Annotated in this window: 49 protein-coding genes and 5 pseudogenes (2 of these 54 running past the window's edge); 25 read left to right on the forward strand and 29 right to left on the reverse strand. The window is 61.2% G+C overall.

From position 1 onward, the window contains the following. From AC0L2C_RS01170 to AC0L2C_RS01185, 4 genes are all read left to right on the forward strand, one after another. A protein-coding gene (locus tag AC0L2C_RS01170; RefSeq protein ID WP_473522510.1) for a PfkB family carbohydrate kinase crosses the window boundary here: on the forward strand, positions 1–800 show its 3' portion. It extends 109 nt beyond the left edge of the window; 800 of the gene's 909 nt are visible here — the last part of the coding sequence; its start codon lies beyond the left edge, outside the window; it ends in the stop codon at positions 798–800. Continuing rightward, positions 797–1,627, forward strand: coding sequence for a BtpA/SgcQ family protein (locus AC0L2C_RS01175; RefSeq protein ID WP_287061444.1), 831 nt, complete (start codon positions 797–799; stop codon positions 1,625–1,627). The genes AC0L2C_RS01170 and AC0L2C_RS01175 overlap by 4 nt, the downstream gene beginning before the upstream one ends. Positions 1,628–2,044: 417 nt before the next feature. Next, a complete protein-coding gene (locus AC0L2C_RS01180) occupies positions 2,045–2,524 on the forward strand; it encodes a Fic family protein (RefSeq protein WP_473522511.1) in 480 nt (159 codons plus the stop codon). Positions 2,525–2,573: 49 nt separating this feature from the next. Continuing rightward, on the forward strand, positions 2,574–3,272 hold the full coding sequence (locus AC0L2C_RS01185) for a Fic family protein (RefSeq protein WP_473522512.1): 699 nt from the start codon (positions 2,574–2,576) through the stop codon (positions 3,270–3,272). 115 nt (positions 3,273–3,387) lie between these two features. On the opposite strand, the gene AC0L2C_RS01190 is transcribed toward AC0L2C_RS01185, so the two are convergent. The 4 genes from AC0L2C_RS01190 to AC0L2C_RS01205 all read right to left on the reverse strand — a co-directional run bounded on the left by AC0L2C_RS01190 (position 3,388) and on the right by AC0L2C_RS01205 (position 9,497). After that, complete coding sequence (locus AC0L2C_RS01190; protein ID WP_287280016.1) at positions 3,388–4,371, reverse strand: NAD-dependent epimerase/dehydratase family protein; 984 nt, start codon at positions 4,369–4,371, stop codon at positions 3,388–3,390. A gap of 172 nt (positions 4,372–4,543) precedes the next feature. Then, complete coding sequence (gene smc, locus AC0L2C_RS01195; protein ID WP_473522513.1) at positions 4,544–8,002, reverse strand: chromosome segregation protein SMC; 3,459 nt, start codon at positions 8,000–8,002, stop codon at positions 4,544–4,546. A 117-nt stretch (positions 8,003–8,119) separates the two neighbouring features. After that, on the reverse strand, positions 8,120–8,866 hold the full coding sequence (locus tag AC0L2C_RS01200; protein ID WP_287358019.1) for a DsbA family protein: 747 nt from the start codon (positions 8,864–8,866) through the stop codon (positions 8,120–8,122). Positions 8,867–8,996: 130 nt separating this feature from the next. Further along, on the reverse strand, positions 8,997–9,497 hold the full coding sequence (locus AC0L2C_RS01205) for a DUF721 domain-containing protein (RefSeq protein ID WP_128245130.1): 501 nt from the start codon (positions 9,495–9,497) through the stop codon (positions 8,997–8,999). A gap of 55 nt (positions 9,498–9,552) precedes the next feature. Here AC0L2C_RS01205 and mutY point away from each other — a divergent pair, with 55 nt between their 5' ends. Together mutY and AC0L2C_RS01215 are read left to right on the forward strand one after the other, a co-directional pair. Further along, the gene (gene mutY / locus AC0L2C_RS01210; protein ID WP_473522514.1) at positions 9,553–10,689 is read left to right on the forward strand and encodes an A/G-specific adenine glycosylase; all 1,137 of its coding nucleotides are present in this window, start codon (positions 9,553–9,555) and stop codon (positions 10,687–10,689) included. 46 nt (positions 10,690–10,735) lie between these two features. Further along, positions 10,736–11,362 carry an HAD family hydrolase gene (locus AC0L2C_RS01215; protein ID WP_128245128.1) on the forward strand — a complete coding sequence of 209 codons (627 nt, stop codon included), beginning with the start codon at positions 10,736–10,738 and terminating at the stop codon, positions 11,360–11,362. Positions 11,363–11,539: 177 nt separating this feature from the next. Here AC0L2C_RS01215 and AC0L2C_RS01220 read toward each other — a convergent pair whose 3' ends face one another. The 5 genes from AC0L2C_RS01220 to AC0L2C_RS01240 form a co-directional block, all read right to left on the reverse strand. Further along, a complete protein-coding gene (locus AC0L2C_RS01220) occupies positions 11,540–12,340 on the reverse strand; it encodes an FkbM family methyltransferase (protein ID WP_128245127.1) in 801 nt (266 codons plus the stop codon). 43 nt (positions 12,341–12,383) lie between these two features. Next, the gene (locus tag AC0L2C_RS01225; protein ID WP_473522515.1) at positions 12,384–12,791 is read right to left on the reverse strand and encodes a hypothetical protein; all 408 of its coding nucleotides are present in this window, start codon (positions 12,789–12,791) and stop codon (positions 12,384–12,386) included. A 200-nt stretch (positions 12,792–12,991) separates the two neighbouring features. After that, positions 12,992–17,047, reverse strand: a complete 4,056-nt coding sequence (locus AC0L2C_RS01230; protein WP_473522516.1) for a glycosyltransferase — start codon at positions 17,045–17,047, stop codon at positions 12,992–12,994. Positions 17,048–17,112: 65 nt separating this feature from the next. Continuing rightward, the gene (locus tag AC0L2C_RS01235; RefSeq protein WP_473522517.1) at positions 17,113–20,727 is read right to left on the reverse strand and encodes a glycosyltransferase; all 3,615 of its coding nucleotides are present in this window, start codon (positions 20,725–20,727) and stop codon (positions 17,113–17,115) included. A 21-nt stretch (positions 20,728–20,748) separates the two neighbouring features. Beyond that, a complete protein-coding gene (locus tag AC0L2C_RS01240) occupies positions 20,749–21,171 on the reverse strand; it encodes a hypothetical protein (protein ID WP_473522518.1) in 423 nt (140 codons plus the stop codon). Positions 21,172–21,346: 175 nt separating this feature from the next. On the opposite strand from AC0L2C_RS01240, the gene AC0L2C_RS01245 reads away from it, so the two are divergent. The 3 genes and pseudogenes from AC0L2C_RS01245 (at position 21,347) to AC0L2C_RS01255 (ending at position 25,743) form a co-directional block, all read left to right on the forward strand. Then, positions 21,347–24,307 (forward strand): extracellular solute-binding protein, encoded by a 2,961-nt coding sequence (locus AC0L2C_RS01245; RefSeq protein ID WP_128245122.1) that lies wholly within the window; start codon positions 21,347–21,349, stop codon positions 24,305–24,307. A 299-nt stretch (positions 24,308–24,606) separates the two neighbouring features. After that, positions 24,607–25,470: pseudogene (locus AC0L2C_RS01250) on the forward strand (IS630 family transposase). Positions 25,471–25,500: 30 nt separating this feature from the next. Beyond that, positions 25,501–25,743 carry a hypothetical protein gene (locus AC0L2C_RS01255; protein WP_473522519.1) on the forward strand — a complete coding sequence of 81 codons (243 nt, stop codon included), beginning with the start codon at positions 25,501–25,503 and terminating at the stop codon, positions 25,741–25,743. Between the two features lie 9 nt (positions 25,744–25,752). Here AC0L2C_RS01255 and AC0L2C_RS01260 read toward each other — a convergent pair. From AC0L2C_RS01260 to AC0L2C_RS01270, 3 genes and pseudogenes are all read right to left on the reverse strand, one after another. Further along, positions 25,753–26,325, reverse strand: a pseudogene (locus AC0L2C_RS01260) (DUF1349 domain-containing protein). Positions 26,326–26,356: 31 nt separating this feature from the next. Further along, positions 26,357–27,034: a class I SAM-dependent methyltransferase gene (locus AC0L2C_RS01265; protein ID WP_473522520.1), complete on the reverse strand. Its 678-nt coding sequence runs from the start codon at positions 27,032–27,034 to the stop codon at positions 26,357–26,359. A 297-nt stretch (positions 27,035–27,331) separates the two neighbouring features. Then, positions 27,332–28,186, reverse strand: a complete 855-nt coding sequence (locus AC0L2C_RS01270) for a glycosyltransferase family 32 protein (RefSeq protein ID WP_473522521.1) — start codon at positions 28,184–28,186, stop codon at positions 27,332–27,334. 645 nt (positions 28,187–28,831) lie between these two features. Here AC0L2C_RS01270 and AC0L2C_RS01275 point away from each other — a divergent pair. Both AC0L2C_RS01275 and AC0L2C_RS01280 read left to right on the forward strand, forming a co-directional pair. Beyond that, a pseudogene (locus AC0L2C_RS01275) lies at positions 28,832–29,110 on the forward strand (NUDIX domain-containing protein); the annotation flags it as partial. A 46-nt stretch (positions 29,111–29,156) separates the two neighbouring features. Next, the gene (locus AC0L2C_RS01280) at positions 29,157–29,768 is read left to right on the forward strand and encodes an HAD family hydrolase (protein WP_236388011.1); all 612 of its coding nucleotides are present in this window, start codon (positions 29,157–29,159) and stop codon (positions 29,766–29,768) included. Between the two features lie 73 nt (positions 29,769–29,841). Here AC0L2C_RS01280 and AC0L2C_RS01285 read toward each other — a convergent pair whose 3' ends face one another. Together AC0L2C_RS01285 and AC0L2C_RS01290 are read right to left on the reverse strand one after the other, a co-directional pair. Next, the gene (locus AC0L2C_RS01285) at positions 29,842–30,633 is read right to left on the reverse strand and encodes a transporter substrate-binding domain-containing protein (protein ID WP_023802723.1); all 792 of its coding nucleotides are present in this window, start codon (positions 30,631–30,633) and stop codon (positions 29,842–29,844) included. A gap of 221 nt (positions 30,634–30,854) precedes the next feature. Beyond that, positions 30,855–31,373, reverse strand: coding sequence for a hypothetical protein (locus tag AC0L2C_RS01290; protein ID WP_473522522.1), 519 nt, complete (start codon positions 31,371–31,373; stop codon positions 30,855–30,857). Between the two features lie 251 nt (positions 31,374–31,624). On the opposite strand from AC0L2C_RS01290, the pseudogene AC0L2C_RS01295 reads away from it, so the two are divergent. Further along, positions 31,625–31,756 (forward strand): annotated as a pseudogene (locus tag AC0L2C_RS01295) (type II toxin-antitoxin system VapC family toxin); the annotation flags it as partial. A gap of 36 nt (positions 31,757–31,792) precedes the next feature. On the opposite strand, the gene AC0L2C_RS01300 reads toward AC0L2C_RS01295, so the two are convergent. After that, complete coding sequence (locus AC0L2C_RS01300) at positions 31,793–32,926, reverse strand: site-specific DNA-methyltransferase (protein ID WP_023799298.1); 1,134 nt, start codon at positions 32,924–32,926, stop codon at positions 31,793–31,795. 175 nt (positions 32,927–33,101) lie between these two features. Here AC0L2C_RS01300 and AC0L2C_RS01305 point away from each other — a divergent pair, with 175 nt between their 5' ends. Beyond that, entirely contained in the window at positions 33,102–33,791 is a 690-nt protein-coding gene (locus AC0L2C_RS01305) for an HAD family hydrolase (protein WP_287225922.1), read from the forward strand. Between the two features lie 36 nt (positions 33,792–33,827). Here the strand turns inward: AC0L2C_RS01305 and AC0L2C_RS01310 are convergent, their stop codons facing one another. Beyond that, positions 33,828–34,502, reverse strand: coding sequence for a hypothetical protein (locus tag AC0L2C_RS01310; protein WP_473522605.1), 675 nt, complete (start codon positions 34,500–34,502; stop codon positions 33,828–33,830). 127 nt (positions 34,503–34,629) lie between these two features. On the opposite strand from AC0L2C_RS01310, the gene thrC reads away from it, so the two are divergent. The 5 genes from thrC (at position 34,630) to AC0L2C_RS01335 (ending at position 41,521) form a co-directional block, all read left to right on the forward strand. Next, a complete protein-coding gene (thrC, locus tag AC0L2C_RS01315; RefSeq protein ID WP_128245651.1) occupies positions 34,630–36,027 on the forward strand; it encodes a threonine synthase in 1,398 nt (465 codons plus the stop codon). 14 nt (positions 36,028–36,041) lie between these two features. Continuing rightward, complete coding sequence (locus tag AC0L2C_RS01320) at positions 36,042–37,334, forward strand: M16 family metallopeptidase (RefSeq protein WP_473522523.1); 1,293 nt, start codon at positions 36,042–36,044, stop codon at positions 37,332–37,334. A gap of 15 nt (positions 37,335–37,349) precedes the next feature. Beyond that, positions 37,350–37,946: a GNAT family N-acetyltransferase gene (locus AC0L2C_RS01325; protein WP_091595953.1), complete on the forward strand. Its 597-nt coding sequence runs from the start codon at positions 37,350–37,352 to the stop codon at positions 37,944–37,946. A gap of 2 nt (positions 37,947–37,948) precedes the next feature. Next, positions 37,949–40,837: an EAL domain-containing protein gene (locus tag AC0L2C_RS01330; RefSeq protein ID WP_128245649.1), complete on the forward strand. Its 2,889-nt coding sequence runs from the start codon at positions 37,949–37,951 to the stop codon at positions 40,835–40,837. Between the two features lie 276 nt (positions 40,838–41,113). Beyond that, on the forward strand, positions 41,114–41,521 hold the full coding sequence (locus AC0L2C_RS01335) for a DoxX family protein (protein ID WP_473522524.1): 408 nt from the start codon (positions 41,114–41,116) through the stop codon (positions 41,519–41,521). 145 nt (positions 41,522–41,666) lie between these two features. Here the strand turns inward: AC0L2C_RS01335 and AC0L2C_RS01340 are convergent, their stop codons facing one another. Both AC0L2C_RS01340 and AC0L2C_RS01345 read right to left on the reverse strand, forming a co-directional pair. Continuing rightward, complete coding sequence (locus AC0L2C_RS01340; RefSeq protein ID WP_128245647.1) at positions 41,667–42,689, reverse strand: oxygenase MpaB family protein; 1,023 nt, start codon at positions 42,687–42,689, stop codon at positions 41,667–41,669. A gap of 148 nt (positions 42,690–42,837) precedes the next feature. Then, complete coding sequence (locus AC0L2C_RS01345) at positions 42,838–43,101, reverse strand: DUF4242 domain-containing protein (protein ID WP_128245646.1); 264 nt, start codon at positions 43,099–43,101, stop codon at positions 42,838–42,840. A gap of 149 nt (positions 43,102–43,250) precedes the next feature. On the opposite strand from AC0L2C_RS01345, the gene AC0L2C_RS01350 reads away from it, so the two are divergent. The 4 genes from AC0L2C_RS01350 (at position 43,251) to AC0L2C_RS01365 (ending at position 47,575) form a co-directional block, all read left to right on the forward strand. Further along, positions 43,251–44,129, forward strand: coding sequence for a LysR family transcriptional regulator (locus AC0L2C_RS01350; protein WP_473522525.1), 879 nt, complete (start codon positions 43,251–43,253; stop codon positions 44,127–44,129). Between the two features lie 308 nt (positions 44,130–44,437). Then, positions 44,438–44,881, forward strand: a complete 444-nt coding sequence (locus AC0L2C_RS01355; RefSeq protein WP_128245644.1) for a nuclear transport factor 2 family protein — start codon at positions 44,438–44,440, stop codon at positions 44,879–44,881. 418 nt (positions 44,882–45,299) lie between these two features. Beyond that, positions 45,300–46,109 carry a class I SAM-dependent methyltransferase gene (locus AC0L2C_RS01360; protein WP_473522526.1) on the forward strand — a complete coding sequence of 270 codons (810 nt, stop codon included), beginning with the start codon at positions 45,300–45,302 and terminating at the stop codon, positions 46,107–46,109. Positions 46,110–46,549: 440 nt separating this feature from the next. Beyond that, on the forward strand, positions 46,550–47,575 hold the full coding sequence (locus AC0L2C_RS01365; protein WP_128245642.1) for a transglycosylase SLT domain-containing protein: 1,026 nt from the start codon (positions 46,550–46,552) through the stop codon (positions 47,573–47,575). Positions 47,576–47,702: 127 nt separating this feature from the next. Here the strand turns inward: AC0L2C_RS01365 and AC0L2C_RS01370 are convergent, their stop codons facing one another. Next, on the reverse strand, positions 47,703–48,311 hold the full coding sequence (locus AC0L2C_RS01370; protein ID WP_473522527.1) for a YqgE/AlgH family protein: 609 nt from the start codon (positions 48,309–48,311) through the stop codon (positions 47,703–47,705). A 169-nt stretch (positions 48,312–48,480) separates the two neighbouring features. Between AC0L2C_RS01370 and AC0L2C_RS01375 the strand changes: the two genes are divergently transcribed. From AC0L2C_RS01375 to AC0L2C_RS01385, 3 genes and pseudogenes are all read left to right on the forward strand, one after another. After that, positions 48,481–49,287: a protein-disulfide reductase DsbD domain-containing protein gene (locus tag AC0L2C_RS01375; RefSeq protein ID WP_473522528.1), complete on the forward strand. Its 807-nt coding sequence runs from the start codon at positions 48,481–48,483 to the stop codon at positions 49,285–49,287. 121 nt (positions 49,288–49,408) lie between these two features. Further along, on the forward strand, positions 49,409–49,909 hold the full coding sequence (locus tag AC0L2C_RS01380; protein WP_473522529.1) for a redoxin family protein: 501 nt from the start codon (positions 49,409–49,411) through the stop codon (positions 49,907–49,909). 117 nt (positions 49,910–50,026) lie between these two features. Next, positions 50,027–50,504: pseudogene (locus tag AC0L2C_RS01385) on the forward strand (DUF2938 domain-containing protein). 53 nt (positions 50,505–50,557) lie between these two features. On the opposite strand, the gene rnhA reads toward AC0L2C_RS01385, so the two are convergent. The 10 genes from rnhA to ctaD form a co-directional block, all read right to left on the reverse strand. Next, positions 50,558–51,091, reverse strand: a complete 534-nt coding sequence (gene rnhA, locus AC0L2C_RS01390) for a ribonuclease HI (RefSeq protein WP_128245640.1) — start codon at positions 51,089–51,091, stop codon at positions 50,558–50,560. Next, entirely contained in the window at positions 51,088–52,050 is a 963-nt protein-coding gene (locus tag AC0L2C_RS01395) for a homoserine kinase (protein WP_473522530.1), read from the reverse strand. The genes rnhA and AC0L2C_RS01395 overlap by 4 nt, the downstream gene beginning before the upstream one ends. A 5-nt stretch (positions 52,051–52,055) precedes the next feature. Next, positions 52,056–53,066 (reverse strand): 4-hydroxy-3-methylbut-2-enyl diphosphate reductase, encoded by a 1,011-nt coding sequence (gene ispH, locus AC0L2C_RS01400; RefSeq protein ID WP_027152363.1) that lies wholly within the window; start codon positions 53,064–53,066, stop codon positions 52,056–52,058. Between the two features lie 97 nt (positions 53,067–53,163). Then, complete coding sequence (locus AC0L2C_RS01405) at positions 53,164–53,919, reverse strand: SURF1 family protein (protein WP_473522531.1); 756 nt, start codon at positions 53,917–53,919, stop codon at positions 53,164–53,166. Beyond that, a complete protein-coding gene (locus tag AC0L2C_RS01410; RefSeq protein WP_473522532.1) occupies positions 53,916–54,302 on the reverse strand; it encodes a DUF983 domain-containing protein in 387 nt (128 codons plus the stop codon). Before AC0L2C_RS01410 ends, AC0L2C_RS01405 begins: the two co-directional genes overlap by 4 nt. Positions 54,303–54,488: 186 nt before the next feature. Beyond that, entirely contained in the window at positions 54,489–55,370 is an 882-nt protein-coding gene (locus tag AC0L2C_RS01415; protein ID WP_027152361.1) for a cytochrome c oxidase subunit 3, read from the reverse strand. A 1-nt stretch (position 55,371) separates the two neighbouring features. Further along, entirely contained in the window at positions 55,372–56,013 is a 642-nt protein-coding gene (locus tag AC0L2C_RS01420; protein ID WP_031254967.1) for a cytochrome c oxidase assembly protein, read from the reverse strand. An 8-nt stretch (positions 56,014–56,021) separates the two neighbouring features. Next, positions 56,022–56,183 (reverse strand): hypothetical protein, encoded by a 162-nt coding sequence (locus tag AC0L2C_RS01425; protein WP_077381685.1) that lies wholly within the window; start codon positions 56,181–56,183, stop codon positions 56,022–56,024. Between the two features lie 2 nt (positions 56,184–56,185). After that, entirely contained in the window at positions 56,186–57,130 is a 945-nt protein-coding gene (locus AC0L2C_RS01430) for a heme o synthase (protein ID WP_473522533.1), read from the reverse strand. A gap of 77 nt (positions 57,131–57,207) precedes the next feature. Beyond that, positions 57,208–57,377: the 3' end of a cytochrome c oxidase subunit I gene (ctaD, locus tag AC0L2C_RS01435; RefSeq protein WP_128172054.1), read on the reverse strand. 1,480 nt of this gene lie beyond the right edge of the window; the window shows 170 of its 1,650 coding nt (coding positions 1,481–1,650); the start codon falls outside the window, past its right edge; the stop codon is at positions 57,208–57,210.

Genomic DNA, 57,377 nt, shown 5'->3' on the forward strand with positions numbered 1-57,377 from the left:
GCGGCAAGGGAGCAAACCAGGCGGTTGCCGCCGCGCGCACGGGGGCTGCGGTAACGTTTTGGACGGCGCTCGGCAAGGACCGCGCAGGCGCATGGATCAGGAGCCGCCTCGACAGGGAGTTGTCTGACCTCGAGGCGATTGAATTCGACCTGCCAAGCGACCGCTCGACCATCGTCATTGGGGCCGGCGGCGAGAACTTCATCGTCAGCGGCGTCGCCTGCAGCGAGGCGTTCGATCCGATCGCACAAACCGCACTTGCGGGCCGAATCGCGTTTGGCGACATCGTTGTCTGCCAAGGAAACTTGCGAGGCGCCGCGATAGATGCCTGCCTGCGGGCAGCACAGGAAAATGGCGCACGCACCGTCCTGAACGCCAGCCCTATCGATGCGGCGGCTCTGCCTGACTTCGGCCTGGCGCAGGTGTTGGTGGTGAATCAATCCGAGGCGAAAGCACTGACCGGCCAGCGTGACATGGCAGCCGCAGCCGACGTGCTGGCGGCCAAAGGCGCCGGGACCGTCGTGATCACACTTGGCGCGGAAGGTTGTCTCGTGCTTGACCCGGACCAGGGAGGATCGCTTCGGTTGCCGGCGCCACATGTCGAGGCGCGCGACACCAGCGGCGCCGGCGATGTCTTTTGCGGCTGTCTGGCCGGCGGGTTTGCTAAGGGAATGTCGGTTGCCCCAGCGCTGAAGTTCGCGCTCGCGGCTGCCGCAATTGCGGTGACTCGCCCGGGCACGTTGATATCCTGTCCTTCCGCGTCTGAAATGGCGGCGCTCATCGATCAAACGGAGCTCTCATGACCCAACTCGGTCAATCAGGCGGCGACGCGCTCGTAGACCTTTTCGGCCGCACCAAGGTGGTAATCGGCGTCGTTCACCTGTCGCCGCTTCCCGGCGCGCCGCGCTATGACGGCGAGGCGGTCGAGGCGATCTATCAGCGCGGTTTGGACGATGCGAGGTCTTATCTCGATGGCGGATGCGACGGCGTGATCGTCGAGAACCATGGCGACATCCCGTTTGCCAAACCTGACGATATCGGACCGGAAACAGCGGCCTATATGGCGGTTATTTCCGACCGTATCCGCCGCGAGTTCGGCAAGCCGATCGGCATCAATGTGCTCGCTAACGCCGCGATCCCTGCCCTTGCGATCGCCAGCGCCTCCGGCGCGGGCTTCATCCGCGTCAATCAATGGGCGAATGCCTATGTCGCCAATGAGGGCTTTGTCGAGGGCGAGTCGGGTCGCGCAGCGCGCTATCGCGCCAAGCTGCGCGCCAACGGCATCCGCGTTTTCGCCGATGCTCATGTCAAGCACGGCGCGCACGCGATCGTTGCCGACCGCCCGGTGGAGGAACTGGTCAAGGATCTGGTCTTCTTCGACGCCGACGCCATCATTGCGACCGGTCAACGCACCGGGCACGCTGCGGATCTGAGCTATATCAGCATGATCAAAGAGGCCGCCGGCCTGCCGACGCTGGTAGGCAGCGGCGTGACGCCCGACAATGCCAACGATATCCTTTGCATCGTCGATGGGATCATCATCGCCAGTGCGCTGAAGCATGACGGCGTCTGGTGGAACCAGGTCGACCCTGCCCGAGTAAAGACCTTCATGGCCGGGCTGAGGCGATGACAAGCCATTGAGACACGCGTGAATCGAATCTATCGCTTCGCGCCCTTGGGCTTGGCTACGGAAGGGCTGACCTGCAGAGCCCATCCGGCTGCTCGAAGCTGCGGGGCTTCGAATGGAGGCGACGACCGGTTCGCCGCAAACGGCTGAAGGAATCAATCGAGAACCGTCGACGAAGACACGCGGACAACTCGCCCGGGCAAGCGGTTCGTTTGCGATGGCGCGACCGTCTGGCGCCGCTCGGCAACTTATGATTTCCAGGAGCCAGTCGCGCCCTGCCCGGCCGCCCACTTGGGACATTTCGGGTTCGCGGCTTGATCGCCGGCCTGAGATCGGCAACCGATATCGGCAATTGTGCTGACTTATGGCCTCAAATGCCTTACATTGCAGGTGATTGAGAGACGATTGAGATCGGCAAGAATGCTTGAAACACCTACCCGCATTGAGCCGCTGTTTTTTGACGACGCGGTACCGACCGTCCTGGCCGATCTCGCGATCGAGACGCAAAAGGCGGCCGATGAACTCGGACGAGCCCTGCATGCGGAATCGGCTGCCGAGCTGGCCGATCTCGTGCGCGTCATGAATTCTTACTATTCGAATTTGATCGAAGGTCACAAAACCCGACCTCGGGACATCGAGAGTGCATTGGCCGGAGCCGAGATTGACCCTGAACGCCGATCTCTCGCCTTGGAGGCCAAGGCGCATGTCGAAGTTCAGAGGATGATTGACGGCCTCGGTTTGCGTGGGGAGTTGCCGAGCCCGACTTCGATCGATTTCATCCGGCGGGTTCATCGCGTCTTCTACGACGAGATGCCGGAGGAATTCCGGTTCGTCGACAAACCCGACGGCACCAGGGCCGAGATCGTGCCTGGCGAGGTTCCGGTCGTCTCCAGAGCATGATGTTGTTGTTGGCCGCCATCAGCCGCCATCGTCTGACAGGGTGGCCTTTATGGAGCACTTCGAGAAACGGTACGCGATGACCGAAAAGCAGGCCAGCCTGCGCATCAACGCGATTGCGTCAGCTCATCACCGCCTCAACTATATCCACCCTTTTCCAGACGGCAACGGCCGCGTCAGTCGCCTGATGTCTCACGCTATGGCGCTCAAGGCCGGAATCGGCGGCAATGGCCTATGGTCGATATCTCGTGGACTCGCTCGTGGGTTGAAAGATCGCGGCGAATACAAGCGCATGATGGATTACGCAGACAGTCCCAGACAGGGCGACCGCGACGGCCGAGGAAATCTTTCGGAATCAGCACTCAAGGATTTCGGCGAATGGTTCCTGACAGTCGCGCTCGACCAGGTGCGGTTCTCGATCACCATGTTCGACCTCAGACGGCTTGAGGCCCGCTATCGCGCCTTGGTGAAGGATATCGTTGACGACAAACGGGCGCCTGATCTGGTGGCGGCGGTATTGCGGCACGGCAGGCTGCCGCGTGGCGAGGCCAATTTGGTGCTGAAGACATCCGAGCGCACGGCACGGAACACGTTGTCGGAACTCGTCGACCGCGGTTTCCTGAAATCTGATACTCCGAAGGCACCGGTCCGGATCGCTTTTCCTCTCGATTTCAGGGAACGGCTGTTTCCGAATCTCTTCACCGATGCCGAAGTCGATGTCCCAGAACCACCGTCACTGTCTTTCAGGTGAGTGGAATTTCAGGAACCATCCATTCTATTTGAGGATGACAGTGATGGCCGTGACGATTCGAGGCCTTGGGGTCGTAGGAAGAAAGGCGCGCACCGCGACGACCCGCAGGCCGCAGTCACCTTGTCGTTGATCCAGCCCATTCCGACCGGTACCAGTCGACGAATTTTTTCAGCCCGTCTTCTGTCGAAACGCTCGGCTTGAAGCCGAAATCGCGCTCCAGCGCAGTCATGTCGGCATAGGTCCGCTCGACATCGCTGCTTTGCATCGGCTCGCTGTGGCGGATCGCTTTTACGCCGAGCAGTTTTTCCAGAGTGTCGATGAAATCGCCGAGCCGCACCGGCCGGTTGTTGCCGACATTGTACAGCCTGCTCGGCGGAACTTCAGCCGATGGCGGCTTGTCGAGCACGGCAACGACAGCTCTCACCACATCCTCGACATAAGTGAAATCCCGCCACATTTCGCCATTGTTGAACACCCGGATCGGCTTGCCTTCGAGCATCGCCTTGGTGAATATCCAATAGGCCATGTCGGGCCGGCCCCAGGGACCGTAGACGGTGAAAAATCGCAAGCCGGTCTGCGGCACCCCGAAGAGATGTGCGTAGGTGTGGCTCATCAGTTCATCGGACTTCTTGGTGGCGGCGTAGAGCGAGACGGGCTTGTCGACCTGATCGGTCTCGCTGAACGGCACCTTGCGGTTGCCGCCATAGACCGAGCTCGACGAGGCATAGACCAGATGCTCGAATGCGGGCTGCGCGCGACAGAATTCGAGCACTTCGAGATGGCCGACAACATTGGAACGGACATAGAGCCTCGGATTGTCGAGTGAATAGCGCACACCCGCCTGAGCGGCGAGATGGACGATCCTGACTATGCCTTGCCCGGCCAAAGCGTCGGCAAGAGCGCCCTGTTCGGCGATGTCGATCTGGTGAAATGAAAAATCCTTGTAAGGCTGCAAGCGGGCGAGGCGCCCCTTTTTGAGCGCCAGGTCGTAATAGTCGTTCATGTTGTCGACGCCGACGACCACTTCCCCCCTGCTCAGGAGATGATGGCAAACATGGCTGCCGATGAATCCTGCGGCTCCCGTGACAAGTACAGGCAACAAGGTTCTCCACACATATGCTGGCACATGATCGCGAAATCGAGATCGATTTCGGAGAGGATCATGCGCAACATCAAAACGCTCATCAGAATGAACGGAACCGACCCAGTCCAATTCGTGTTTTAGCCGAAAGCCCCAACAGGCGCTACCGACAAGCTGTGCGGTCGACGCTTCAGCTCGCCTCGCGCAGGGCCTCGGCCGCCTGCAGGTCGACCGACACGAGCTGGCTGACGCCCTGCTCGGCCATGGTCACCCCGAACAGCCGGTTCATGCGGGCCATGGTGATCGGGTTGTGCGTGATGATGACGAAGCGCGTCTCGGTGGTGGCCGCCATTTCGTCCATCAGATTGCAGAAACGCTCGACATTGTGATCGTCGAGCGGTGCGTCGACTTCGTCGAGGACGCAGATCGGCGCGGGATTGGTCAGGAACACGGCAAAAATAAGCGACATCGCCGTCAACGCCTGCTCGCCGCCGGAAAGCAGCGTCATCGTCTGCGGCTTCTTGCCGGGTGGCCGCGCGAGGATTTCGAGACCGGCCTCGAGCGGATCGTCGGACTCAATCAGTTGCAGTTCCGCCGTGCCGCCGCCGAACAGATGCGAAAACAGCCGCTGGAAATGGCCATTGACCACGTCGAAGGCAGCCAGCAGCCGTTCGCGGCCTTCGCGGTTCAGGCTCTGGATCGCCTGCCGCAGCTTGCGGATGGCCTCGATGATGTCCTCGCGTTCTGAAACGATGGTCTCCAGCCGGTCCGACAGCTCCTTCTGCTCTTCCTCGGCGCGCAGATTGACGGCGCCGAGCCGCTCGCGCTCGATCTTCAGCCGGTCGAGCTGACGCTCGATCTCAGTCATCTCCGGCATCGGGCTGTCGGCCTCCAGGCCGGTGTGGCGGATGACCAGATGCGGCGGCGTGTTCAGCGTTTCCTGGATGCGCGCCTCGACCTCCAGCCGTCTTTCATCGGCAGCGGTCAGCCGTTCTTCGGCGCGGACGCGGGTTTCGCGCGCCTCGGCCAGCGACTGGATCGCTGATGTCGCGGCCTTGTCCAGTTCGGACTGCTTGTTTTCCGCTTCCTGCAACCGGTCGCCGGCGGCCTGGCGCAGGCTTTCGGCTTCGGCAAGCTGCGACAGCAAGGCGCGCCGCTTGGCGTCGATCTCGTCGGGGGCGCCGGCCAGCCTTTCGCGTTCGGCCTCGGCCTCGGCCTTGCGTTCGCCGAGTGCGGCGATCTGCGTCGAGGCGTTTTCGGCGCGCTCCAGCCAGTTGCGGCGTTCCACGCCGATGGCGTCGAGGCGGCGCGAGCGCGCTTCGGCTTCCCGCCTCAAGCCTTCATGGACGGCGCGGGCATCGGCAAGGGTAGCGCGGTCGCGAGCGACGTTGGCCGCCGACTGATCGAGCTGCACCTGCAGATCACCGAGATCGGGAGCGCTTTGCAACAGCATCTCGGCCTCGACGAAAGCCGCGGCCGTCTCTTCATGGCTGTCGACGATGCGCGAGCGCGCCTCGTCAAGTGCGGCGCGCCGGCTCGACAGCTCGCCGCCGGCCTTCTCGGCCTCGGCCAGCGCGTTGCGGGCGGCGTCCAGCCCATGCTGGGCATCACGCCCGGCCTGACGGGCGTTGCGCTCGGCCTCGCTCGCCTGGGCAAGCGCCTGCTCGGCATTGGCAAGGGCCTCTTCGGCTTGGCGCAGGATGCGGTTCGCGTGGACCGCCTCGGCGTCGAGCTCGGACAGCCGGTTTTTCTGCGCCAGCCGCTGCGCGGCGGCGGTCGGCGCGTCAGCGCTGGCGGTGAATCCGTCCCAACGCCAGAGCGCCCCTTCGCGGCTGACCAGCCGCTGCCCGGGAGCAAGCTGCGCCTGCAACCACTTTCCGTCGCCGGCTTCGACGATGCCGATCTGCGCCAATCGGCGGGCGAGTTGCGCCGGCGCGCGGACGACGCTGGCAAGGCTCTTGATGCCTTCGGGCAGAGCGGCGTCGCCGGGCTGGACCTCGCTTTGGCCCCAATGCACCGGCGCGCTGCGGTCGAGCGGCACGTCGAGATCTTCGCCAAGGGCCGCGCCCAGCGCCGTCTCGTAGCCGCGCTCGACGCTGATCTGCTCCAGCACGGACGGGAAGAGGTCGCCGCTCGCGGCATTCAGGATCTTGGCCAGCGTGCGGGCCTCGGTTTCGATTCGCGCCAGCTCGGCCTTTGCATCCTGAACCGGTGGGCGGGCGGCGCTCTCCGCCGCGCGCGCCTCGGCGACAGCCTGTTCGGCGGCAATCGCCGCGGCTTCGGTTTCCTCGAGCAGCGCCAGCCCCTGCTCAACCAGAAGTTGCTTCTCGGCGGGATCGGCCAGGCCGGCGACCCTGGAGGCGATATCGGACAATTCCCGGTCGACATCGGCGAGCTGGCGGGCGAAACGGTCGCGGCGCTCCGCGGTATCGCGCAGCGTTCGTTCGATCTGGTTGCGGGAGGCGGCGGCCTCCGCCCGTTCGGCGGTCAGCCCGGCGAGTTTGGCTTCACTGGCAGCAAGCGTCGACGCCGCCTGTTCGACTGCCGCGCGGGTGCTGGCCTCGCGGTCGGCGGCGCCGGCGTTCTCGGTGTTGAGCGCGGCTTCTTCGGCGGCGAGGCGATCAAGAATATCCGCATTGTCGCGGACCATCCGCTCCTCGCGGACGATGTCGCCGTCGAGCTGCTGGAGCCGGCGGTCGAGCTCCAGTTGGCGGGCACGGATACGGCCCGCTTCTTCCTCGATCTGCGTCTTGGCGATCGACAGGCGCTGGAAGGCGGCAGCGGCGGCGGCTTCCGCGTCGCGCAGGTCCGGCAACCGATGGGCGCCGATCCCTTGCTCCCTGGCGGCAGCCATCTGGGCGGCGGCGCGGTCGCCCACCAGTGCCGTGGCGATCGCCAGCGCCGAGCGCGCCTCGCCTTCCTGCGTCTTGGCCAGCGTCCAGCGCAGATGCAGCAGCGTCGCTTCAGCCTTGCGGATATCGGCCGACAGGTTCTTGAAGCGCGAGGCCTGGCGAGCCTGGCGCTTCAGGCTTTCGATCTGGCTTTCCAGCTCGCCGACGACGTCGTCCAGCCGTTCCAGATTCTGTTCGGCCGCTTTCAGACGCAGTTCGGCCTCGTGGCGACGTGTGTGCAGGCCCGAAATGCCGGCCGCCTCTTCCAGTAGCGCGCGACGCGCCTGCGGCTTGGCCTGGATCAGCTCGCCGATGCGGCCCTGCCCGACCATCGAGGGCGAACGGGCGCCGGTCGACTGGTCGGCGAAAAGCAGCTGCACGTCCTTGGCGCGGGCTTCCTTGCCGTTGATGCGGTAGAGCGAACCCGCCTCGCGCTCGATGCGACGCGAAACCTGCAACTCGTCCGCGTCGTTGAAGGCCGAGGGCGCGCTACGGTCGCTGTTGTCGAGGAAAAGCGTGACTTCGGCGGTGTTGCGGGCCGGACGCGTTCCGGAACCGGAAAAGATGACGTCGTCCATGCCGGACGCGCGCATGTTCTTGTACGAGCTTTCGCCCATCACCCAGCGCAGCGCCTCGACAAGGTTCGACTTGCCGCAGCCGTTGGGGCCGACGATGCCGGTCAGGCCGCGTTCGATGACGAACTCACCGGGTTCGACGAACGACTTGAAACCGAGCAGGCGAAGGCGCGAGAATTTCATTCGCGCCGCCCCAAAAGCGGGTTCTGCAAAAGTGTTCCGCGGTTTGGTGACAAGAACTCGCGGCGCAACAAAAAGTTGCGCACGCCGAAGCGCAGCCGCTTAGGCGCTGCCGAGACGTCAGAGCAGAGGGTCGATAATGGCCGAGATTTCCTCAATCGACAGCGCCCCCTTGTAGGTCTTCCCGTTGATAAAGAAGGTCGGCGTCGAGTCGACCTTGAATTCATCGGCGCCGCGCTTCTGGACCGACCTCACATCGTCCAGAAGTTTCTGGTCCGTCAAGCAGGCCTCGAACGACTCCTGTGTAAAACCGGCCATCTTGGAGATTTGCAGCAGGGCGTCCTTTGTATTGGCGACACCTGCCCAGTTCGCCTGCTGCTTGAACAGAACGTCCACCATTGGGAAATAATTGTCCTTGGAGCAGCGCGCCAGCATGAAACCGGCCTCGGCGCTGGGATCGAAGGGGAACTCGCGCAGGATAAGGCGGGCTTTGCCGGTATCGATGTATTTCGTCTTCAGCGCCGGGAGGGTGGTTTCATGGAAATGCGCGCAGTGCGGACAGGTCATCGAGGCATATTCGACGATGGCGACCTTCGCGTCGTCCTTGCCGAGCTGCATGTCGGGCAGCGCGCCGGGCTTCAGCAAGGCAGCCATGTCCACCGTGCCCTGGGCCTCAGGCGCCTTGGCCGCGGCCGGAGCGGCCGGCTTTGCCGGATCGGCCGGCGTCATCGCATCGGCGGGGGCCGCAGGCTTCACATCCTCCGCCACGGCTTTCTCGCCCGAGTCGCTGCAGGCGGCGAGCAGAGCCACCGCCGGAATGGCGGCCAGTGACGACAGGAGGTTTCTGCGGGACAAAAGACGGGGCATACGAATCACCTGACAATGGTTGGATTTTGCAATGCAAAGGCTAGAAAAGGCGAGAGTTGGCGCGAATTAAGGCATCGCCGTCCCCATTCCAATCGCCAAAACTTGGCTACGCGATCACGAAAGCGCGAGATTATGTTTTCTTTTGACCGAGAATGGTGGCGCCGAGCCGCTCCAGCGAGGCGCGCAGCCCATCATCCTCGATCATTCCGACAGTGCCTGACAGCTTCACCTTCTCGGCCGCGGTCAGCGGCCGGATGCCTGGTTTAAGCCGGCCTTTGTCAACCGTGACCGGCTTTTGCACGATTCTGATCCGACCGATAGCGTTGAAGCCGAGGAAGGCGTTGACCCGGTTGATGATCTCGCCGGTCTCGTGCTGCAGATGGAGCGCCGCCATGCCTTCGCAGGCGATGACCAGCACCGCCGGCTCGAACGGATCATCTTCATGCATTCGGCGCGGCCACTGGATCTTTTCAGGGCGCGAACGGCTGGCAAGCCGCGGCCCGGCAATCTCCTCCCATGACTGGACGAGCCCGATCGACATGCCGGCTCGCTTGCGCAGCACCGGATCGAGGATCTGGGTTGCGAGATCACTCACCGGAACGGGATTGCCGAAGGGCCTTTTCCCTGCCATGTGCGTTCTCCAGTCACGACCTTCACCATGCATCGGTTAGGCCAGTCCTCGATCAATGGCACTGCACGACCAGACCCGCAAGACCGCATCCGGAGACAGCGGCAAAGCCGCATCCGGAGAAAGTGGCGAGATCGCGTCCCGCCTGCTCGCCTGGTACGACGCGCATCATCGCGACTTGCCGTGGCGCATTGCGCCGCGCGAGTTGGCACGCGGCATACGGCCCGATCCCTACCGGGTCTGGCTTTCCGAAGTCATGCTGCAGCAGACCACGGTCGAAGCGGTAAAATCCTATTTCCGGGCCTTTGTCGAGAAATGGCCCGATATCGAGGCGTTGGCCGCTTCAGCGACCGAAGATGTCATGAAGGCCTGGGCCGGACTCGGCTATTATTCCCGCGCGCGCAATCTCAAGGCCTGCGCCAATCTCGTCGCGCGGCAAGGCGGCAGGTTTCCGGATACGCAAGCTGGCTTGAGAGAGCTGCCCGGCATCGGCGCCTACACGGCGGCGGCGATCGCCGCGATCGCCTTCGACCAGCCCGCCGCGGTCGTCGACGGCAATGTCGAGCGGGTGGTTTCCCGGCTGTTTTCGATCGTCACGCCGCTGAGCGAGGCCAAGGGCGACATATGCACCTATGTCGAGCGCATGGTTCCAGCGACCAGGCCGGGCGACTTCGCCCAGGCGATGATGGATGTCGGCGCGACGATCTGCACGCCGCGGCGGCCGCGCTGCGGGCTCTGCCCGCTGCGCGAGGATTGCAGCGCCATTATTTCCGGCGATGCCGAACGCTTCCCTGTCCGCCTGCCGAAGGGCGAGAAACCATTGCGGCGCGGGGCTGCTTTCGTTGCCGTACGCGGCGATGGCGCCATCCTTTTGCGCAAACGTGGGGATCAGGGCCTGCTCGGTGGCATGACCGAAGTGCCGACGACCGGCTGGACCGCGCGGATCGACGGCGGCACCACAGCGGCGGCGGCGCCCTTCCCCGGCAACTGGCGGCCAGCCGGGAAAATTGGCCATGTCTTCACCCATTTCGCGCTCGAACTCGAAATCTTCAAAGCGATGATCGATGTCGCCGCCCCAGCGGGTCATTTCTGGTCGCTGGCCGACGAAATTTCCGGCGAAGCACTGCCCACCGTCATGAAAAAGGTAATCGAAGCAGCGATACCGGGCGCGACGAAGAAGCAGCGCGCACATTGAATCGCCCACATCGCCCCCCATTGAACTGCGTTGAACGAGGACAAGAATGACCGAAATCCGCCACATCGTTTTCGACATCGGCAGAGTGCTGATCCATTACGATCCGAACCTGCCGTTCAGCCGTATCATTCCGGATGCCGAGGAGAGAAAGTGGTTTTTCGACAATGTCTGCACGCATGACTGGAACATCGAGCAGGACCGCGGCCGCAGCTGGGAAGAGGCCGAGGCGTTGCTGATCGCCGAACACCCGGACCACGCCGAAAACATCCGCAACTTCCGCCGCCTCTGGCACGAGATGGTGCCGCACGCTTACGATGACAGCGTCCAGCTCATGGACAAGCTGATCGAGAGTGGCCACGACGTCACCATGCTGACCAATTTTGCGTCCGACACGCTTGCCGAAGCCCGGCAGCGTTTCGACTTCCTCAACCGCCCGCGCGGTGTGACCATTTCGGGCGAGATCGGCATGATCAAGCCGGATCGCGGCATTTACGACCATCACGCGACTGCATTCGGCCTCGAGCCCGCGGCCACGCTGTTCATCGACGACAGCCAGAAGAATGTCGACGGCGCCAAGGCGGCCGGCTGGCAGTCGGTGCTGTTCACTGACGCAAAGACGCTCGCGGCGGACCTCGATCGCCTGGGGGTCAGAGTCGTGTTGCCGGCCTTCTGACTGTACCCCACACGAATGAAGCCGAGCCGCTCCATAAAAGAATAGAATAAAGTTTATACATGGCCTGCCGCCCTTCGGCCATGCAGTGTCTTTGCCTTTCCGGCGGTGGGGCTTCTGAAGATATCCTTCCAGAATACGGTCCCCCAGGGTAAACTGTGGAGCGTCAAAAAAAGGAGTTCAAACGCCCGCCGCGCTCGACATCCCACGCCGAGCGTGCAGGTCCAGCCAGAACGAAAAGCTCGCACCAAACCAGAACGGTGTTGAGGTCTGCTCGTCGCGGAGCTTCGAGTAGTGGGCGTGTGTCCGGCGGACTTCATCCTGATCAAGCCATCGTCCAAGCGTATCCTCGCCGAATGGACCTGATGCCCCTTCCGGGAAAACCCAATCGCGTGTCCGCCGCAGTGTGCTCGTATCCCCAGCTTCCAATGCCAGCTGCTCCGGGGTGGGCGGAAGTTGCAAGGGGAGGAAATGGAACTGACTTACGCACTTGAATTCCCTGTAGCCGAGAGCGCTCAATTTCGTGACGAACTGATCGAGGTCACCTAGTTCAACTGAGACATACGCCGGCAGATCGGCACGATCTTGTAACGCTTCGATGCATAGGAAATCGTTACCTTCGATATCGACCTTAAGGTAGAATGGCACACCGTATTGCTCCAAGACCCATCCGAACGTCTGGCAAGGGACCTGGATCCTGTGGTGGGGCAATCCGTTGCGGGATGAAATAGTGCGGTCAAAAGAGTTCCAAACGCTGTGTGCTTCGCATATCCAGAAATCTGAGACGCCGGGTTTTGCCGCGATCCCAATGTTGACGATCTGCAGACATCCGCTTTCCAATTCTTTCCCGAAGCGGCTCACGGCGCCTTTGCAGAGATTTGGATCAGCTTCGATGGCTACGACACGAAAACCTCGGTGGAGGTAATATGCGGTATCATCCCCATTGTTCATTCCGACGTCATAGACCAAGTCAGCCTGCATGATACCTCGTTGTCTACTGAACCTGCATTGTTGTTTGGACCAATCAATCTATCTGGGCCAATTCGAGATCAACGTCCTTGATAACTTTCGGTTCAACTCGACTGTCAATGTAGACCTCGACATGACGACCTAACAGCCGCGGGCGGCATCTGTTCCCATTCACCGGTTGGGGCTGCGTTCGTGGACCGCCCTCTTGTTTATCATTCATTGCTATGGATCTCCAATGCCTGCGCATTTGACAATCGCGATCATGCTGACGGCTTCTGTACTTTCGCACCTCTATGAAAAACGCCGCCGCCATGCCGAAATCGGCCGCCAGCATCAGCCCTAAAGACCGAGACCGTAACCCACCGACGCACATCAGACCGTTCACAACTTCATTGCTGCACCACCAGTCGCGGAAATGCCGGGAGGTCGAGGTGTCCAGTTGCGGAAAGACTTTGTTGAACAAGATGTTGGCGATGTCTCCCCGTCTCCCATGAATGCACGATGACCATGGCCGCCGTGGGAGATAGGATGGGTTCGCTGGCTGGAACGCAAAGCAACGCCCGCCAGCATTACCATCGTGACTGAGTGGCTTGACTGAGTGGCTCGTCCCGAACCGGCGGAAACGGCGCGGCCGGCGGCCCCGGGAATATCGGATGACGCACGCTATTCCCGAGTCGCCCTGCTTTCATCATTGCGGACGCGCTCGGTCCACCAACCGGCCTCTCTCGCGATCTTTTCGAGCGCAGCCGAAAATTCGGGGCCGAATCGCTGCGGATCGTTGTGGGCGAGTGGGCCAGCCGCCAAGGCCAAGCCCAGCCGGTCTCGAAGCGCTCTCAACTTCTGGCGATCGTTCGCCAGCCCCGCAGCAATGAAGCGGTAATCGTCAGGGGTGTGTGCGACCATTTCAGGTAGTCCGAAGGCTCGAATCCAGGATGTTCCTGTCAACTCGCGAAGGGAGTCGCCGGCAAGAGTCAACGCAGGCGTACCTGCCGACAGCGCTTCGCAGACGGTCGTCGCTCCAGTGTAGGGAAAACTATCGAGATAGAGATCGGCGTTTGCCATGATCTCTCTCACTCGCTTCGGCGTCTGAGTCGACAGAAGAACCGCCCGCTCTTCCGAAACACCTGCAGCTTGCAAGCAGCGCAAGAGCCGATCTCGAAAACGGGCAGGCGCGAAATCCATCGACCAGTTGGACGCGAATGGACAGAGTACGAGCATAGACGCCGGTGCATCGCGCAAGATCGCCGCCCAGGTTTCCAGAAGCCTGTCCTCGACCTTGTGCGCCATCGCGCCGCTCACGAGCATCACTGCGTCTCTTGCGATACCGAGGTCCTGCCGGAGCTTTGCGGTTCTTCGAGGGGTCTCTTCGGTGAAGGCATAGGCGCTTTGGAGCGGCCCCTCGATCCAGGCCAGCTGTTCGACGTAATGCCTCTGTGGCTCGCCAGGTTCGGTGGCGCGGCACGACAATGCGAAATCGAAGCTGCGAAATCCACCAGTCGTCGGGCACACCGCGGCGTGCCAGATCTGAACCTCCGCCAGCCGGTGCGCGACAATAGCCGACGTCTTCTCGTAATCGGCGACGTAGCAGCCGGTTACGAAGAGATCCAGTTGCAGCGCTCGGATCGCTGCGACGGATTCGCCTACCGAAAGCCCACTTAGGCAAAGTTCGCGCTCGAAGCGCTTGCCAACGGAGACACCACCAGCCCCCTTGTCCATGCGGATGAGCACCGGTTCGAAGAGACTGCGGTCGATACCGGCGTACATGCCGAGCAGTGCCCAACCTTCGGGATTTGGCAACACATCGCGCACCAGAACACCGAGCCGCAATTTTCCGCTGGATGGGGGGCGACGGCGCGGCATGGCGAGGTGCGCGCCGTGCCGGACCAGCAGGCGCTCGATGCATCGGCTGCGCAGCCGAACAAGATCGCGCAATTCGCCGGCGCCGAAGATGGCGACCGTACTGCGCAACTCGCGTAAGCAACGAGCGGCCAAAGCGTAGATGGCGCTTTCAAGAGGCGCGCGTGCCAAGACGCGGTCGATACTTGAAAGCAAACGCAATAGAAAAGCACGATAGGTTTTACGGGCGCCTGCGGAATGAATATCGGGCGCGCGACCGAGATAGACCGCCGCACCATCCGGAAACCAGAGAAGCGGCGCAGGCAGGCTTTCCAAGTCAGGCGAAAGGGCCAGATAAGCGGGGCGAAACAGGAAAGACAGCAGCCATCCCCGCAATGCCGACGCTTCGGGGCGGTCACGTGGCCGGCCTGTCCAAGAGACTGCACTCACGAAGGCGACCGCTTCTGCGTTCTGGACAGCATGGCCGAGGCCCACGATGACGTCCAGACTACCTTTTTCCGAGGCGAGCAGGACCAGCGCCTTCGCGTCGCATGTTTCGATGAACTCGGCCAATTCCTGGCAAATCGCGGACAGCTCTACCATACCGCCGGCACCTCGATCTGAAACAAGCAACGCTTTGCCCTGCCCGATAAGAGAGCGGAACCTAGGCGACGGCCTCGCCTGCGCCTTCGGCAGAAACGGCGGCGCGTCGATCGCCTCGCGACCTTGAAGCTCCATACTGGTCAGGACGAAGGCTGCGACCGTCGCAGCCGCGCTCATACCGGATGTTTCGGGCACATACACGGAGTGAAACACGAGGTTGGAAGGCTTGCGCCCGGATCGCCGGGGCAGCCTGATCTCGATCTCGCCGGCACCATCGAGCTGTACGGCCGTGTGGATATTGCCGTCCTCGCTGACCGCGAAGAAGTGGCGGAATCCTGGAAGCGGACCGAAAAGCGGTTCGATACAGACGCGAAGGATAAGACCACTTGCCATTTCTGGCGTGCAAAAGGACATCTGGGCTTCGGCTAAGACGTTGCGCGCACCTCCCAATTCCGGCTCGACATGCCAACCTGAGCCTAGAAAGGCACGGCCGGAATCCTCAATTCCGAGGAAAATGCATTCGCCTAGATTAAGGATAGGCGAAATGCTCCGATCGTCAATCACCGACGGACTCAGGTCCAGCAATCCGATTTCGGCGATGCGAAGCAGCGCGCCCGCCGCGTCGGTAGCCGGCTCGAATCCGATTTCGATATCATTAGATAAGACCGAGACCTGGTTTGTGGGCAGTCGCACGACCAAGCTTCGTGTGCTCCCGAGCCAGCCTGAAAACAAGGAACGCCCGTCCTGACGCAACTGCAGCCAGCCGCGCGGCGGAAGTTCTCCGAAAGAAAGAACAACTGCGAACTTTCCCGACGACGCCACCTGAAATCGCATTCTGGCACTTTCGGCGCGCATGGTTGCCCCGCCGTCGTTGTCCGTTTCCCATTCGCTGATGTCGAGTCCAGCGGCAAGCGCTTCCGCGAAAGGAAGCAATCCCGCCGTGCACAAACAAGGCGCGGGCGCGTTGACTCCCTTGGTCGATACCTCCAGGCCAAGAATCCTTGGCGGAGGCGGTTGACGATCGGCCGGTCGCTGGGCTCCGACCCTAGTGGAGACCTCGACCGTGATGCATCGGTCCAACGCCCAAGGGTCGTAGGCGATCGGTACGCGCACGCGTATCGCATCGCTCAGTTGTCCGTGCCAGACAAGCTCCCCGTCGAGCTTGACCTCCGCACAGGACTGACCATTGTCCGCCCCAGCAGCAGGTTCGATTTCGAGCGCGAGGAGCAGCGCTTCCGGCGATGGGTCGATGCGGAACTCAACCAGACTACTGAATCGCGACGAAGACGTGCCGTCAAGCAGATCCGGTACAGGACGTAGGGGTTCGCGCCTATCCCTGAGAACGCCGGTCCAGCGATCGAAAGGTAGGAATTTCGGCCATCGCGATCTTTCCAGCCGAGCGACCGCAGAACGGTCCACCCCTATTTCCTGGCCCGCAGATACTTCACTCGGTGGGTATGTTCGCGAAGGCCTTCGGCTCGTGGCACCCGCTTCTTCGAGAATTTTCCGGGCACGGTGGCCAAGCAGGAATCGCAGCGCCTCCGCTTCATGTGGATCCTCGGTAAAACGCTCGGCGACTTCCGCAAGATCAAACAGCGCGTCGGAGGTGTCGGTTCTGTTGGCAAACTCGCGCGCGAGGTGCGGCATGGCGTCTAGCGCCTGGGCATGGTTATTGCCGCCATGAATGCGATAAGAACCCAGAACCTGCGGCACGTGGTCGGCGCGCCCGAAGAGCGCTGCCGCGCGGATGAGATAACAGTCGGCACTGATGCGCCAGCGCGGTTCAGGCATAGGCAGAACGCGCTCGAGCAAGCGCCGCGAGAACGCGTTGCCCGATGTCGGCGGAGATGAAAAAGCGCCGGTACTGAGCAATTCCGGACGGTTATCACCCGCACTCGATCTGATCGATGCGGCATGCACGCCTGTGCTGTGACCAGCACCGTCGATGGTTTCCAGCCCGAATGTGAGGACGGCGAGATCGTCGCTCCAGTGGTAGAGGATGACATCGATCGCGTCTGGACGAAGCAGATCGTCTGCGTCGACGAAGATCACAATGTTCCCAGTCGATCGGGCGAAGCCGACGTTAAAGGCAGCTGCCTGCCCGCGATTGTCGGTCCTCAGCAGTTCGATTCGACTGCCGTATCCCTCGAGAACCCGGCCGGTGGCATCCGTGGAACCGTCGTCTACCACGATCACTTGGGAGGGCGGGCATGTTTGGCCCAGGATGCTTTCGAGGCAGTCCTGCGTGAAATGTCCATAGTTGTAGCAGGTGACGATCACGCTTACTGTAAGATCCGCAGGTGCTTTCAAACTGGGTGGTCCGCCGTCGCTTCGCCTCTGATCCCTCATTTTTCCTGATCCACTAGCTTGCGCCGTGCCTTGTCGCCCGATGCCCGTCCATGCCTGGCTGCTACGCGCGATCGTCCAGCGTGTCGGACGACCTCGACGGCGCATATCGCGCCGCCGAGCATGCCGGGGCTGCTGGCGCCAACGGCAATGGCGGCCACGACGGCATCCACTTCGATCGTCAGCAGCGGGCCGCGTTTCGCGTCAGAGGGCACGATCGGCAGGCGGAGCGTTTCGAGGCCGGCTATCTGGGTTTCGGCGTACGCATCCCCACACATCAACCGAAGATGCTGCCTCGGTCGAAGCTGGGTTAGCACGGCTACATTCAAGAACTGCGAGTCTTGAGGCAATGGCGGCAACTTGAGGGCAGTGCGATGCACCGCAAACCAGAGCGCCGAATCAAGCACCGGATACCAGTCCGAGGGCGCGACGGTAAAACGCGACAAGGTCCCAGCATCGAAGAAGGATGCCGCAGCTTCGGAAGTCCCCTCATCCGGCTGGATCGCAGGTGAGGCAGGCCTGAAAAGCTGAACGGAACCGAGCGTGAACGGCCAATCGCCTTCCAATCTGCCTTCCAGCACCGGACACGCCTCCCCTTCCGGAAGGTCGACCGTTATCAGATTGTCGGCCCCCAACCAGTAAAGGCAGGTTCGTCCGCCGACAGACAATTTGGCCATGACCGGCTCCGTGTGCGCCGCCCTCATCGTCAAATAAAGTGCCAGCCTCGCCGGTCCAAAACCTGCGGGCACCGGAATGCCTAGCCGGAAGTTGCCGGGCGCCAACAACGCTACCTTTCCGTCGGGGATTAATCCCCGCGCGTCTCGCCCGGGGCCATCCGCATAGGGTCCAGCGTCATGGCGGATGTTTGGGCTAAGGACGGTGCCGCCACGACCGTAAGTGAGCGCATCCACTCGAAGCGAAGCGAGTCGCAGAAAGGGCCATCGGCCAGTTCCCGGATCGGCTCCGAGCCAAAGCTCCACCTTGAGCCGGCCCGATATTCCGGCGATGTCTTGGGAGACCATCACGGAAAAGGATCTCCCGTCTGGGGCCTCGTGGATTTCCATCATCACGCCGTTGACGACAACCTGCAGCACGTCGACGAGCGGAGAGCCGACGTCGTCCGCCAGGCAAAGGCAGAGCGAGTAAGGCGCACGCTCATGCACGGACAATGCCAGAGTTGCGTGCGCACCCGCCATCGCTACGCCATGCCTGTCCGGCCAGTCCCATCCATTGACCAGCATTCCGTCGGCCCGCGAGAATTCAGGCGGCCAACCAGCGTGCGATCGTTTGCGTGAGAATAATAGCTCGTGCGATACGGGAATGCGTGGCGCAACCGGCGGCGCTGCCGGTACGAGAGAAATCTCTAACAGCCGGAAGCAAACCCGTTCGGCCTGCGCGGGAGGCACCCGCATGCTCACGCATGCCGCGTATGCTCCCGGGCCCGAACCGATCGGCGTCCAGCGCAGGAGTAGTTCCTGCGGCAGTGTGAATTCCATCGAGCCGGTTCTATGAAGGTTGAAATCACCGATGGCAACGCCGTTGAGGCGCACTTCGATGCCCCGGACCGGCCCATCGCCGGAAATTTCGAATTCGAACCTTGCCCGCCAGTTCGCGGCGATCTCCGGTAAACGAAAAGCGAGAAAGGCTTCGGGCGCTTCCGGCCTTAATCCGGAAATTTCGCCGAGCGACCACCCCCCGCCGACGATCCGGCGTGCCTTCGGCGACGTGGCGAACGCGACACGCTCTCCAGGGCTGAGACGCGGCCATTTCGCGGGCCCGGCCGCATAGACAAGATCTATCAACTCGGGTTTCAATGCGGCGATGGAATGGGCACCCGCAGCCTGGCCGCCGATTGCCAAGCGCGATGACTCGATCGCTCGCCGTAGCCTATCGCCAAAGGTCATAGTACGGGATGTCAATGCGTCGCCAACCCCTCCAGCCACGTCCCTCATGATCCGTGTCAACGAGCGATCCGGGCTTTCGAGCGTGACCTGCAACAGCAGCCGCCTGAGGCCGAGGCGAAATCGCTCCGCAAGGGGGGGCGGCATGAATTGCGCCAACTTCGGCAGGATGCCTCGCCAAGCCCGCGCACGCTGCACCTGAAGCTTTGGGAGCAGGTAAGGCTCGGCGCCGAGGACCCGAAAGTAGCCGTTTCGGTCATGCACGCGATACTGCCCCAACACCTCGTCGAGATCGGCTGTCTCGCCCAGCGTCGCGCATGCGATTACCAGATACAGGTCGGCGCAAAGGCGCCAGTCCTGCTCCGGAATCGGAAGCACGGCCTCCAGGATTTGCCGCGGAAAGGCGTTGCCACTGGTCGGCATGAAAGGAAAGATGCCGCGCGCTGCGAGCACGCCGCACAGCCAACCTTCGGAATCACGTCCGTCGGGCGCATAGAGCCCGATCGGCCGGCCAGCCTGGTCCACAGTCTCCAGCCCGAACTGCAATCTGGACACACCGCGCAGCGATGCCTTGCCGATCTGCTCAACCAAATTTGGAAGCAGCAGGTCATCGGCGTCCAGGAAAAGTACAATGTCTCCGGTCGCGTGCTTGAATCCCTCGTTTAGGGCGGAGGCTTGGCCGCCATTGGTCTTGAAGACCGAAACAATTCCCGGCGTGGCGGTAATCATCTCGCGCGAGCAATCGGTCGAACCGTCGTCGACGACGATTACTTCCCTCGCGGATACCGTCTGGTTTAGCGAAGTCGCAATCGCATCGCCTAAATAGGAGCCGTAGTTGTAATTATTGATGACGATGCTTACAGACCGGCGCGGCGCGCGCCCTAGCGCCGTCACAGCTTCGTCCAAGGCGGCGGCCAACGCGTCGGCATGGTTGGGCAGCGCGTTCAGCAACGCTTCCAGCGCGAGGGCTCGACGGGCGTCGTCGCGACGGTTCCTGGGCGATCCAGACACGGAGGCGAACGCGCCCGGCAGATCAGAAGGCATCGAGACGTCATAGGTCAGGCTAAGGCCGGCGAAGCAATTTTCTCCCACTACAATCAACTCAACTCCCGCGGCGAGCGCGGCAAAGGCAGTGATTGATGGACCCGAAATGAGCGCCACGGGCAGCTGCTCGGCCGCTCCTTCCACCTCGTCGGACGTTACCGGCGACGGGCGGGTTTCCGCAGGAAGCCAGCTAAGCGGCAATTCGTTAACCACAACGTTTCCGAAGGTCGTCAGGGTAGCAGTTTCCACTGGATCGCCAGTCAATGGCAGGCTGGCTATAAGAGCACCAACTGCGTCGACGCCCAGCGTCGAGCCAAAGGCAGAAACCAACCGCCACAAACGACAGTCCTCACCCTGTCGCCCGCTCGGGAGGTATTCTGAAAGGCGAAGGCGTCCGCTGATCCAGCTGCTGCTGACCGAGATTGTCGGTAAGTGCGCGGCCGCCGCCGCCGCAAGCATGTCGCCGTGCTCCGGATCGTCGCGGCCGCACGTAAGAACCGCTGCGCCACCATTCGCGGCGACATCTGCTGCAAGCGCGACCCTTAGGGCGATGGAACGCGCCGCCAGCCGTTCAGCCAATCCCATTTTCAGACCGAGCGCATGGAAAGACGGCGTGACCGAACAAACCACAGACTCGGCAGAGTGAATCACTCCCTTGTCAGTGCGCATTCGTCATAGGCGACCGGGAACTCAGTACCGCCCGCCTCCCGCTTGTATAGGTTCGCTGCTCCTGGTTGCAAGGCGCGTTCTGGGCCCAGGCAAGCTAACGCGCACGCGGGCGGGAAGCGCGCTCAGGACCGACGAGTCCAGCCGAGCGATTGCAGAGGGTGACAAGGCCGCCAGCACGGATGCTGGCATTGCGCCGAGGAGCGGGGCAATGCAACGGCTAGACGGATAGCTGTTGAGGAACGCATTAATGTCACGCGGCGACCTGGACTGCAGTGCCGTGGCGCACATCGCGCCTTCCGCCTCATTGACGTCCCGTTCGGCCTGGGTTTTCGCCATGACCCGCCATTCCGGAACGCAGCCGACCTGGGTGAGTGCGATGCCGCCGAGCGACACGCCCGTGATCAGCGATCGTGTCAGTGCAGAAAGCTTTTCGTCGCCAGGCATGAAATGCTCCAGAATTTCAAACCAATGACTGCGTCGGGGCGCCTATTCCCTCGATTTTGTAATATTACACGGAAACGATGTGATTCAAAGCCGCCGTGATGGCCCCTTTTTCTTTACCGTCCGTCGGCGGTGCGGTAAGGAAGACGCACGATCAAACCGCTGAGGGTTCAGTAGAATGCGCCCAAGCCTTCTCTTCCGGTTTCTGGCGTTTCAGAACACACTCGCCGCCACACTCGCTCTGATCCTCGCCGCCGCGATATCGGTTGCCTTCACCGATTCCGCGCTTGCCCAACGGATCGCGCTCGTGATCGGTAACGGCAAGTACCAAAGTGCCGGAACGCTGGAAAATCCGCCCAAGGATTCCGCGGCGATCGCCGAAAAGCTTCGCGAGCTGGATTTCAAAGTTACCATGGCGATCGACTCCGATCTGCGAGGCATGCGCGCATCGTTGCAGGCGTTTACCGAAGCTGCGAGTTCCGCCGAGATCGCAGTGATCTTCTATGCGGGCCATGCGATCCAGGTAGACGGCGAAAACTACCTCATCCCCGTTGACGCAAAAATCCGCTCTCGCGACGACCTGTCGCCCTCGGCGGTTCGCGCCGGCGAGATTTACGAGAGCCTGTTGAAGGCCCACCCACAGGTAACCGTCCTCATCCTCGATGCATGCCGAGATAATCCTTTCACCAAGGCGGTCAAGGCCCCCGCCGGTCTCGCTAGTGGTTCAGCTTCCTCGGCCATGCTCGTGAAACACCCTAACTCCGGCGGTGCGATCATCGGTTTCGCCGCCGCGCCCGGAGCGGTTGCCTATGACGGCGGGGCCGGCAACAGCCCCTACACGACCGCCCTGCTGCAGTGGATCGACCGGCCGGGCCTCGAACTCGCCACAATGCTGCGCCGCGTTCGCAGCACGGTGGTCGAATTAACACGTGGCGCACAGGTTCCCTGGGTCGAGGAAGCCCTGCTGCGCGAAGTGTACATGCATCCTTCGGATCCCGCTGCAATCGCCAAACTCGAATCCGGCGAGAAGCTTCAGGTCGCACTTCTCGACACGATGCGGGCTCTAGACAATCCAGAGGAAAAGATGGCCGCCAGTGAATTCTACAAGCGATTCACTGGCAACGACCAGGCGGCGCATCTCGTGCTCGGGGAGTCCGCGGCGAACCAGCAGAATCCAGACAACGCTTTCGCCACCCAAGCTCTTGTGTGGCTGTCGATCCGGCAAAGCCGAGATCCGGAAGACTTCCGCAAGTTTCTGGCGACCTACCCGGAAGGACCATTCGCGCTCCTCGCTTCTGCTAGGCTTGAGCGCGTTGAGGCTGATCGGTTCAAAGTCGCTTCGCTGACGAACAAAACCGGCATTCTGATAGTGGGGGAGACGTCTGTTACTGCCGTCACACCGGTGCCTTCGGAAGCAATGGTGCCCGGAGCCAGCACTGACGCAACTAAAGCACTGCGCCCGCAGGATGCACCTGCGCAACCGCAGCAGCCCGCTGCCAAACCGGCGCCCGTCGCCGGGGGGGCGGAAGCAAAAGTGGTCCGCCCCGAAGCGCTCGGACCGGCGGCATCTCAGGGGCAGCAGGTGGCCGCCCTTGAGACCGACGATCCGCTTGAAGGAGAGGCCGCACTCGGGCTCTCGCGCGATGCGCTCTCAGGCGTGCAGATGCTTCTGGCAGCCTCCGGAAACTATAGCGGGGCCATCGACGCCAATTTCGGCCCTAGGACGCGCGGGGCTATAGCCGCCTTCCAGAAGTCGGCTGGTCTGGCCGATAGCGGCTATCTGAGCCGGGCGACGCTTCAAGGGCTGACAAACCATTACGCCCGGAAGGCGCTGTCGGGCATGGCACATGCCAGCGCGCGGGCGGCCGTACATCTGGTGGCCGCCGTGGCATCGCGCGGGCCCGGTGCCCGCCCGATCACTTTGCGCGTCGCCGCGATGAGCCGCAACGACCAGGTCCACGCCTTCTGGAACAACCTTGCCCAGGATTTCGAAGCCGCGCATCCGGGCTACCGCGTCGAGATCACCCACCAACCCGACTATGAGTACAAAGAGAGGCTGCTATCCATGCTCGGCTCGCCGACGCCTCCCGACATCATGCACACCTGGGGCGGCGGCCATCTGGAGGCGCTGAGGGTCGCCGGGTTCGCACGAGACCTAACTAAAGATATGTCTGACGGCTGGGCTATGGAGTTCCGGCCCGGGGTCTTGCAATCTTTCACTCAAGACGGTCACGTCTACGGCGTGCCGTCGTCCGTGGAACTTGTATCGCTATGGGCAAACAAGGCCCTTCTAGAAAAAGCCGGTGTCACAAGGGAACAACTCGCGACATGGGACGGATTCCTCCGGGCCGTGCACCAGCTGCGATCCGCTGGAATCGTTCCGATCGCCATCGGCGGCCGCGACCGCTGGCAGTTCCAGTTCCTCTATGGAATGCTGGCGGAGCAGATCGGCGGGCGCGACGCTTTCGCCAAGGCCTATGCTGGTGGCTCGGATGGCTTCATAGCGCAACCTTTCGTCGCCGCCGGAGACCGGCTGCGACAGCTGGCAGACCTCGATCCGTTCCAGCCGGACTTTCTCTCCGTTGGCGAGGGGGACGCGGGAATGCTCTTCTCCAAGGGTAAAGCCGCGATGATAGTCACAGGCAACTGGCGTCTCAACACGATGCGCTGGAACTGGCCGGGTGGCTTTGACAGAATGAAGAATGAGCTCTTGCGTCTGGAGTTGCCGGGCACTGCCCGTGGGGTCGATGGAGCGGCCACCTACGGCGGCGCTGACGGCTACGTCATTAACAGCAAGGCGCCCGACCTGGCAGTGGAACTGCTCCGCGTGCTCTCCTCGCCAGCCGTCCAGACGAGGATCGCAGAGCTTGCCGACTCGGTCCCCTCCGTCTCAGGAGCCGACCTGGGTGTCTCCGATCCATTCGTCAGAGAGGTAGCCGACACTCTGCTCCGCAGCAGCTACCACCAGCTTTACTATGATCAGGCGCTCGGACCGGAAGCCGGCGAAGTCGTGAATGACATAGCAACCCGCCTGGCGACGGGTCAGATAGGCGGTAGAGAGGCCGCGCACCAGATCGATCGCGCCTGGCAGCAGGCTCTACACGAACGATCGGATCAACCGGTGCCAATCAAGCCGTAGCTGCGGCACCATCCCCGAAGCGGGCGCTGGGCATCCGCCTCTCCAAGATACCCAGAGGCAGATAAGCGCATCGAGATCGGTGCGTCCAACTCACCCGGATGCAATTGCTTTGCGATATAGCCACGGTTACTGGCGCGATGTTACGATGCTGCATTACAGTTGGCCGCCTGAGACGCGGCCGGAATGTCCGCCGCTCCGCTCGTCTTAGCCTAGAGCGGTTCCTGATTTGACGGAATCGAAGGGATTCCGGATCAGTCGGTTTTGTGATTCAAGATGCTGGCTGGAGTGGGGGCCAGCATCTGATGACGCGACCTCTTTCGGATGATCTTCGCGAACGTGTTGTAGCGGCGGTTTTGGGTGGCGAGAGCCGCCGGTCGGCCGCGAAACGGTTCGGCATTTCGGTTTCGGCGGCGGTGAAGTTGTTGCAGCGCCATCGGGCGACTGGCTCGGTTGCGCCTGGCAAGATGGGCGGACATCGCAAGAGGGTGCTGGAGCCGCGCCGTGCCTTCATCGAGGCCCGTGTGCGTGAGACGCCGCATCTGACGCTGCATGGTCTGAAGAATGAGTTGGCCGCTCGCGGGATCAAGGTCTCGCACAACGCAGTGTGGCAATTCCTGCGCCGCGAGGGGCTGAGCTTCAAAAAAAACGCTGTTCGCCCTTGAGCAGGCACGCGCCGATATTGCCCGCAGGCGCCAACGATGGCGATCCTGGCAGGCCGGCCTCGATCCCCAGTGCCTGGTCTCGGCCACTGGCGCACGCTGACTTTCCTTGGCGCGCTGCGCTGGGATCGGCTCGCAGCACCTTGCGTCTTCGACGGCCCGATCAACGGCCAATGCTTCCGCGCTTATGTCGAGCAACAGCTCATCACCGTCCTTAAACCCGGCGATATCGTCATCATGGATAACCTGGGAAGCCATAAGTCGGCCGCCATCCGACAGATGATCAAGGCCGCCGGCGCCAGGCTTTGGTATTTGCCGCCCTACTCTCCCGACCTCAACCCGATCGAGCAGGCCTTTGCCAAGATCAAGCACTGGATGCGCCAAGCCCAGAAGCGCACCGTCGAGGATACTTGGCGACACATCGGCCACCTCGTTGAAACGATCGAGGCAACCGAATGCAACAACTACTTCGCAAACGCCGGCTACGCTTCCGTAACAACGTGAAAGACTCTAGCTATCCGTCTTCCTGCAGTTGTGGTCGAGGCCCTCGAACTCAGGGAAGGCGACGGGATTGAGATCCATGTCACCGATGCCCGACAATTCGGCGTCGCGCGCAAACCTGCGCGCGAGGAATTGCTGAAGCGGCTTCGCGCCTTCCGCGGCCGCCTTCCCGCCGATTTCAAGCTCGACCGGGTGAGGCGAATGCCCGCTAGCTTGTTCGACCGCAATCGGCTGTCGGAACGATACTGCTGTGAAAACGGCGCTCCGATCCGCTGACAGCACGCGTCAGTCATGGAGTTCCCTCGAGATCGCCGGGCCGACTGAAAAATCGCCGAATGTGACTTCGAAACCTTCACGTTGCGGCGAACAGCACATCATGCCGACATCGACTGTTTTCGAGGGCGGGAAGTAGGCGAGCCGCACCGGCTTCCAGCGATGGTCGGAGGCATCGAGATACTGAACACGGATTGTCTCGGCATGGCGGGTCAGCCGGATCCTGACGCCGTCCGGTCCGGCCGGGATGCTGACCAACGACCAGTCGGAGGCATCGTTGGTGACGACGACGGAAAAATAGGCGAGCCCGTCGGTGAACTCGATGCCGGCCTTGACCTAATGCGTCTCGCTCAGCCGGACCATCAAACCGGCCTGATCATAGTAGTCCCCCTTGACGGTGACCTCGGCGCTGAAATCGCCCTCGACCTGCCGGTAGAGGAAGTGGCCATTGTCACGCCAGAAGTCATAAAAAGTCTCGCGCCAGAAATCGGTCTCCTTGCCGGTCCGCACGTGCACGGAGTTGTCGCCGAAAGCATGATGCGGTGGCGGGTTGAGCCAAGTCAGTTCTGCAGGCTGAGATGTCATCGACTTGCTAGTCTCGCAGGTTCATGTTGGGTCATCCGCCGCTCTTGCGACAAAGCCACAACAAAACCTCCTTTGTCTCCTTCACCGTGCCTGGATGCCCAAAAACCGCGCGTTTGAACTGCAGCGGAATGGTCGCCAAACGCTTCGCGTTTAGATTAAAAGGTTCTTCCGTCAATCTCAACGGACGATACCCGCCATTTGAGATATCGCTGTTTGCTTTGCCTTCATACGCTCTCCATCTAACTCGCCAGCCGCCCTGTCCCGTGTGAGTGATATCGTTTGTTATTAGGGAAGCCTTAAACTGTTTCTGAAGCTTCGCCAGGAACGCATTTACCGAATCATTCGAGAGGTGCTGTAAAACATCTTTGATCACGCACAAATCTGCGGTTGGCAACGGATCTGACAATAAATCTAAACAAGCGAAACGAACATTACTTGAACCATAGGCATCGTTTAACTTCTCAATAAGCTCCGGTACAATATCGACACCGGTATAATCCACGCCTGTCCAGTCAAGTGTTCTCCCCAATGCCCAATCACCGCACCCCACGTCCACCACCGAACGGATACCTTTCCTTTTTATATAATCGACGAGCAATTCTGAATATGTCTGCAGCACCTCCGGGTCTGAGCCCGGCCCGCTTTTTGACGTGCCGCCCCACGCATGCTCTATATAGATCTTCGAAAATTGCTCTTTTGTATTATTCATAAATCTGCGTCTGATGATTTAGGTTTGATTTCCGGGATTGGCCGAGGGTCTGGCCGTAAAACGTTGGATTTTCCGGGTGGACTTGTCGATTGTACGTTGCGCGCCTCGGTCTAGCTAGTCTAACACGGGCCGCGCGGCGGACACGCCAACGTCACCGCAGAATGCCACGCCATTTCTTGCAGAACTTGACAATCTGCTCTGCCGCCCAAGCGATGTGCGCACTGCCTGTATAGGTTCGAAGGAGCCGTCTATGAAAAAGGCAAAGTAGTGCTAACAAGCAGCCCTATCGATTCCGGGCTACCAACTATGCGACCAGTACGTGGTCATCCATGCATCCGGGAAAAGTTCATTTTTTTCGTTTGTTGATAGGTAACTTCCTGACAATACCCTACGTCTAATAATTTGGTGAACAGAATCTGACCAATCTAGCGGGTATAATCTCTTTGTCGGCAGTATAGAAATATTTGTTCGACGTGGTTGTGGTTTTAAATTAAATGGAAGCTTCGCAACTATTGTCGAAATAGCGGCTTTCGAAAGAATTGTATTCTTTTCTTGATACAGATCGACCGCAGATTTCAGTATCACGGGACCGGTAACATATTCGGGGGAACGTTGAATATCTTTGATCTGCAGCATTATCCAAATGACCAGCAACCAAAATTCTTCCTTCGGTTTGGACGCCATTATCGCGTTGGGGATTGAATGATCAGGATCGGTTCCCATTTGACCGAGAATGACGTCGCCCTCCCTTCGCAACCCGTCGAGTGATCGCAAACATTCAACGTCGAGATCGGCATATATACCCCCATATCTGTATAGAAAGAAATATCGCACGACGTCAGCGCGATATATTTCTCCCGGGTATCTCATATAGAATTTATAAAACCATGGGAATTCTGACTTAATAAATTCGCGATTATCGTCATCGTCCCACAACACCATTTCGAAGGAGGGGTTGAGTTGCGCGAACGTGTCCCTCCAAATCTTAAAACTATTTGGAATAGATATTTTTGATTTCCATGTTTGAAATATTGTCGCGGGGATTTCATTGTCTTGAATTAACTTTTGATAGGCATCACGCAGTAATGTTTCATTGACGAATAATCCTCCTATTTCTACAAATATCTCTTGACCATACTCGTTCCAATTCACAAGTAGTTTCCCGCTCGAAAGACTATAGATCCCACGACCTCCGCCTTCGTGCTCTATTTGATCGTCCACAGATGATAACTTCAGGGATCCCTTCCAATGTGGATGGACTGCTAGGACGGTCCGGAATTGTGGGCCACTCATTTTCAATCCGACGTGATAGGTCGGCCCTTTCACTTCGCCTAAGTTGCGCGTTTACGAGACGTCATCAACTCTCTAGCGGAAAAGTCCTCGAAGCTGAAGGGGAAGGGGAAGGGGAAGGGGAAGGGAGGCTGCCGGTCTCAGACAGCTTAACTTTGCTGCCAGGCAGCAAGGTAGAGACGAACGTGACTTGGCGGAAGGACAAGCCGGTTCGGCGCGCCCATTTTCGCGACACACCGAAACCAGGAGCATGGCCGCCTTGAACGTGGCTGTGCCACGTCAGGCTCACGGCGGGAAAAATCTCGAACTCCGGTTTCGAGTCATCGCCCGAGGTTAGAAGCGCAGAATGGTTGGTTTGCAATCAGCACGAGCGTCTTCGCACAGTCTGTGCAAGAGCCACGCAGTCGAACCCTCCAAAACACAAGTTGCGGCTCGCGCTAACTAGCCGCTGCGGATCGGTCCCTAGCGTTCTGCAAAGGCGGAAGGAACATTCGCTACCTGCTAGCAATGCCGACGACCGGCTGGACCGCGCGGATCGACGGCGGCACCACAGCGGCGGCGGCGCCATTTCCCGGCAACTGGCGGCCAGCCGGGAAGATTGGCCATGTCTTCACCCATTTCGCGCTCGAACTCGACGTCTTCAAAGCGATGATCGATGGCGCCGCCCCAGCGGGTCATTTCTGGTCGCTGGCCGACGAAATTTCCGGCGAAGCACTGCCCACCGTCATGAAAAAGGTAATCGAAGCAGCGATACCGGGCGCGACGAAGAAGCAGCGCGCACATTGAATCGCCCACATCGCCCCCCATTGAACTGCGTTGAACGAGGACAAGAATGACCGAAATCCGCCACATCGTTTTCGACATCGGCAGAGTGCTGATCCACTACGATCCGAACCTGCCGTTCAGCCGTATCATTCCGGATGCCGAGGAGAGAAAGTGGTTCTTCGACAATGTCTGCACGCATGACTGGAACATTGAGCAGGACCGCGGCCGCACCTGGGAAGAGGCCGAGGCGTTGCTGATCGCCGAATACCCGGACCACGCCGAAAACATCCGCAACTTCCGCCGCCTCTGGCACGAGATGGTTCCGCACGCTTACGATGACAGCGTCCAGCTCATGGACAAGCTGATCGAGAGCGGCCACGACGTCACCATGCTGACCAATTTTGCGTCCGACACGCTTGCCGAAGCCCGGCAGCGTTTCGACTTCCTCAACCGCCCGCGCGGTGTGACCATTTCGGGCGAGATCGGCATGATCAAGCCGGATCGCGGCATTTACGACCATCACGTCGCCGCGTTCGGCCTCGAGCCCGCGGCCACGCTGTTTATCGACGACAGCCAGAAGAATGTCGACGGCGCCAAGGCGGCCGGCTGGCAGTCGGTGCTGTTCACCGACGCAAAGACACTCGAGGCGGACCTCGATCGCCTGGGGGTCAGAGTGTGATCACTGTGACGGGCCTGACCGCAGTCGCTGAGACGCGCGGTCCACGGCGCTGCCATTGGATCCGTCTCGGGCGCTACTTGACGTGAGAAGCGTAGATGCGATCGAACTCACCCGTCGCCTTGGCAAGATGCAACCATTGGTCGACATAGGCCTTGAAGACAACGGCACCCTCAGGAAGCATATAACCCATTTCCCCATATTGGAGCGGCTTCTCGGGGTTGATCGCGCAAAGGCCGGGGTGAAGTTTCTCCTGCAACTCGGTTTCGACCGATTCGGCGATCATGATATCGGCTTTGCCGTCAAGGATTTGGCGGAAGATCGTGACGTTGTCCGGGTAGATCTCAATTTTAGCGTCACTGAGTTTTTCACGCACGAATTTCTCATTGGTCCCGCCGGGATTAACAATCACAGTCACATCCGGCTTGTTGATGTCGGCAATCGATTGGAATTTTGCCTCGTCCTCGCAGCGCGCAATCGGTGCCTTGCCATTGACGAGATAGGGCTCGCTGAAGAACACCTGCTTCTGGCGTTCCAAGGTCACCGAAATACCGCCCATCGCGATGTCACACTTGCCGGTCGTAAAATCGGCAAGCAATTTTTTCCAGGTAGTCGCCACGAAGTCCGCCTCGACCCCTAGTGAGCTTGCCAGAGATTTTGCGAGATCGATATCGATGCCCTGGTAGTTGTTCGCGGGCTTGTCATGAAAGGTGAAGGGCTTGTAGTCGCCGGTCGTACAGACGCGCAGCTTGCCGTTCTTGATAACCGCATCAAGCTGGTTTTCGGCGCCGGTGTTCTGCGCAATCGCCGGAGAGGCCAACAAACCCATGACGAGGGCGGCGACAAACGGCGAGGCAAGAGCTTTCATGGATCTGGTCTCCGATGGATAAGAGAATCGAGCATTCGAGAAACGGTGGGCAAAGGTCAATAACTCTTCCTGGGGAATCGCTCACCGTGATCCTCCGGCGGCGCCGAAAACCCGAACCGGCTACCCGCGCTAGTGGTACCCACCTGACATAAGAGTCCGGCTCAGGATTCCTCTTGGCTGCACGCGAAGGAGCGGCATTTAGTTTGGGCCAACTCAGTCAGTCACCGTCGTGAAAACTTCGAGTACCAATTCCATTCCCACGTTCTGCCTGCATCAGCGGAGAACGCACGGCTGTAAATTGGGGTTTTCGGGTTGCGCTTATCCCAGTGGAATTTCACGATAACGTCCTTGCCGGCCACAACCTCACGGCCGAAGAATTCGCCTTCGTCGCCATTGAACGAGCCCACCTTTCCGTCGTCGAGTTTGCCCGCGTTGCTGTCGGCCCAGTAGATCGTCCAGAGACGCGTCTTTGGATCGAACAATCGCACGGTGAGGCCCTCGAACGGCTTTCCTCCCAACTCCGTATGAAAAATGTCGAAGTTGCCCAAACCCACTAGGATTTGGCGGAACTCCTGGGTCGCGTCGAATTCTTCCCACTCGTCGCCGCCGGCCAGTGGTTCCTTCAACGTACGATTCCTGATGTTCCAGTTGCCCACCAAATAGTCGAAATCATTTTTGGACGACGTCTCGCTCGCCGTTATCGCAAGTTTCCCGTCCGATGAAAGAGAGAACGCACTCATCTACTTTCCTCTGGATTGACGTCGTGCCAGCACTCCCATCGCCGCGGACATGACGAATGTATGGGCGTTTTCTTCGATGACTGCGGCGCGCTTCGCATGTCCGATCGCGGCAACAATTGGATGGGAACCCAACAGCGCGTCGTGATGCACGCCTGCCGTCACCACGTTGCAACGCGTAAGCCGAAGACCCGTTCCGGGTACGATTCGCTTCGGTTAGCTCCGCCACTCCGTCGCGAAGTCGCGTTGCTCCGCGGGGCATCACCATCCGCAGGACAGTCGATATGATTATCGGCACATTCTGCATCCTGGGCGGACACGCGCTGTTGCATGATGACCGAGACTTCGACCCGATGGTTCGTTACCTCGGCCTGCGCGCCGCATGAGAACGATGTGCAACGAGACCTCTGTAGCGGTTATCGTCAGGCCCCTGCCCGCTCCATGCCGAGGCGGGCGATGCGGCGAAGCTCGTCGATCGGGGTCAGGCCGCCGCTGCGCTCATAGTGCCAGAAGGTCCAGCCGTTGCAGGCATCCAGCCCCTGCACTTCCGCGCCGATCTTGTGGATCGATCCGGCGCTGCCGCCGACCGCCACAGTGCCGTCGGCGCGCACCCTGGCCGCCCAGCGCTTCTTGGCGTCGTAGAGCGTGGCGCCCGGCAGCATCAGCCCGGTGTCGATGAGGCTGACGAAAGCGACGCGCGGCTCGGCGCGCTTGCCGGTAAGCACGGTAAGAGCAGCGCCGTCCAGCGGCCGGACTGCATCGATGCGCTCGTTGGCGGCGTCGATATAGGCCTGCTCGCGCTCGATGCCGACGAAATGGCGGCCGAGGCGCTTGGCCACCGCGCCGGTGGTGCCGGAGCCGAAGAAGGGATCGAGCACGATATCGCCGGGCTTCGTCGAGGCCATCATGATGCGGGCGAGCAGCGCTTCGGGCTTCTGCGTCGGATGCAGCTTGTCGCCGTTTTCGTTCTTGAGGCGCTCAGCGCCGGTGCAGATCGGAAACAGCCAGTCGGACCGCATCTGGATGTCGTCGTTCGACGCCTTCAGCGCTTCGTAGTTGAAGGTGTAACCCTTCCCCTTCTGATCGCGCGAGGCCCAGATCATCGTCTCATGGGCGTTCTGGAAGCGGCGGCCGCGGAAATTCGGCATCGGATTGGTCTTGCGCCAGACGACATCATTGAGGATCCAGTACCCCAGATCCTGCATCTTGGCGCCGACCCTGAAAATGTTGTGGTAGGAGCCAATGACCCAGATGGTGCCGTTGGGCTTCAACACGCGGCGCGCCGCCAGCAGCCAGGCCCGGGTGAAGGCGTCGTAGACCTCAAAACTTGCGAACTGGTCCCAGTCGTCATCGACGGCATCGACCTTGGACTGGTCGGGCCGGTGCAGATCGCCGTCGAGCTGCAGATTGTAGGGCGGATCGGCAAAGATCACGTCGATGGATTTTTCGGGCAGCCGGTCGAGCGCGGCGACGCAATCGCCCTTCAGGATCGTATCGAGCCATTCGGATTGCTGGGGAGCATGGGAAAGCTCGTCGAGAAGACGCACGGCAGACATTGTTACACCCAAAGCACGCGTTACTGTTTACTCCCTGTTATGGTTACCGATCAGCGTAAATATTCGGTGAAGACCTGGGGTGCGGACCCCGGGTAATTTGCGAAGATCGGCCTGTTGGTGTATGCCGCGCCGCCTGAACCGTCCCAGCCTCCTCCCTCCCGCTTTTCGGATCGCTATGCCCCAGCCAGACCTTGTCATCTTCGATTGCGACGGCGTGCTCGTCGATTCCGAGATCATCGCCGCGCGCATCGAAGCCGAGCTGTTGACGTCGGCCGGCTACGAGATATCGGCCGAGGAGATTTCCGAGACCTATGCCGGGCTGACCTTCAAGGACATCATGATGCGGGTCGAGGAAAAATCCCGCGTCCCGTTCCAGGCCTCGCTGATCGATCGCGCCGAAGACCTGGTCGACCGCCGCCTGCGCAGCGACGTGCGCGCCGTCGACGGGGTGCACGAGGCGGTCGCCGCGGTGACGGCGCCGCGCTGCATCTGCTCGAATTCGCGCACCGAGCGGATCGAATTCATGCTGGAGAAGGTGCATCTGCTGCCGTTTTTCAGCGGCCGGATTTTTTCCTCGCTGGAAACACCAAGCGGGAAATCCAAGCCGGCGCCCGACGTGTTTCTCTTTGCCGCGGCAACGCTCCAGGCCGATCCGGCGAACACCTTCGTCATCGAGGATTCCGTGCATGGCGTGACCGGCGCCAGGACAGCCGGCATGCGTGTGATCGGCTTCACCGGAGCGGCGCACAGCTATCCCGGGCATGCCGACGCGCTGACCGAGGCCGGCGCCGAAACGGTCATCCGCCGCTGGGCGGAACTGAAAAGCGTGATCTCCGCCCTGTCGGAGTGGTCGGCGGATGCGTGAAGCAGGCGTCCAGGACGCGCAGATCCAAAGCCGCGGCTATTCGGCCGCGGCAACCTTCTTGTCGGTCTTCTTCGGCGGGCCTTCATCATAGCCGGCGAACACCTGATAGTCCCGCGCGGTGGGCTCGGGAACGACAACGTTCGAATCGGTGAAGACGAACTGGGTGGCACTCGAGGGATTGGTAACCTGGACCTGATGTTGGTGAAGCTGCGAGTAAAGGACCTCCTTGCCATGCATCACAGCGATACGAATCGGCATGGTGATGGTGCCAGGGCTGAACATCGGTCCCGGAACGACCTTGCCGGCGACGGCGATCTTCATCGTCAGCGAGCCGTTGGCGCGGATGCAGTCGCGGGTCACATCGGTGATCGAGGCCTGATAGACGATCTTGGCGGAATCATCCTGCTGGCCGCTGCTCGCGTCAAGCGCGGCAGTTTCTGCATCCAGGGTGGCGGCTTTTTTCTTGGGCTTTTGACTGCCCTTGGCATAGGTGTTGAAGAAGGCGGTGCCGTCGCGCAGCGTCACTTTCGGACAATAGGCCAGCAATTGGCTGGCGAGAACCTTGGGGTCCGGCGGTGGTGGCGGTGTCGTGTCCTTCTTTCCGAAGCCCAGCATGCTGCTGCCGCCTGATTGGCAGCCGGCGGCGGTAAGCATAAAGCCGGCGAGCGCCAGACCCGCGACAAAACGACCGATAAATGTATGTAACGCCATGAACTGCACTTCCCTCTCGCAAAGCGGGTGACGTATATCAACCGCGCGGCAAAAATGCGACTGAGCAAGTACGGAAATTAACCACTTTGCCGCGGACAATACCGCCCGGCAGCAATGGAACATGACGATGCGCTATGTGAGTACCCGCGGGGAAGCGCCCGTGCTTGGATTTTCCGACGCTGTGCTGGCGGGTTTGGCGCGCGATGGCGGACTTTATGTCCCTGAAACCTGGCCGCAGTTTTCGGCAGCTGAGATCCGCGCGATGCGCGGCCTTGCCTATCCCGACCTCGCCATCCGCGTGCTGTCGCCGTTTCTCGGCGGCGAGATCGCGATGCCGGTGTTCGAACGCCTGGTGCGCGAAGCCTATGCGACGTTCCGTCACGAGGCGGTCTGCCCGCTGGTGCAGACCGGCTCGAACATGTTCGTTCTGGAACTCTTCCATGGCCCGACGCTTGCCTTCAAGGACGTCGCCATGCAGCTTCTCGCCCGGCTGATGGACCATGTGCTTGCCGAACGCGACCAGCGCGCCAGCATTGTCGGCGCCACCTCCGGCGATACCGGCGGGGCTGCCATCGATGCCTTCGCCGGGCGCAACCGCACCGACATCTTCGTTCTTTTCCCGCACGGCCGGGTCTCGCCGGTGCAGCAGCGGCAGATGACGACGTCCATCGCCGCAAATGTTCATGCGCTGGCGGTCGACGGCAATTTCGACGATTGTCAGGGCCTGGTGAAGGACATGTTCAACGATCACGGTTTTCGCGACCGGGTATCGCTGTCCGGCGTCAATTCGATCAACTGGGCCCGCATCATGGCCCAGATCGTCTACTACTTCTCATCGGCGCTGTCGCTCGGCGCGCCCGACCGGCCGATTTCGTTCACGGTGCCGACCGGCAATTTCGGCGACATCTTCGCCGGCTACGCCGCCAAGAAGATGGGGCTGCCGATCGAGCGGCTGATCATTGCAACCAACGACAACGACATTCTGGCGCACACGCTGTCGAGCGGCGAGTACCGCACGAAAGGCGTCTTTTCGACCACGTCGCCGTCGATGGACATCCAGGTCTCTTCGAATTTCGAGCGCTTGCTGTTCGAGGCGGCCGGCCGCGACGCCTCTACCGTGCGGCGCTACATGAGCGGCCTCAAGCAGTCCGGCGCCTTCACCATCGAAGCCGGCGAGATCGCCAGGATCCGCTCCGAATTCGACGCCGGCCGTTCGACCATGGACGAAGTCGCCGCCACGATCCGCTCGACGCTCGCAGCCAGCAACTATCTGCTCGACCCGCACACGGCCGCGGCCATGCACGTTGCGGTTGCAAAAGCCACCAATGCCGTGCCGATGGTGGTGCTGGGCACCGCCCATCCGGCAAAGTTCCCCGCCGCCGTCGAAGCGTCCAGCGGCGTGTCGCCTGCCCTGCCCGCATGGCTAGGCGGGTTGATGACTTCAGAGGAAAAATACACGGTACTTCCATCCGACCTGAAAATGGTGGAAGATTATGTTAGCCGCCACACGCGGGCGGCAAATTAGGGAGTACCAGCTATATGGGTGTTGAGGTAAGCCGTCTGTCGAACGGCCTGACAGTCGCCACCGAAACCCTTCCAAGCCTCGAATCCGTCGCTCTTGGCGTCTGGATCAAATCAGGCGCCCGCAATGAGCGTGGCGAAGAGCACGGAATGGCCCACCTGCTTGAACACATGGCGTTCAAGGGAACCAGAAGGCGCAGCGCCTTCGAGATCGCCTCCGAAATCGAGGATGTCGGCGGCGAGATCAATGCCGCCACCAGTGTCGAGACCACCTCCTATTATGCCAGGGTGCTGAGCGACGACGTGCCCCTGGCCGTCGATATCCTGTCCGACATCCTGCAGGAATCCGAGTTCGACCCGCAGGAGCTGGAGCGCGAGCAGCATGTGATCCTGCAGGAGATCGGCGCCGCACACGATACGCCCGACGACGTCGTCTTCGACCACTTCACCGAGACGGCCTTCCGCCACCAGACGATCGGCCGCTCCATCCTCGGCACGCCGGAAACCGTCAAATCCTTCACCTCGAAACAATTGCACAAATTCATCGAACGGCAATATGGCGCCGAGCGCATGGTGATCGTTGCCGCCGGCGACATCAAGCACGACAACTTCGTGCGCGAGGTCGAGAAGCATCTCGGCGGTTTCCGCAGCAAGTCCGACAACACCATGCCGCAATATGCGCAATATGTCGGCGGCGATTTCCGCGAGGACCGCGACCTGATGGACGCCCAGATCGTACTGGGGTTCGAGGGCCGCGCCTATCATGTACGCGACTTCTACGCCTCGCAGGTCCTGTCGATGATCCTTGGCGGCGGCATGTCGTCGCGTCTTTTCCAGGAGGTCCGCGAAAAGCGCGGGCTGTGCTATTCGGTCTATGCCTTCCACTGGGGTTTTTCCGATACCGGCATATTCGGCGTCCATGCCGCGACCGGGCAGAGCGACATCGCCGAATTGGTGCCGGTGGTCATCGGCGAGTTGCAGAAGGTCGGCGAGAACATCCTGCAGGAGGAACTCGACCGGGCACGCGCCCAGTACCGTGCAGGCCTGATCATGTCTGCCGAAAGCCCAGCCAGCCGCGCCTCGCAGATCGCCCGGCAAATGCTTCTGTTCGGCCGGCCGATCGCCAAGGAAGAGCTGATGGAACGGCTGTCGGCGTTGACGGTCGAGCGGTTGACGGACCTGTCGTCACGGCTGTTTTCGACCAAGCCGACGCTGACTGCGGTCGGACCGGTGGGCACGCTCGCTCCCTATGAGGCGGTCCTCGAGTCGCTTTCGGGCACGCAGACCACGGCCCGAAAGCTCGCCGGCTAAGTCCATCAAAGCGTCATGTTCGCGCTCCCTTTCTTTCGCCGTGACCTGCCGGCACTGAAGGGTGACCGGGTCACGCTGCGCGTGCCGCTGACCAACGACTATCGTGAATGGTCGGTGCTGCGCGGGGAAAGCCGCGCCTTCCTGGAGCCGTGGGAGCCGCGCTGGAACCCCGACGAGCTCGACCGCACGGCCTGGCGGCATCGCCTCAGCCGCTATCGCGAAGACTATGCGCAGGGAACGGCCATAGCCTTCTTCATCTTCGACAAAGGCAACGGCAAGCTTGTCGGTGGAATCACCCTCGGCAATATCCGCCACGGCGTCGCGCAAAGCGGCCATATCGGCTACTGGATCGGCGAGCGCTACAGCGGCCGTGGCCTGATGACCGACGCGGTCAAGGTGGTGACGCGCTTCGCCTTCGATACGCTGAGGTTGCACCGGATCGAAGCTGCCTGTATTCCCGACAACGCCCGGTCGATCCGCGTGCTTGAAAAAGCCGGATTCCGGCGCGAAGGACTTCTCCGATCCTATCTCAGGATCAACGGCATCTGGCAGGACCACTACCTCTACGCCCGGATCGAGGACGATCCGCCGGGCGCGGAAACGAAGGACTGATTTTGACGAATTTCCTGCGAATCGGGTCGTTGTTCGCCTTTGTGCTGACGGCAATCGTCGTGCTCTGCGCGGCGTCTTCGGCCTTCGCCGTCGAACCGATCAAGATTGCCCGCGACGATGTGGCGCTCGACCTTTCGGGCGCCGTCGAAATCTACCGCAACCAGGGCGAGAATTTTCAGGTGTCGACTGCTCCGGGACCGGACGGCATCGTGCGGCGCATCGAGGTCGAGGCCAATGATGCGCGCTCGACCGGCGACTGGGCGGTGTTCGCGCTTGCCAACACCACCGACCAGCAGCTCGACAGGCTGATCGTCGCACCGCATTTCCGGCTGGTGAATTCCGGTATCTTCTGGCCGGATCTCGGCTCGACCCGCATTGCCGCGATCACGCCCAGCGAGGGCTTCGCGCTTGACCGCCAGAGCAGCCCCGACGCTGATGTGTTCCGGGTGACGCTGAACCCCGGAACGGTGATCACGTTCATTGCCGAACTGGCGTCGCCCAAACTGCCGCAGGTCTATCTTTGGGAGCCGGAATCCTACAAGGATTCGGTCAATTCCTACACGCTGTTTCGCGGCATCGTCATCGGCATCGCCGGCCTCCTGGCGCTGTTCCTGACCATCCTTTTCGTCGTCAAGGGGACCTCGATGTTCCCGGCAACCGCAGCGCTCGCCTGGGCGGTGCTCGCCTATATCTGCATCGATTTCGGCTTTCTCAACAAGGTCCTGGAAATATCGCCCGGCAACGAGCAGATGTGGCGGGCCGGAACGGAGGTGGCGCTTGCAGCGACCTTCGTGGTGTTCCTGTTCGCCTATCTCAACCTTAACCGATGGCACGGCCATTTCAGCTACGGCGCTCTGGTCTGGATTCTGGGGCTGCTGCTGATCGCCGGCGTTGCAATCGTCGACCCGGCGGTCGCCGCCGGCATCGCCAGGCTGTCCTTCGCCGCCACCGCGCTGACCGGCCTCGGCCTGATCATCTTCCTCGGCATACGCGGCTACGACCGTGCCATCATGCTGGTGCCCAGTTGGGTCATGGTCCTGTTGTGGCTATGCGGGTCGTGGATGGCGATCACCGGCATGCTCGACAACGACATCGCCCAGCCGGCACTGGGCGGCGGGCTGATCCTCATCATCCTGCTCATCGGCTTCACCGTCATGCAGCACGCCTTTGCCGGCGGTGCGCTGCATCAGGGCCTTTTCTCCGATCTCGAACGGCAGGCGCTGGCCGTGGCCGGATCGGGCGACACGGTGTGGGACTGGGACGTGATGCGCGACCGCGTCGTCACCAAGCCGGATGTCAGCATCCAGCTTGGCCTTGCGCCCGACAGCCTGGGCGGCGCTGCCCGCAACTGGCTGCCGGTACTCCATGCCGACGACCGCGACACCTTCCGTACGACGCTCGACGTGGTGCTCGAACACCGGCGCGGCCGGGTGTCGCAGAATTTCCGCCTGCGCGGCGCCGACGGGCACTATCACTGGTTTTCGCTGCGCGCCCGGCCGGTGATCGGATCGGACGGCGAGGTCATCCGCTGCGTCGGCACCATGGTCGACGTGACGGAGCAGAAGAAGTCCGAGGAGAGGCTGTTGCACGATGCCGTGCACGACAATCTGACCGGCCTGCCGAACCGCGAATTGCTTATGAACCGGCTGGAGGCGATCATCTCGATCGCGCGCACCGAAGAGAAGGTCCGTCCCACCGTCTTCGTCATCGACATCGACCGGTTCAAGCAGGTCAATGACGGGCTCGGCATCTCGGCCGGCGATACCATCCTGCTCACTGTTGCGCGCCGGTTGCACCGGCTGCTCAAGCCGAAGGATTCGCTGTCGCGCTTTGCCGGCGACCAGTTCGCGCTGATGCTGCTTTCCGAGCAGGACCCGGCCCGCATTGCAGCCGTTGCCGATGCCATCAAGCATGCGATCAACAATCCGATTACCTTTGCCAAACGCGAGATCGTGCTGACCGCCTCGATCGGTCTGGTCACCTGGACCTCGGCGCAGAGTTCGGCCGAGGACATGGTCAAGGACGCCGAGCTTGCCATGCACCAGGCCAAGCGTTTTGGCGGCGACAGGATCGAACCGTTCCGACCCGCCTTTCGGACCGTCGGCACCGACCGGCTGCAGTTCGAGTCCGACCTGCGCCGCGCCATCGAACGGCGCGAATTCACACTCGCCTACCAGCCCATCGTGCGGCTGGAAGACGGCAGTGTTGCCGGCTTCGAGGCGCTTTTGCGCTGGGATCATCCGCGTCGCGGCATGATCCCGCCAGGCGATTTCATCCCGGTCGCCGAGAGCTGCGGCCTGATCGTGCAGCTTGGCTTGTTCGCCATGCAACAGGCCGCCGAAGATCTGGCGGGATGGCAAAAGCAGATCGGCGACGCGCCGCTGTCGGTTTCGGTCAACCTGTCCAGCCGACAGCTCATCCGCCGCGATCTGGTCAGCGACGTCCGGTCGGTGATCGCGCGGGCCAATCTGAAGCCGCGCTGTTTCCGGCTCGAGCTCACCGAATCGCTGGTGATGGACAATCCCGAGCAGACAGCCCATGTGCTGAACAAGCTGAAGAAGCTTGGCATCGGCCTGTCGCTGGACGATTTCGGCACCGGCTACTCATCGCTGGCCTATCTGACGCGCTTTCCCTTCGACACGATCAAGATCGACAAGAGCTTTGTCGACGACACCACACCGAAGCGCGCGGTGCTGCTCAAATCGATGGTCAACATGGCGCATGAACTCGGCCTTTCGGTCGTGGCCGAGGGCATTTCGGACGAAAGCGATGCGCTCGAGCTGCGCCAGATGGGCTGCGAATATGTGCAGAGCTTCATGTTCGGCGCGCCGATGCCCGGCGATCAGGTGCTGAGGACGCTGAAGGAACAGTATCCGCTGACCCGGGCTTGATCTTGTTCATGTCGTTGTCCCAAAACCGCTGCCCTTTTTGGGCGGCATGAGCCTGGCGATTGGCACCCGCTGGAGCGCATCGGCAAGGTCTCAGCTCCCGCGGCTCGGCACTCCATCAAAAGTACGACCGGCGGTCACGCGACTGTGAACTGGGAGTATTGGTTTACGGCTCGCGCTGTGCATCATACCGACTTCGCGAAATCGGTGCGAAGAGCTGACCCGCTGATAATTCAGCCTGCTGCCCGGAATCACCGGGTCATGATGGAGGCCCAACTGATGAATTTCGACAAGATTTCTGCCTGGGCTCCGGTGTGGTTAAGCGTCGTGAGGATCATGTCAGCGCTGCTGTTTCTGGAGCACGGAACTCAAAAGCTCTTCAATTTTCCGCCCGCTCCCGAGCCGATGCAACTGTCGGGGCTTATTGTGATCCAGGCATTGATCGAGCTGATCGGAGGCGCGCTGCTTGCCCTCGGACTCTTCACCCGGCCCGTCGCGCTCATTCTGTCCGGCAACATGGCGGTCGCCTATTTAATGGCGCATGCGCCGCAAAACTTCTTTCCGGTTGTCAACGAGGGCGACTCGTCGATCCTCTACTGCTTCATTTTCCTGTACTTCTTTTTCGCGGGAGGCGGCGCGTGGAGCGTCGATGCGGCCCGTCGCGGGACCGGCCTCGCGACGCCCTGAACAGGATCGCGAGGGAACTTGCTGGGCGGCTACCAGCGGAGCATGTCCGACAGCCTGCCAGGTCGAAATGATAGGAAGTTCCGGCTCCGCTGATCGTCGCTTTCGGGCCCTTCGCTGGACATTCCCCAACACGAGATACGCGCCCTTAGGGCGGCCATTGCCGCACTTTTAACCCGTCGCTTTCCCTTATGCGGGCATCAAATCCCGCATGATCGCGACCGTGCTGCTCGTGTCTAGGTGCCTTCTGTCGGCGATAGAGATAGTTCTCGGGGAGACCGAGGCGACGGCACGACTGGACGGCCGGAGATGAAGGAAGCACGATGCGCTCGCAGATTGCAGCCGTCGTCTTCACAAAAGCACGCTCCCACGGCTTCAACGTCCAGTGGTCGCCGAGTGCCAACCGCTTGCGGACCCAGCGGGGCAGGATCTCGACAGCCGCCTTCAGGAATGGCCGCTGAAGCGGTTGAGCCACTCCCGGCAAGACGGGAACGTCTTCCATGATCTGCAGGAATTCCAGGACGATCGGCGATGCGACGAGTCTTTGCCTCATCACGTCGAACAGCGCGTAAAGCTCGGCCTGCGACGTGGGCGCGTCAACCGCACCATAGAGAAGCGCGACGGGGCGAGCCTCGGCAAACATCGCATCCCGTTCGAAAAAACGCAGTCGATGCACATAGACGTGATAGGCCTCCATGAAGCCAAACCCGGCCGTCGCTTGCACCCAGTCCAGCAACTCCGGGTCGGTGGCGTGGTATGGCTCACCTTCGCTGGTTCGGCCTGAAACGCGCCCATGCATCCTGACCACACCTTCAATCATGGCCTTGGCCTTGGTCCGGGGACCGTAGACCGTGACCAAGGCGGCGAGGCCCGTGCGCCGTAATCGTCGGAGCGCGTCGGAGCGGAATGTGCTGTGCTGCCAAATGGCGTCGCGAACCCGCGGCTCTGCCAATTCGAGCAGCACCGCCGTAACCCCGCCGATGAAAAGCGCAACCGGGTTCTTGAAAATACGCCACGACACCGCGCTGGGCGGCAACAGCGCCGGCTCGCCCTGCGGGGTCGAGAAGTCCATCTGCGATCCGAGCCGCTGGCGCATGAACGACTGCGCAAGGGTGTCCACACGACGCTCAAGCAGGCGAGGCAGAGGAAGGGTGCCCGAATTGCCAAACATGCTCCGACTCTCCTGGCAACGCGTGTGGCTGGCGGATGCAGCACGAACGACTTGGCCCTTCCGTCGTTCCAAAGATTCAAACTGGCGCGCTGCATAACTCCGCAAGAACACCGCCCGGACAGTCATCACGAGCCCGGTCGCGCCGGCCCTATGGGGTAAGATCGAGCGCCGGCACGATTCTGTGATAGGGCAGCCCCGCCTCGTCGTTTAGACGCTTCACGTCGACATCGGAGGCAGCGTCAAACAGGCACATGCAGCGCCCGTCCTCCGGTGCGAAGGTCGAGCGCAGGTAGCTGATGTCGGTGCCGTTAGAGGCCATCTCGGCGGCTTTGCTGATCGCCGCCTTCTGCGCATCTCCCAGCGCTTCCATGCTGATGCCCTTGAGATCGCGTTCCACCATGTAGACAGTCATTTCCTTCTCCTCCTGTGAACAGTGACCCCAAGAGTTGAATGCAGCGGCGGGCGAAAGAGAACGACATTTTTTCTATCAATCGATAGCCGACAGTTATCGATGAAAGGATTACAATGTCGTTTCGTGGAACCGCCTCGGGAGGGCTCGCCATGGAGATGTTTCAGGTCCGCTACGTGCTTGCCGCCGCGAAGATGCTGAACTTCACCAAGGCCGCCACTGATTGCAACGTGTCTCAGCCGGCGCTCACCAAAGCGGTCAAGACTCTCGAGGATGAGCTTGGCGCGCCCTTGTTCCACCGCGAAGGAAGGCGCGTCCTCCTGAGTGAGTTCGGGCGCTCCATTCTGCCGCATCTTCAGCAGATCATGCAGGAGGCCCATGCAACCAGAACGCTTGCCGACAATTTCAGGCTGCTCAACCAGGTGCCGATCCACCTCGGCGTCATGTCGACCATCGGCCATGTGAAACTCGCCCGGTTCCTCGCAAAGTTCCAGCGCGACTATCATGGCGTCGAGCTTGAAGTTAGCGAGGCGAGCGTCCAGGAACTGAAAAACAGGCTCGAGCAAGGCGATCTCGATGTTGCCGTTCTCAATCCGCTGGAGGGATTGGGAGCGGCGTTCCGCGTCCATGATCTCTACAGTGAGCGTTACGTCGTCGTATTCGCGCCGGATCATCGGCTTGCGAGCCTCAATGCAATCAAGTTGGTCGATCTCTCTCAAGAACCCTATGTCGATCGTCTGTCCTGCGAAATGCGGGACCTGGTAATGGGTGCGTGCCGGGAAAGAAACGTCAGCCTTTATGCCCGCTTTCGTTCCGAGCGCGAGGATTGGATCCAATCAATGGTGCTGGCGCGGATCGGCTTCGCCTTCATGCCTGAATATTCGGTGACATCGCCTGAACTTTTGCAGCGTCCGCTGATCGAACCCGCGGTGGCACGCACGGTATCCCTGGCTAGCATTCCGGGCCGGCCCTATAGCCCGGCGACGGCGGCAATGGTCCGAGCTGCCCAGACGTTCGATTGGCCAGGCTAGGTGCTTATTGCTGAGGCTTGAGCTATGCTGATTTGAGAGTGCGTCAGAGGAGGTTGAGGTCTGCGCGGGCTAGGTCAATTCTGTTCAGCATATCGATGAAATGGTATCACTGGATTCAGCATCATCGAAGTGCGATCTCCTGAGCAAGCGGAGCAGCGCAAGGCGCGCTTCGCATCGGAAACAGATGCAGGAGCACCCGCATGCCAGTATCACGACGTTCCCTTCTCGCCGCAGCAAGCGCTGGCGTGGCATTGTCAGAAACTGCAAGATTAACGAACGCCTCGGCACAGGCTCTTGCGGAGCCTGCCATGGACCAGACGGTTGTCGATCTCGTCGAGCTTTCTGCGGAAGCAAATTCGGCGCTGATGCGCGGGGAGATAACGAAGTACTACGAGGTGATCCCACATACCGGGGACTTCCTGCTGATGTCTCCATTCGGCGGAAAGCCCACGCGGGCTTCTGAACTGACTGCGGAGCGGATCGAGGCGATGGGCCGCTTTTTCAAGAACGGCACCTTCAAGCACGAACTTCTTCAAGCCTATGGTTCCGCCGACATGGTGGTCCTCGCGATCATTGAACGCCCGCACGTCGAGGTCGGCGGTCTGCCAGCCCAGGATTGGCCGCTGCGGGTTACCTTGGTCTATCGCCGCGAAGAGGCGGAATGGCGCCTAGTGCATCGGCACGCTGACCCCCTGGTCAAGGGCGTGAGTCTGGAGCAGGCGGCGGCCCTTGCACGCGGCGAAGCCGCGTGATGCGAAGAGTGTTGCCATCACGACGGAGCGCTCTGGCTGCTGGTCCAAAGCCCGCCGAAGGTTTTCGCTTCTCGTCGATGCAGAACGTCATTCTATGGCGCCAGATGTGGCCCGACGCGCCTTGCGAGCACCTGCTGGTGCCGGTGGAGTATATCTGCCATAGACATGCGCCCTGCTCGCTACAGACGGTTGAAAACGGCTGAAAGCAACGCCTGAAGTCAGGGCCACGTTGCCGAGCCTGGTCGCGCCTTGCGGATCCTCGAAACGCCAGGCGCGGACCCTCATTCTTCGGCCGCTTCGCCTATGCGAGCCTGACTGCCCGAAAGCCGCATAGATTGTTCAGGTGCGATGGGTCCCGTTGGATCTAGCGCGGGTGAAGGGTCACAATGGTCGGATGGAAATTTGAGGGAGGACGATCATGACCTTGCCCAGCTACGCAATGAACCAGGTAAGTTTCCCGGAGATGTACGAGCGGTGGCTCGTCGGCCCTCTCTTCCGTCCATGGGCCGAGATGGCTCTTGACGAGTTGGAATTGTCTTCGGGCGATCGCGTACTCGATATCGCTTGTGGAACAGGAATAGTGGCGCGCGTTGCAAGAGAGCGGCTCGGTGGAGCCGGGTTTATCGTCGGTGTCGACGTCAGCGCGGACATGCTTGCCGTGGCGCGGGCTGTAGAACCAGCCGTCGACTGGCGCCAGGGCAATGCCGGCGAGTTACCTCTGCGTAGTGGTGAGACCTTCGACGTGGTCGTCTGCCAGCAAGGACTGCAGTTCTTTCCTGACAAACCCGCGGCGGCGGCGCAGATGCGTCGCGCGCTGACGAAGGGCGGCAGGCTAGCGATCGCCACGTGGCGCCCGGACGACGAAATCCCGTTCTTTCGCGACCTGCGCCGCGTCGCGGAGCGCCATTTGGGCGCCATCGCCGATCAACGGTACAGCTTCGGGGAAGCGGCTCCACTCGAGGCGCTGCTGCGAGACGCCGGCTTCCACGAGGTCCGATCGTGGATTGTTTCGCGCACCATCCATTTCGGGGAAGGCGTACCTTTCCTGCATTTGAATACGATGGCGCTGGTCGGGATGAGTTCCTTAGCCAAGGAATTGGGTGATCAGGAACGCAAGCGCGTCGTGGAGGCGATCGTGAGCGAGAGTGCGCCCGTGCTGCAGCCATACACCATCGGGACGGGACTGGCCTTCGAGCTCAGCACCAATCTGGCGACAGCCAAAGGCTAAATGATCTCTCACCAGCGGAGAACTGGTTCGATCGTGTATTGTGCGGAGAATGGCTGCTCATTCACATTCGCCGTTCGAGAACCGAAAGGATTGCCCCGCTGCGGTCGAGGGCAGACCACCTCAGGGAAATTACTGCTCGCAATCGAGAGGCTTCACAAGCAACGCATCGGCTACGCAGCCCTCGATAAAAACCATCTTGTTTTACATTTCGAATTATTTTGCCGCACTGTGGCCATTGTGCCGCCATTATCCATGACTAGTTGAATGAAGCACTGACCGTTCTTCTTGTCTTTTTCGACGTTGACGGTTCAACGTTGGAAATAGACCTGCCCCAAAGTATCTGGGCGGCTAGACAAGGAACGGAGGGGGACCTGGCGTCACTCCAAAGAACATTTGAATTCTTTGCTTGCGGAGCCTTCGTCCTTTCGGGCGGACGGCCTTTGTCGAAAAGGATCGCGGGGCTTGGCCTGGCGGCGACAGTGGCAGCCATGCCATGGCCGGTCTATTCGGGAGTCCTGGTCAACGGCGTGACCGAAGCCGCGGTTGCCACTGCTGTTCCGTTCTCGGCTCTGAGTTTCCCCTCGGCCGCGCCCGAGTTCGACATCATCGATCCAGACACCATATCGACCTCTGGACGCGAGGGAGAACGCACACTGGCCGAGGCATTGAAGGGCACCGTCTCCATCCTTTCCGAAGGCGCGGAACAGATCGTCATCGGCATGTCGATGCACGAGTTCGGCGAGTACAAGGTGTCGCAGCACATCGCCAGCGAAATCCTTCGTGCAGCCAAGGACACCCAATTTCCTGCCGATACGCTTTTTGCGATCGCCGAGAAGGAATCCTCCTTCGACATCAACAATCGCCCGTCTAAAGGGTCGGCGCTTGGTCTTATGCAATTCCTCGACCAGACATGGCTCGAGGCGGTGAAGAGGTACGGTGCAGAATTCGGCTTGGGCGACGAAGCGGAACTGATCCGGACCCGCCCCGAGGGCAAACGCGAATACCATTTCGTCGAGGACAAGGCCGAAGAACAGCGCATCCTTGAATTCAGGCGCGATCCCTATCTGTCGGCGGCACTTGCGGCCAAGAACCTTCTTGCGGCCAAGCAGCGCATCGAAGCTCGTCTTGAGAAGGCCATGGATGAAAGGGATCTCTACCTCCCCCATTTCCTTGGCACCAACGGGGCAGCAGCGCTCCTGTCGAATGCCGATGAGAAGCCCAATGCCACGGCCAGCACAATCTTCCCCAAGGCGGCACGCTTCAATATTGCGATCTTCAAGGCCGAGGGAAAACAGCTCACCGTCGGCCAGTTTCACCAGCGCCTGCGCTCCTTCCTGGAAGCCCGCATCGGCAAATACAGCGATGTCGAAACGCGCGTGAAACAGGCTGACCTGTCCTGGACGTCGGGTTTCGAGAATCTCGTCTACGATCTGGGCAAACGGCGGGCGATGGCAATGCGGCGGTAACCAGCCAGGTATCGGGTTTTCACCTCTAAAGCGCGTCGCGTTGATCGGCCTCACGCGACGCGCGTTGGGTTGTCGTTTTATGCATGTCGCTATCGCAAAACCGCTACACACTTTTGCGCGACATGCATTAGGCGTGACCGGCGGCCAGGCTGAGATGCGCAAGGTCGATACCGATCGAAGCGAGTATCCGGTCGTATTTGCGCTCGATGTCGGTATCGAACAGAAGCCCCGCATTTGCCGGGCAGGTCAGCCAACCGTTCTCGGCGATTTCGCTTTCCAGCTGACCGGCGCCCCAGCCCGAATAGCCGAGCGCCATCAGCGCGTGCCGAGGCCCGCGGCCCGACGAAATGGCGCGCAATATGTCGACGGTCGCGGTGAGGCAAATGTCGTCGGAGACGGCCAGCGACGATTCCACGCGGTAGTCGCCCGAATGCAGGACGAAGCCGCGGCTGCGGTCCACCGGTCCGCCGTTGCGGACGACGAAGTCGCGGGCCTGCGCGGGCAAGCGGATCGCCTCCTGTTCGTTCATGATGCCGAGCTGCACGAGCAGATCCGGAAACAGCATCTGCTGTGTCTGGTTGATGACCAGGCCCATCGCGCCTTCGTCGCTGTGCGCGCAAATATAGATGACGGAGCGCGTGAAGCGGTCGTCCTTCATGCCGGGCATGGCAATCAGGAACTGGTCGTCGAGAAAGCCGCGTCCCGCAGCCATCTTCTTGTGGCGCAACAAGTCCATGAGGGGGAGCGTAACGCGTTTCTGGAGCGCCGAAAAGATGCGCCGCGCGCGATTTGGTCGCGGATGTGCATCCGAGGCACGCAAAGCTGTGCCCGAGGTCACGCAAATATGATAACAGCGACGCCATGAAGTCATTGCGCAGCCATGAACGGACGCTCAAATCACCGCCATGCAAAGCTTGAAAGTCCTGCTGCTCAGCGCCGCTGTTGGATGTGGAACCGGTCTTCCCGCCGCAGCATCCTCGTCGATCTGGTACGATAGCGAAGGCGGCAAAGTACGCCTTGTAACCAGCGGCAAGCCCGACACAGCCGGGCGCATCCACGGCGTCCTCGATATTGCGCTCAAGCCTGGCTGGAAAACCTACTGGCGCGATCCGGGCGACGCGGGCGTGCCGCCGCAAATCGATATCTCGGCCAGCACCAACATTGCCGACGCGACGTTTTCGTTTCCGCCACCTCAGCGCCACGACGACGGCTCCGGCAAATGGGCCGGCTACGACCATCCGGTTTCGCTGCCGGTAACGTTCACGCTTTCGGCGCCGAACGAGCCGGCCGTCATCGATGCCGATATCTTTCTAGGAATTTGTGAGACGATCTGCATCCCGGTGCAAACAAAGCTGACCATCGATCCGGGCTCCGATCCGGACAATGTCGAAGACGCCGCTTTGGTGAAAGCGGCGCTTGCAACGCTGCCTGCTCCCGCAAGGCCCGGTTTCGGCGTCAAGATCCTGCCGGGCGACCGCGAGACACTGATTGTCGAGGCGAGCTTTCCGGGGAATCCCAAAGCAGCGGATTTCTTCGTCGCCGGTGAGCGCGACTACATGTTCGGCGTGCCGGCCCGCAGCGAAAAGGACGGCAAGCTGGTGTTTACCGTGCCGATCCTCGACAGGCCAACGACGACGCCGACGGATGGCGGACTTTACTATACGCTGACAACTGCGGCCGGCGCCGTCGAAGGCCTGCTGCCGTTCCCTTGATCCCCAGCAAAGGATGTTCAGATCGAACATCCCTTGCTCCGGCCACCCCGACAGTTGCGGGAAACGGCTGAATTCGCTATCGCAAGGACACTCCCTTCCATTTGTCAAAACGAGGACCACGATGATGATTGCCGTTGGCGACAAGCTGCCCCAAGCGACCTTCAAGACGATGACTGCCGACGGCGCAAAAGCGATCACGACGGCCGAGATTTTCTCGGGAAAGAAGGTGGTGCTGTTCGCTGTTCCCGGCGCTTTCACGCCGACCTGCTCCAACAACCATCTGCCCGGCTTTCTGGATAATTACGACGCCATCCTGGCGCGCGGCGTCGACACCATCGCCATCGTCGCCGTCAACGATGTTCACGTGATGGGCGCCTGGGCCCGCTTCAGCGGCGGTGAAGGCAAGATCCTCTATCTTGCCGACGGCAATGGCGATTTCGTCAAGTCGATCGGTCTCGACGCCGACCTTTCCGGCGGTGGCATGGGGCTGCGCTCGAAGCGGTTTTCGATGATCGTCGACGACGGCAAGGTCGCCGCGCTCAATGTCGAGACAAAGCCTGGCGTTGATGAATCCGGTGCTGCTCACATTCTCGGACAGCTTTCCGTTTTGGCGACAGCATAGGCCGAGGTTGCCGCGGTCCTTCGGCCTGACGATCGCGCTCGTTTCGGCAGCGGCGCGTCCAATTGGGCGTGCAAAGAACGCTGTTCGGGAATTGCCTGCTTTTAGGGGACCTCAATGATGTTTGACCACTTCTGGCGCGCTGTGGCGATCGGCATCGGCCACGGCGCTCATGGACCTCTGGGCGATTTTCCTGAACACGGTGTTTGCTCAGCCACGGCCGAACTGGGGGCTGGTTGGTCGCTGGGTCTGGCACCTGAGGGACGGCAAGGTCTTCCATGACGATATCGGCGAGGCAGCACCCTATGCGCATGAATCGGCGCTGGGCTGGGCCTTCCACTACTTTGTCGGGATCGTCTACGGCATCATTCTGGCCGTTTTGGCTGGAGCGGCGTGGCTGGCCGCGCCGACCTTCCTGCCGGCCTTCATCCTCGGCATCGTCACCGTAGGCGCCGGCTGGTTCCTGCTGGCGCCCGGCATGGGCGCCGGCTGGGCCGCGTCAAAGCGCCCCAACCCGATGCAGATCCGCGCCCTCAACCTCGTGTCGCATACTGTGTTCGCGCTCGGACTTTTCGGCACGGCGCTGCTGATCCGCTGAATATGGCGGACCAGACTGGTCAGTAGTCTAGACTGGTCAGTAGCCCAGACTGGTCAGTAGCTTTGGGTCGAGCGGCGCAGTTTCCTGGCTGTCGGCTGCTTGGCTTGGGTGTTTTCCCCAGCCGAAACGGGCGCGGGCCGGGCCGTCTTGTTCTTGAACGGCGCCATGCCGAGCCGCGCCAGTTCGTCGGCACGCTCGTTCTCCGGATGGCCGGCATGGCCCTTGACCCAGTGCCAGATCACCTGATGACGGTTGCGCGCCTCGTCGAGCGCCTGCCACAGTTCGGCATTCTTCACCGGTTGCCTGGCAGCGGTCTTCCAGCCGTTGCGCTTCCAGCCGTCGATCCAGCTGAAAATGCCGTCCTTGACATAGTTGCTGTCGGTATAAAGATCGACCGCACAGGGTTCTTTCAGCGCATTGAGCGCCGAGATGGCGGCCAAAAGTTCCATGCGGTTGTTGGTGGTAGCAGCCTCGCCGCCCGACAGTTCCTTCGTGACGCCCTTGAAGCGCAGGACAGCCCCCCAGCCGCCAGGCCCCGGATTGCCCGAACAGGCACCATCGGTAAAGATTTCGACGCGCTTGGTCATGTCAGTCCGTATTCGGAAGGAGATTTGATCGCCCGGTGGAAACGCATACGCCTGATATATTCGGTCGGATCGCGTTTCACGACCAGCCCGCCGTTGGCAATGATCAGCCAGTCGTAAAGCCGGGTCAGCATGAAGCGCAGTGCCGAGCCGCGCGCCAGCATCGGCAGCGCAGCTTTCTCTTCGCCGCTCAAGGGCCGCACGCTTTGGTAGCCGGCAAGCAGCGCCGTGCCCTTGGTCAGGTTGAAGGAAAAATCCTTCTCGAAGCACCAGGCATTGAGGCAGGTTGCGACATCATAGGCGTAGAGATCGTTGCAGGCGAAATAGAAGTCGATCAGCCCCGACAGTTTCTCGCCGAGGAAGAAGACGTTGTCGGGGAAAAGATCGGCATGGATGATGCCTTCCGGCAGGCCGTTCGGCCAGTTCCTCTCGAAATCAGCGAAGTCGGCATCGACCTCGGCCGCCAGTCCCGGCTCGACCTCGTCGGCGCGAGGGCGAGAGGCGCTCCACAGCTTGCGCCAGCCATCGATGGCAAGGGCATTCGGACGGGTCATCGGAAAGTCGGCGCCGGCCAGATGCAGCGCCGCCAGCGCCTTGCCGACCTCGCGGCAGTGCGCTGATGTCGGCCGCCGCAGCGAAACGCCTTCGAGGAAGGTGATGATGACCGCCGGCCGGCCGGCAAGCGTTCCGATGACGTCGCCATCATGCGCGGTCACCGGAAGCGGGCAGGAAATGCCCTTCCTGGCGAGATGGCTCATGAGGCCGAGGAAGAACGGCAGGTCGGCCTTGTCGACGCGCTTTTCGTAGAGCGTCAGGATGTAGGAGCCGCTGGTCGTGTGCAGCAGGAAGTTCGAGTTCTCGGTGCCTTCGGCTATGCCCTTGTAGGACAGGAGATCGCCGACTGGATAGGCCTTCAGGAACGCGCCGAGCTCGCCTTCGTTGACGTCGGTGTAGACCGCCATGAACCTTACGCGGCCCCGTTGACGAAAGCCATGTCGGCGGCCGTCAGCTCGACGTCGCGCAGCACCCGCATCACCGGAAAATCCTCGGTTTCCGTCGCCGTCACCGCCAGCTCGATGGTTACGTCGAAGCGCTGCCGGAACGCATCGATGATCTCGTCGACGATGATTTCCGGCGCCGATGCACCTGCCGACAGGCCGAGCGTCGAGATGCCGGCGATCTCGGTCCATGGAATCTCGGAGGCGCGCTGCACCAGAAGCGACATCGAGGCGCCAGCGCGTTCGGCCACTTCGACGAGACGCCGCGAATTTGAGGAGTTGGGAGCACCGACGATCAGGAAGAGATCGGCACCCGCGGCGGTCTCCTTTACCGCTTCCTGGCGATTGGTGGTGGCATAGCAAATCGATTCCGCTGCCGCCGCATGCAAATCGGGAAAACGATCCTTAAGCACCCGAATGATGCCGGCGGTGTCCTCGACCGACAGCGTCGTCTGGGTGACGAACCCGAGCGCCTGCGGGTCGGCGGGCACCAAATTCGCGGCATCGGCTTCGGTCTCGATCAAGGTGACGGCGCCGTCCGGCAACTGCCCCATCGTGCCGATCACTTCCGGGTGGCCGGCATGGCCGATCAGAAGCACGTGACGGCCGAGCCGCTGATGGCGCATTGCCTGCTTGTGGACCTTCGACACCAGCGGGCAGGTGGCGTCGAGATAGAAGAGGTTGCGCGCCTGGGCGTCCGCCGGCACCGACTTCGGCACGCCATGCGCCGAAAAGACGACCGGGCTCTGGCGATGCTCAGCCGGTATCTCGGAGAGCTCCTCGATGAACACCGCACCGAGGCTTTGCAGCCCCTCGACGACGTAGCGATTATGCACGATCTCGTGGCGAACATAGACCGGCGCGCCGTATTTCTTCAGCGCCAGGACGACGATCTGGATGGCGCGGTCGACGCCGGCGCAGAAGCCGCGCGGCTGGCAGAGCCTTATCGTCAGCGGTGGCTTTGTCGTCGTGTGAAGCATGATTCCCGGCCGGTTGGTCGTAGCGTGAACTGAAGTCTTGAACTCAAGGCGCGAAATGAGGTGCGCACCCCTGCCCTGTCAAGGGCACCAGTGCTGATCATTCTTCTTTCGCCGGGCGGCGAAGCCTGAAGATGAGGACGCCGGCAAGGGCAGCGGCAAGGCCGTACCAGGTTACGGCGTATTGCAGATGGCTGTTCGGCAGCTCGATGATTGTAACGCCGCCGACCGGCAGCCCGCCCGGGTTCGGCGTGGCGTCCGCGTCGATAAAGAATGGCACCAGCCCCGCACCTGCCGGCAGACCGGCGCTGGCCGCCATGGCGTCGCGATCCTTCCAGTAGAAGATGTTTTTCTGCGGATCATTGTCGGGAAGCATCATCGAGGGCTTTGCCGGCAGCGGATTGCGGGCGAGCCCCGTCACCGTCACCTGGCCCGCACCCTGGCTTTGCGGACGCTTGGCTGCGTCCTTGAGATCGTACGGCACGAAGCCGCGATTGATCAGAACGAAGCGCCCGTCCTCCAGATGCAAGGGCGTGAAGACATCGAAACCGGACTGGCCTTCCCAGGTCGCGAAGAAATGTCGCTCGCCTTGATGCAGGAAGGTGCCTGATGCCGTCACCGGCGTGTAATCCACATCGCCGCTGGCGGCAAACCGCTTTTCGACCTCGGCCAACGGCACGGGCGCTGAGTGCGTGCGCTGGTCGATGGTCTGGAGAAGACCCTCTTTCCAGTACAGGCGCTGGAGCTGCCAGGTGCCGAGCGCCAGCAGGATGAAGAACAGCACGAGGCCAAGCCCAAGCAGCAATGCCGTCTTCGGCCGCGAACGGCCCGCAATCGAAGCGGATGTCGTGCTCATTCGCCGAGGTCCAGCCTGCCCTCTGCCGCCTTGTTGCGGTATTGCAGCGTCAGGAGCACGCCCTTAATCAGCCTGAGCGCGCCCAGGCAAAGCACCAGCGTCAGCGGTATCCACAGCAGGAAATGCAGCCAGAGCGGCGGGCTGAGCGTCACCTCCATCCACAGCGCCAGCCCGACGACGATGAAGCCGATGATCAGGATGACGAACACCGCCGGACCGTCGCCGGCATCGGCGTAGGAATAGTCGAGGCTGCAATTGGCGCAGCGTTCGCCGACGGTGAGGAAGCCGGAAAACAGCCGGCCCTCGCCGCAGCGCGGGCAGCGGCCGTGCAGGCCCGCCGAAATCGGATCGATTGCTGGCCAGATCGCCTTGTCGTCGCTCATTCCGATACCTTAATGCATGTCGCGCAAAAGTGCGCAGCGGTTTTGCGATAACGACATGCATAAAAACAAGAACTTAAAGCGCGTCGCATGAATCCATTCAGCCGCGACGCGCTTTAATGCCCTTCACTCCAAAAGGTAAGGCGGCCACGTCGCCGCAGCCGCCTCATCGATTTCCTCAGGAAGATTTCAGTGGCCTTCGATGACCGCGCCGCTCGAGGCCCAGACATAGATCGACGCGAACAGGAACAGCCAGACTACGTCGACGAAGTGCCAGTACCAGGCGGCGGCCTCGAAGCCGAAATGGTGCTTGGGCGTGAAGTCGCCCTTCATCGCGCGGACCAGGCAGACCAGCAGGAAGATGGTGCCGATGATGACGTGGAAGCCGTGGAAGCCGGTCGCCATGAAGAAAGTAGCGCCGTAGATCGAATCCCTGAAGCCGAACGGCGCGTGCATGTATTCGTAAGCCTGCACCATGGTGAACAGGATGCCGAGACCGACGGTCAGCACCAGGCCGTTGATCAGCCCCTTGCGGTCGCCATGAAGCAGCGCGTGGTGCGCCCAGGTCACCGTAGTGCCCGATAGAAGCAGGATGACGGTGTTATAGAGCGGCAGGTGGAAGGGGTCGAGGACCTCAACGCCCTTCGGCGGCCAGACACCGCCGGTGAAGGTGGCGCGGGCATATTGCTGTGCCTCGCCGGGAAACAGGCTGGCGTCGAAGAAAGCCCAGAACCAGGCGACGAAGAACATCACCTCGGAAGCGATGAACATGATCATGCCGTAGCGCAGATGCAGCGACACAACACGCGTGTGGTGGCCTTCATGCGCTTCCCTGATGGTATCCGACCACCAAGCGTACATGGTGTAGATGACGATCAAGAGGCCGATGAAGAACAGCCACGGATTGGCGATGTTGAAGCCGAAGATCGGGAAATCGCCGCCCTTGAGATACTGCATGTAACAGACGCCGCCGATCGCGGTGACCAACGCGCCGACCGAGCCGAGGAATGGCCACGGGCTCGGGTCGACGAGGTGGTAGTCATGTTGTGGTTTTGCGTGCGCGTCTGCCATATCAACCCCCGAGGCTTCGTTCGGTATGTGAAACTTTGTTGCTTGTGCCTTCGGCCGGCACTGTCGACGCCACCGGCTTGGTCTTCTCGTTCTTCTCGACCGGGAACATCGTGTAGGACAGGGTAATCGTCTTCAGGTCCTTCAATTCCGGCGCATTGACGATGTCGGGATCTACATAGAACACGACCGGCATGTCCAGCGTCTCGCCAGGCTTCAGCGTCGTATCGGTAAAGCAGAAACACTCAACCTTGTTGAAGTAAGACCCCGCAAATTCCGGCTGCACATTAAACGTCGCGCGGGCCGTCGTGGCGCGGACGAACTTGTTGGTCGCGCTATAATGCGCCTGCGCCGTCTCGCCTATCTTGATGGTGACGGAGCGGGCGACCGGCTCGAACTGCCAGGGCACGCCGGCCGTGTTGGCGTCGAAACGGATGGTGATATCGCGGTCGAGCACCCGGTCGGCATATTGCTGCGTTGCGCGTTTCACAGTGCCGCCGTAACCGGTCGCCTGGCAGAACATCGCGTAGAGCGGCACCGCGGCATAGGCCATCCCGATCATGCCGCCGAAAAAGGCGATGCAGACGCCGGCGACGACGCGGTTGGTGTTCTTCTTTTGAGGATTGGTCACTGTTTGGCGGTTCATCTTGAGCCTCACATGGTTCCGGTGAGGTTGTGACCGAATTTCACGACGGTCGCGATGTAGAAGATGACGACAAGCACCGCCAGCGCCAGGCCGATGGCTACCGAGCGGTTGCGCCGGGCCTTCTGCTGGCGCTCCGTCAGCGTGACGAGTTCAAGCTTCTTGTCGGCCATGGTCATGCTCCGCCCGTGGCCAGCGCGCGCCCGACAACGCAGTCGGCAAGGTAGATGGCGAAGATGGCGAAGAGGTAGAGCAGCGAGTAGCCGAACAATGCCTTGGCTGGCTTCATCACATGGTCGTCATCCGCCATCCGCAGCACCTGCCACGCATACCAGACCAAGCCGGCGCCAAGCAGCACCGCAAGGACGCCATAGACGGGTGTGGTGAAGCCGAGCGCCCATGGCAGCACGCCAACCGGCGCAAGGATCAGCGCATAGGCGAAGATCTGGCGTCGGGTCGAAGCCTGGCCGGCGACATTCGGCATCATCGGGATGCCGGCCCTGGCATAGTCCTCGGACTTGAAGAGGGCGAGCGCCCAGAAATGCGGCGGCGTCCACAGGAAGATGATCAGGAACAGGACGACGCTTTCCAGGCTGACGGTTCCGGTCACCGCGGCCCAGCCGATCACCGGCGGAATGGCGCCGGCAGCACCGCCGATGACGATGTTCTGCGGGGTCCAGCGCTTCAGCCACATCGTGTAGACGACGGCATAGAAGAAGATGGTGAAGGCCAGGAGCGTCGCCGACAACCAATTGACCAGCACGCCGAGCGTCATCACCGACAGCACCGACAGCACCAGGCCGAAACTCAGCGCCTCGCCTGGCCGGATGCGGCCGGCCGGCACCGGACGGCTGGCGGTCCTGGTCATCACCGCATCGATATCGGCGTCATACCACATGTTGAGCGCGCCGGACGCGCCAGCACCAATGGCAATAGCCAGGATCGCGATCACCGCCAGAAGCGGATTGATGGCCACAGGTGCCGCGACCAGGCCGACAAAGGCGGTGAACACCACCAGCGACATGACGCGCGGCTTCAACAGTGCGAAGAAATCGCCCGCCGTCGCTTCCGACATGCGAAAGCCCGGTTCGTCAGTCAAGGTGTCGTCGACAAGGGCCATGCGTACTTAAAGTCCATCATTCCGTTGGCCAAAACCGCCGGGCGAACCGGCGATTCAGTATTCGCCCAGGCAGAAGCCTATTTGATCTTCGGCAGCTGTTCCCACTGGTGGAAGGGCGGCGGCGAAGGCAGCTGCCATTCAAGCGTCGTCGCACCCTCGCCCCATGGATTGGCGCCGGCCACCCGCTTCTTCTGGAAGGCCTCGAACACGCCATAGAGGAAGATGACCACGCCGACGGCCGAAATAT

This window comes from Mesorhizobium sp. WSM4845, from assembly GCF_055811455.1.

Bases quoted from the DNA above. Each gene is read 5' to 3' on its own strand.
- AC0L2C_RS01200 (WP_287358019.1), bottom strand. From the start codon at position 8,866: ATGCCCCGTCTTTTGTCCCGCAGAAACCTCCTGTCGTCACTGGCCGCC.
- AC0L2C_RS01205 (WP_128245130.1), bottom strand. From the start codon at position 9,497: ATGGCAGGGAAAAGGCCCTTCGGCAATCCCGTTCCGGTGAGTGATCTC.
- AC0L2C_RS01370 (WP_473522527.1), bottom strand. From the start codon at position 48,311: ATGGACTTGTTGCGCCACAAGAAGATGGCTGCGGGACGCGGCTTTCTC.
- AC0L2C_RS01265 (WP_473522520.1), bottom strand. From the start codon at position 27,034: ATGAATAATACAAAAGAGCAATTTTCGAAGATCTATATAGAGCATGCG.
- AC0L2C_RS01300 (WP_023799298.1), bottom strand. From the start codon at position 32,926: ATGTCTGCCGTGCGTCTTCTCGACGAGCTTTCCCATGCTCCCCAGCAA.
- AC0L2C_RS01235 (WP_473522517.1), bottom strand. From the start codon at position 20,727: ATGCGCACTGACAAGGGAGTGATTCACTCTGCCGAGTCTGTGGTTTGT.
- AC0L2C_RS01185 (WP_473522512.1), top strand. From the start codon at position 2,574: ATGGAGCACTTCGAGAAACGGTACGCGATGACCGAAAAGCAGGCCAGC.
- AC0L2C_RS01420 (WP_031254967.1), bottom strand. From the start codon at position 56,013: ATGAACCGCCAAACAGTGACCAATCCTCAAAAGAAGAACACCAACCGC.
- AC0L2C_RS01310 (WP_473522605.1), bottom strand. From the start codon at position 34,502: ATGGCGTTACATACATTTATCGGTCGTTTTGTCGCGGGTCTGGCGCTC.
- AC0L2C_RS01180 (WP_473522511.1), top strand. From the start codon at position 2,045: ATGCTTGAAACACCTACCCGCATTGAGCCGCTGTTTTTTGACGACGCG.
- AC0L2C_RS01415 (WP_027152361.1), bottom strand. From the start codon at position 55,370: ATGGCAGACGCGCACGCAAAACCACAACATGACTACCACCTCGTCGAC.
- ispH (WP_027152363.1), bottom strand. From the start codon at position 53,066: ATGCTTCACACGACGACAAAGCCACCGCTGACGATAAGGCTCTGCCAG.
- AC0L2C_RS01410 (WP_473522532.1), bottom strand. From the start codon at position 54,302: ATGAGCGACGACAAGGCGATCTGGCCAGCAATCGATCCGATTTCGGCG.
- rnhA (WP_128245640.1), bottom strand. From the start codon at position 51,091: ATGACCAAGCGCGTCGAAATCTTTACCGATGGTGCCTGTTCGGGCAAT.
- AC0L2C_RS01375 (WP_473522528.1), top strand. From the start codon at position 48,481: ATGCAAAGCTTGAAAGTCCTGCTGCTCAGCGCCGCTGTTGGATGTGGA.
- AC0L2C_RS01360 (WP_473522526.1), top strand. From the start codon at position 45,300: ATGACCTTGCCCAGCTACGCAATGAACCAGGTAAGTTTCCCGGAGATG.
- AC0L2C_RS01285 (WP_023802723.1), bottom strand. From the start codon at position 30,633: ATGAAAGCTCTTGCCTCGCCGTTTGTCGCCGCCCTCGTCATGGGTTTG.
- AC0L2C_RS01340 (WP_128245647.1), bottom strand. From the start codon at position 42,689: ATGTTTGGCAATTCGGGCACCCTTCCTCTGCCTCGCCTGCTTGAGCGT.
- AC0L2C_RS01395 (WP_473522530.1), bottom strand. From the start codon at position 52,050: ATGGCGGTCTACACCGACGTCAACGAAGGCGAGCTCGGCGCGTTCCTG.
- AC0L2C_RS01355 (WP_128245644.1), top strand. From the start codon at position 44,438: ATGGACCAGACGGTTGTCGATCTCGTCGAGCTTTCTGCGGAAGCAAAT.
- AC0L2C_RS01280 (WP_236388011.1), top strand. From the start codon at position 29,157: ATGACCGAAATCCGCCACATCGTTTTCGACATCGGCAGAGTGCTGATC.
- AC0L2C_RS01290 (WP_473522522.1), bottom strand. From the start codon at position 31,373: ATGAGTGCGTTCTCTCTTTCATCGGACGGGAAACTTGCGATAACGGCG.
- thrC (WP_128245651.1), top strand. From the start codon at position 34,630: ATGCGCTATGTGAGTACCCGCGGGGAAGCGCCCGTGCTTGGATTTTCC.
- AC0L2C_RS01175 (WP_287061444.1), top strand. From the start codon at position 797: ATGACCCAACTCGGTCAATCAGGCGGCGACGCGCTCGTAGACCTTTTC.
- AC0L2C_RS01425 (WP_077381685.1), bottom strand. From the start codon at position 56,183: ATGGCCGACAAGAAGCTTGAACTCGTCACGCTGACGGAGCGCCAGCAG.
- mutY (WP_473522514.1), top strand. From the start codon at position 9,553: ATGGCACTGCACGACCAGACCCGCAAGACCGCATCCGGAGACAGCGGC.
- AC0L2C_RS01240 (WP_473522518.1), bottom strand. From the start codon at position 21,171: ATGCCTGGCGACGAAAAGCTTTCTGCACTGACACGATCGCTGATCACG.
- AC0L2C_RS01350 (WP_473522525.1), top strand. From the start codon at position 43,251: ATGGAGATGTTTCAGGTCCGCTACGTGCTTGCCGCCGCGAAGATGCTG.
- AC0L2C_RS01305 (WP_287225922.1), top strand. From the start codon at position 33,102: ATGCCCCAGCCAGACCTTGTCATCTTCGATTGCGACGGCGTGCTCGTC.
- AC0L2C_RS01220 (WP_128245127.1), bottom strand. From the start codon at position 12,340: ATGCAGGCTGACTTGGTCTATGACGTCGGAATGAACAATGGGGATGAT.
- smc (WP_473522513.1), bottom strand. From the start codon at position 8,002: ATGAAATTCTCGCGCCTTCGCCTGCTCGGTTTCAAGTCGTTCGTCGAA.
- AC0L2C_RS01245 (WP_128245122.1), top strand. From the start codon at position 21,347: ATGCGCCCAAGCCTTCTCTTCCGGTTTCTGGCGTTTCAGAACACACTC.
- AC0L2C_RS01335 (WP_473522524.1), top strand. From the start codon at position 41,114: ATGAATTTCGACAAGATTTCTGCCTGGGCTCCGGTGTGGTTAAGCGTC.
- AC0L2C_RS01320 (WP_473522523.1), top strand. From the start codon at position 36,042: ATGGGTGTTGAGGTAAGCCGTCTGTCGAACGGCCTGACAGTCGCCACC.
- AC0L2C_RS01215 (WP_128245128.1), top strand. From the start codon at position 10,736: ATGACCGAAATCCGCCACATCGTTTTCGACATCGGCAGAGTGCTGATC.
- AC0L2C_RS01405 (WP_473522531.1), bottom strand. From the start codon at position 53,919: ATGAGCACGACATCCGCTTCGATTGCGGGCCGTTCGCGGCCGAAGACG.
- AC0L2C_RS01325 (WP_091595953.1), top strand. From the start codon at position 37,350: ATGTTCGCGCTCCCTTTCTTTCGCCGTGACCTGCCGGCACTGAAGGGT.
- AC0L2C_RS01345 (WP_128245646.1), bottom strand. From the start codon at position 43,101: ATGACTGTCTACATGGTGGAACGCGATCTCAAGGGCATCAGCATGGAA.
- AC0L2C_RS01380 (WP_473522529.1), top strand. From the start codon at position 49,409: ATGATGATTGCCGTTGGCGACAAGCTGCCCCAAGCGACCTTCAAGACG.
- AC0L2C_RS01430 (WP_473522533.1), bottom strand. From the start codon at position 57,130: ATGGCCCTTGTCGACGACACCTTGACTGACGAACCGGGCTTTCGCATG.